The organism is Mycobacterium lacus (genome assembly GCF_010731535.1).
Taxonomy (GTDB): domain Bacteria; phylum Actinomycetota; class Actinomycetes; order Mycobacteriales; family Mycobacteriaceae; genus Mycobacterium; species Mycobacterium lacus.
The window spans coordinates 2,421,560-2,476,907 of record NZ_AP022581.1 but is presented as its reverse complement, the minus strand read 5'-3'; the positions used below and the strand labels follow the sequence as shown (position 1 = coordinate 2,476,907).

58 protein-coding genes and 4 pseudogenes (2 of these 62 cut by a window edge) are annotated in these 55,348 nt (G+C 66.9%); 26 read left to right on the top strand and 36 right to left on the bottom strand.

Annotated features, from left to right (window positions below; all coding sequences use genetic code 11):
- Window positions 1-1,306, top strand: the 3' portion of a protein-coding gene (locus G6N24_RS11365) for a recombinase family protein (protein ID WP_085162292.1). Its footprint begins 179 nt before the window's first position; the window shows 1,306 of its 1,485 coding nt (coding positions 180-1,485); its start codon lies off the left edge, out of view; its stop codon occupies window positions 1,304-1,306.
- On the top strand, window positions 1,303-1,650 hold the full coding sequence (locus G6N24_RS11360) for a hypothetical protein (RefSeq protein ID WP_139822556.1): 348 nt from the start codon (window positions 1,303-1,305) through the stop codon (window positions 1,648-1,650). Before G6N24_RS11365 ends, G6N24_RS11360 begins: the two co-directional genes overlap by 4 nt.
- A gap of 75 nt (window positions 1,651-1,725) precedes the next feature.
- Here G6N24_RS11360 and G6N24_RS11355 read toward each other — a convergent pair whose 3' ends face one another.
- From G6N24_RS11355 to G6N24_RS11310, 10 genes are all read right to left on the bottom strand, one after another.
- Window positions 1,726-2,877: a hypothetical protein gene (locus G6N24_RS11355; RefSeq protein WP_085162290.1), complete on the bottom strand. Its 1,152-nt coding sequence runs from the start codon at window positions 2,875-2,877 to the stop codon at window positions 1,726-1,728.
- Window positions 2,878-3,034: 157 nt separating this feature from the next.
- Entirely contained in the window at window positions 3,035-4,213 is a 1,179-nt protein-coding gene (locus G6N24_RS11350) for a hypothetical protein (protein WP_139822555.1), read from the bottom strand.
- Window positions 4,214-4,455: 242 nt separating this feature from the next.
- Complete coding sequence (locus G6N24_RS11345; RefSeq protein WP_139822554.1) at window positions 4,456-5,286, bottom strand: phage major capsid protein; 831 nt, start codon at window positions 5,284-5,286, stop codon at window positions 4,456-4,458.
- 218 nt (window positions 5,287-5,504) lie between these two features.
- On the bottom strand, window positions 5,505-6,086 hold the full coding sequence (locus tag G6N24_RS11340) for a hypothetical protein (protein WP_085162287.1): 582 nt from the start codon (window positions 6,084-6,086) through the stop codon (window positions 5,505-5,507).
- A complete protein-coding gene (locus tag G6N24_RS11335; RefSeq protein ID WP_085162286.1) occupies window positions 6,083-6,304 on the bottom strand; it encodes a hypothetical protein in 222 nt (73 codons plus the stop codon). Before G6N24_RS11335 ends, G6N24_RS11340 begins: the two co-directional genes overlap by 4 nt.
- Window positions 6,301-6,795, bottom strand: coding sequence for a hypothetical protein (locus G6N24_RS11330; RefSeq protein ID WP_085162285.1), 495 nt, complete (start codon window positions 6,793-6,795; stop codon window positions 6,301-6,303). The genes G6N24_RS11335 and G6N24_RS11330 overlap by 4 nt, the downstream gene beginning before the upstream one ends.
- Window positions 6,792-7,028: a hypothetical protein gene (locus G6N24_RS11325; protein WP_085162284.1), complete on the bottom strand. Its 237-nt coding sequence runs from the start codon at window positions 7,026-7,028 to the stop codon at window positions 6,792-6,794. Before G6N24_RS11325 ends, G6N24_RS11330 begins: the two co-directional genes overlap by 4 nt.
- Window positions 7,025-7,312, bottom strand: a complete 288-nt coding sequence (locus tag G6N24_RS11320) for a hypothetical protein (RefSeq protein WP_085162283.1) — start codon at window positions 7,310-7,312, stop codon at window positions 7,025-7,027. The genes G6N24_RS11325 and G6N24_RS11320 overlap by 4 nt, the downstream gene beginning before the upstream one ends.
- Window positions 7,313-7,589: 277 nt before the next feature.
- A complete protein-coding gene (locus tag G6N24_RS11315; protein ID WP_232070759.1) occupies window positions 7,590-8,840 on the bottom strand; it encodes an AAA family ATPase in 1,251 nt (416 codons plus the stop codon).
- Between the two features lie 210 nt (window positions 8,841-9,050).
- Entirely contained in the window at window positions 9,051-9,275 is a 225-nt protein-coding gene (locus G6N24_RS11310) for a hypothetical protein (RefSeq protein ID WP_085162281.1), read from the bottom strand.
- A gap of 698 nt (window positions 9,276-9,973) precedes the next feature.
- Between G6N24_RS11310 and G6N24_RS11305 the strand changes: the two genes are divergently transcribed.
- Both G6N24_RS11305 and G6N24_RS11300 read left to right on the top strand, forming a co-directional pair.
- A complete protein-coding gene (locus G6N24_RS11305) occupies window positions 9,974-10,309 on the top strand; it encodes a hypothetical protein (RefSeq protein ID WP_085162280.1) in 336 nt (111 codons plus the stop codon).
- Complete coding sequence (locus G6N24_RS11300; RefSeq protein ID WP_085162279.1) at window positions 10,306-11,208, top strand: hypothetical protein; 903 nt, start codon at window positions 10,306-10,308, stop codon at window positions 11,206-11,208. The genes G6N24_RS11305 and G6N24_RS11300 overlap by 4 nt, the downstream gene beginning before the upstream one ends.
- Window positions 11,209-11,223: 15 nt before the next feature.
- On the opposite strand, the gene G6N24_RS11295 is transcribed toward G6N24_RS11300, so the two are convergent.
- On the bottom strand, window positions 11,224-13,530 hold the full coding sequence (locus tag G6N24_RS11295; protein WP_085162278.1) for a molybdopterin guanine dinucleotide-containing S/N-oxide reductase: 2,307 nt from the start codon (window positions 13,528-13,530) through the stop codon (window positions 11,224-11,226).
- A gap of 1,263 nt (window positions 13,531-14,793) precedes the next feature.
- On the opposite strand from G6N24_RS11295, the gene G6N24_RS11290 reads away from it, so the two are divergent.
- The 3 genes from G6N24_RS11290 to G6N24_RS11280 are packed head-to-tail and all read left to right on the top strand — an operon-like array spanning window position 14,794 to window position 17,189.
- Window positions 14,794-15,228, top strand: a complete 435-nt coding sequence (locus tag G6N24_RS11290; RefSeq protein ID WP_085162305.1) for an SRPBCC family protein — start codon at window positions 14,794-14,796, stop codon at window positions 15,226-15,228.
- A 9-nt stretch (window positions 15,229-15,237) separates the two neighbouring features.
- The gene (locus G6N24_RS11285; RefSeq protein ID WP_085162277.1) at window positions 15,238-16,026 is read left to right on the top strand and encodes an SDR family NAD(P)-dependent oxidoreductase; all 789 of its coding nucleotides are present in this window, start codon (window positions 15,238-15,240) and stop codon (window positions 16,024-16,026) included.
- Entirely contained in the window at window positions 16,023-17,189 is a 1,167-nt protein-coding gene (locus G6N24_RS11280) for an acyl-CoA dehydrogenase family protein (protein ID WP_085162276.1), read from the top strand. Before G6N24_RS11285 ends, G6N24_RS11280 begins: the two co-directional genes overlap by 4 nt.
- A 6-nt stretch (window positions 17,190-17,195) precedes the next feature.
- On the opposite strand, the gene G6N24_RS11275 is transcribed toward G6N24_RS11280, so the two are convergent.
- Window positions 17,196-18,398 (bottom strand): MalY/PatB family protein, encoded by a 1,203-nt coding sequence (locus G6N24_RS11275; RefSeq protein WP_085162275.1) that lies wholly within the window; start codon window positions 18,396-18,398, stop codon window positions 17,196-17,198.
- Complete coding sequence (locus G6N24_RS11270; protein WP_085162304.1) at window positions 18,395-19,393, bottom strand: alpha/beta fold hydrolase; 999 nt, start codon at window positions 19,391-19,393, stop codon at window positions 18,395-18,397. The genes G6N24_RS11275 and G6N24_RS11270 overlap by 4 nt, the downstream gene beginning before the upstream one ends.
- A gap of 212 nt (window positions 19,394-19,605) precedes the next feature.
- On the opposite strand from G6N24_RS11270, the gene G6N24_RS11265 reads away from it, so the two are divergent.
- Window positions 19,606-20,619, top strand: coding sequence for a 5'-methylthioadenosine/S-adenosylhomocysteine nucleosidase family protein (locus G6N24_RS11265; RefSeq protein ID WP_232070758.1), 1,014 nt, complete (start codon window positions 19,606-19,608; stop codon window positions 20,617-20,619).
- Between the two features lie 29 nt (window positions 20,620-20,648).
- Here G6N24_RS11265 and G6N24_RS11260 read toward each other — a convergent pair whose 3' ends face one another.
- Window positions 20,649-21,503 (bottom strand): sulfurtransferase, encoded by an 855-nt coding sequence (locus G6N24_RS11260; RefSeq protein WP_085162274.1) that lies wholly within the window; start codon window positions 21,501-21,503, stop codon window positions 20,649-20,651.
- 91 nt (window positions 21,504-21,594) lie between these two features.
- Between G6N24_RS11260 and G6N24_RS11255 the strand changes: the two genes are divergently transcribed.
- Complete coding sequence (locus G6N24_RS11255) at window positions 21,595-22,083, top strand: hypothetical protein (protein WP_232070757.1); 489 nt, start codon at window positions 21,595-21,597, stop codon at window positions 22,081-22,083.
- A gap of 25 nt (window positions 22,084-22,108) precedes the next feature.
- Here G6N24_RS11255 and G6N24_RS11250 read toward each other — a convergent pair whose 3' ends face one another.
- The 3 genes from G6N24_RS11250 to G6N24_RS11240 all read right to left on the bottom strand — a co-directional run bounded on the left by G6N24_RS11250 (window position 22,109) and on the right by G6N24_RS11240 (window position 25,398).
- Window positions 22,109-22,570, bottom strand: coding sequence for a lipoprotein LpqH (locus G6N24_RS11250; protein ID WP_163745641.1), 462 nt, complete (start codon window positions 22,568-22,570; stop codon window positions 22,109-22,111).
- Between the two features lie 112 nt (window positions 22,571-22,682).
- Window positions 22,683-24,275, bottom strand: a complete 1,593-nt coding sequence (locus G6N24_RS11245; protein ID WP_085162301.1) for a Na+/H+ antiporter — start codon at window positions 24,273-24,275, stop codon at window positions 22,683-22,685.
- Window positions 24,276-24,327: 52 nt separating this feature from the next.
- Window positions 24,328-25,398 (bottom strand): DUF5685 family protein, encoded by a 1,071-nt coding sequence (locus G6N24_RS11240; protein ID WP_085162272.1) that lies wholly within the window; start codon window positions 25,396-25,398, stop codon window positions 24,328-24,330.
- Window positions 25,399-25,451: 53 nt separating this feature from the next.
- Here G6N24_RS11240 and G6N24_RS11235 point away from each other — a divergent pair, with 53 nt between their 5' ends.
- Together G6N24_RS11235 and G6N24_RS11230 are read left to right on the top strand one after the other, a co-directional pair.
- Window positions 25,452-25,880, top strand: coding sequence for a protease inhibitor I42 family protein (locus G6N24_RS11235; RefSeq protein ID WP_085162271.1), 429 nt, complete (start codon window positions 25,452-25,454; stop codon window positions 25,878-25,880).
- Between the two features lie 197 nt (window positions 25,881-26,077).
- A pseudogene (locus G6N24_RS11230) lies at window positions 26,078-26,767 on the top strand (mycothiol-dependent nitroreductase Rv2466c family protein).
- A 43-nt stretch (window positions 26,768-26,810) separates the two neighbouring features.
- On the opposite strand, the gene G6N24_RS11225 reads toward G6N24_RS11230, so the two are convergent.
- Both G6N24_RS11225 and G6N24_RS11220 read right to left on the bottom strand, forming a co-directional pair.
- Window positions 26,811-27,809, bottom strand: coding sequence for a tocopherol cyclase family protein (locus tag G6N24_RS11225; RefSeq protein WP_085162270.1), 999 nt, complete (start codon window positions 27,807-27,809; stop codon window positions 26,811-26,813).
- Window positions 27,806-29,068 (bottom strand): alpha/beta hydrolase, encoded by a 1,263-nt coding sequence (locus G6N24_RS11220; protein ID WP_085162269.1) that lies wholly within the window; start codon window positions 29,066-29,068, stop codon window positions 27,806-27,808. Before G6N24_RS11220 ends, G6N24_RS11225 begins: the two co-directional genes overlap by 4 nt.
- A gap of 63 nt (window positions 29,069-29,131) precedes the next feature.
- Here G6N24_RS11220 and G6N24_RS11215 point away from each other — a divergent pair, with 63 nt between their 5' ends.
- Entirely contained in the window at window positions 29,132-29,776 is a 645-nt protein-coding gene (locus tag G6N24_RS11215; RefSeq protein WP_085162268.1) for a TIGR03085 family metal-binding protein, read from the top strand.
- A gap of 190 nt (window positions 29,777-29,966) precedes the next feature.
- Here the strand turns inward: G6N24_RS11215 and G6N24_RS11210 are convergent, their stop codons facing one another.
- The gene (locus tag G6N24_RS11210) at window positions 29,967-30,551 is read right to left on the bottom strand and encodes a TetR/AcrR family transcriptional regulator (protein WP_085162267.1); all 585 of its coding nucleotides are present in this window, start codon (window positions 30,549-30,551) and stop codon (window positions 29,967-29,969) included.
- A gap of 85 nt (window positions 30,552-30,636) precedes the next feature.
- Between G6N24_RS11210 and G6N24_RS11205 the strand changes: the two genes are divergently transcribed.
- Together G6N24_RS11205 and G6N24_RS11200 are read left to right on the top strand one after the other, a co-directional pair.
- The gene (locus G6N24_RS11205; RefSeq protein ID WP_085162266.1) at window positions 30,637-31,050 is read left to right on the top strand and encodes a nitroreductase family deazaflavin-dependent oxidoreductase; all 414 of its coding nucleotides are present in this window, start codon (window positions 30,637-30,639) and stop codon (window positions 31,048-31,050) included.
- An 11-nt stretch (window positions 31,051-31,061) separates the two neighbouring features.
- Entirely contained in the window at window positions 31,062-31,721 is a 660-nt protein-coding gene (locus G6N24_RS11200; protein ID WP_232070755.1) for a carboxymuconolactone decarboxylase family protein, read from the top strand.
- Window positions 31,722-31,733: 12 nt separating this feature from the next.
- On the opposite strand, the gene G6N24_RS11195 is transcribed toward G6N24_RS11200, so the two are convergent.
- The 5 genes and pseudogenes from G6N24_RS11195 to G6N24_RS11175 form a co-directional block, all read right to left on the bottom strand.
- Complete coding sequence (locus tag G6N24_RS11195; RefSeq protein WP_085162265.1) at window positions 31,734-33,119, bottom strand: FAD-binding oxidoreductase; 1,386 nt, start codon at window positions 33,117-33,119, stop codon at window positions 31,734-31,736.
- Between the two features lie 223 nt (window positions 33,120-33,342).
- A complete protein-coding gene (locus G6N24_RS11190) occupies window positions 33,343-34,533 on the bottom strand; it encodes a cytochrome P450 (RefSeq protein WP_085162264.1) in 1,191 nt (396 codons plus the stop codon).
- Window positions 34,530-35,258 (bottom strand): annotated as a pseudogene (locus G6N24_RS11185) (cyclodityrosine synthase); the annotation flags it as partial. The gene G6N24_RS11190 and the pseudogene G6N24_RS11185, both read right to left, overlap by 4 nt.
- Window positions 35,259-35,541: 283 nt before the next feature.
- The gene (locus G6N24_RS11180) at window positions 35,542-35,877 is read right to left on the bottom strand and encodes a DUF202 domain-containing protein (protein WP_085162262.1); all 336 of its coding nucleotides are present in this window, start codon (window positions 35,875-35,877) and stop codon (window positions 35,542-35,544) included.
- On the bottom strand, window positions 35,874-36,248 hold the full coding sequence (locus tag G6N24_RS11175; protein ID WP_232070796.1) for a YidH family protein: 375 nt from the start codon (window positions 36,246-36,248) through the stop codon (window positions 35,874-35,876). Before G6N24_RS11175 ends, G6N24_RS11180 begins: the two co-directional genes overlap by 4 nt.
- A gap of 728 nt (window positions 36,249-36,976) precedes the next feature.
- On the opposite strand from G6N24_RS11175, the gene G6N24_RS11170 reads away from it, so the two are divergent.
- Window positions 36,977-38,500, top strand: a complete 1,524-nt coding sequence (locus tag G6N24_RS11170; RefSeq protein ID WP_163745489.1) for a PE family protein — start codon at window positions 36,977-36,979, stop codon at window positions 38,498-38,500.
- Window positions 38,501-38,557: 57 nt separating this feature from the next.
- Here G6N24_RS11170 and G6N24_RS11165 read toward each other — a convergent pair whose 3' ends face one another.
- Genes G6N24_RS11165 through G6N24_RS11155 form a run of 3 tightly spaced genes read right to left on the bottom strand, consistent with a single transcriptional unit; the run spans window position 38,558 to window position 39,817 of the window.
- Entirely contained in the window at window positions 38,558-38,857 is a 300-nt protein-coding gene (locus G6N24_RS11165; RefSeq protein ID WP_085161598.1) for a DUF2695 domain-containing protein, read from the bottom strand.
- A 7-nt stretch (window positions 38,858-38,864) separates the two neighbouring features.
- The gene (locus G6N24_RS11160) at window positions 38,865-39,407 is read right to left on the bottom strand and encodes a hypothetical protein (RefSeq protein WP_085161600.1); all 543 of its coding nucleotides are present in this window, start codon (window positions 39,405-39,407) and stop codon (window positions 38,865-38,867) included.
- Window positions 39,408-39,451: 44 nt separating this feature from the next.
- Window positions 39,452-39,817, bottom strand: a complete 366-nt coding sequence (locus tag G6N24_RS11155; protein WP_085161586.1) for a cupin domain-containing protein — start codon at window positions 39,815-39,817, stop codon at window positions 39,452-39,454.
- Between the two features lie 138 nt (window positions 39,818-39,955).
- Between G6N24_RS11155 and G6N24_RS11150 the strand changes: the two genes are divergently transcribed.
- Both G6N24_RS11150 and G6N24_RS11145 read left to right on the top strand, forming a co-directional pair.
- Window positions 39,956-41,389, top strand: coding sequence for a cytochrome P450 (locus tag G6N24_RS11150; protein WP_085161588.1), 1,434 nt, complete (start codon window positions 39,956-39,958; stop codon window positions 41,387-41,389).
- Window positions 41,390-41,405: 16 nt separating this feature from the next.
- Window positions 41,406-42,548, top strand: coding sequence for a sulfotransferase family protein (locus G6N24_RS11145; protein ID WP_085161590.1), 1,143 nt, complete (start codon window positions 41,406-41,408; stop codon window positions 42,546-42,548).
- Window positions 42,549-42,671: 123 nt separating this feature from the next.
- Here the strand turns inward: G6N24_RS11145 and G6N24_RS11140 are convergent, their stop codons facing one another.
- Window positions 42,672-43,262 carry an AarF/UbiB family protein gene (locus G6N24_RS11140; protein WP_232070754.1) on the bottom strand — a complete coding sequence of 197 codons (591 nt, stop codon included), beginning with the start codon at window positions 43,260-43,262 and terminating at the stop codon, window positions 42,672-42,674.
- A gap of 81 nt (window positions 43,263-43,343) precedes the next feature.
- Here G6N24_RS11140 and G6N24_RS11135 point away from each other — a divergent pair.
- Window positions 43,344-43,615 (top strand): annotated as a pseudogene (locus G6N24_RS11135) (DUF5995 family protein).
- Here G6N24_RS11135 and G6N24_RS11130 read toward each other — a convergent pair.
- Both G6N24_RS11130 and G6N24_RS11125 read right to left on the bottom strand, forming a co-directional pair.
- Window positions 43,554-43,745 carry a hypothetical protein gene (locus G6N24_RS11130; protein ID WP_139822464.1) on the bottom strand — a complete coding sequence of 64 codons (192 nt, stop codon included), beginning with the start codon at window positions 43,743-43,745 and terminating at the stop codon, window positions 43,554-43,556. The pseudogene G6N24_RS11135 and the gene G6N24_RS11130 overlap by 62 nt on opposite strands.
- Before the next feature lie 147 nt (window positions 43,746-43,892).
- Complete coding sequence (locus G6N24_RS11125) at window positions 43,893-44,450, bottom strand: ester cyclase (RefSeq protein ID WP_085161595.1); 558 nt, start codon at window positions 44,448-44,450, stop codon at window positions 43,893-43,895.
- 167 nt (window positions 44,451-44,617) lie between these two features.
- On the opposite strand from G6N24_RS11125, the gene G6N24_RS11120 reads away from it, so the two are divergent.
- The 4 genes from G6N24_RS11120 (at window position 44,618) to G6N24_RS11105 (ending at window position 46,842) form a co-directional block, all read left to right on the top strand.
- A complete protein-coding gene (locus G6N24_RS11120) occupies window positions 44,618-45,019 on the top strand; it encodes a class I SAM-dependent methyltransferase (RefSeq protein WP_085161596.1) in 402 nt (133 codons plus the stop codon).
- Between the two features lie 61 nt (window positions 45,020-45,080).
- Window positions 45,081-45,524, top strand: coding sequence for a transposase (locus tag G6N24_RS23905; RefSeq protein ID WP_179963428.1), 444 nt, complete (start codon window positions 45,081-45,083; stop codon window positions 45,522-45,524).
- The gene (locus G6N24_RS11110) at window positions 45,521-46,513 is read left to right on the top strand and encodes an IS3 family transposase (RefSeq protein ID WP_232070753.1); all 993 of its coding nucleotides are present in this window, start codon (window positions 45,521-45,523) and stop codon (window positions 46,511-46,513) included. Before G6N24_RS23905 ends, G6N24_RS11110 begins: the two co-directional genes overlap by 4 nt.
- Before the next feature lie 32 nt (window positions 46,514-46,545).
- The gene (locus G6N24_RS11105; RefSeq protein ID WP_139822495.1) at window positions 46,546-46,842 is read left to right on the top strand and encodes a hypothetical protein; all 297 of its coding nucleotides are present in this window, start codon (window positions 46,546-46,548) and stop codon (window positions 46,840-46,842) included.
- Between the two features lie 40 nt (window positions 46,843-46,882).
- Here the strand turns inward: G6N24_RS11105 and G6N24_RS11100 are convergent, their stop codons facing one another.
- From G6N24_RS11100 to G6N24_RS11090, 4 genes and pseudogenes are all read right to left on the bottom strand, one after another.
- Complete coding sequence (locus tag G6N24_RS11100; protein ID WP_085161807.1) at window positions 46,883-48,169, bottom strand: cytochrome P450; 1,287 nt, start codon at window positions 48,167-48,169, stop codon at window positions 46,883-46,885.
- A gap of 144 nt (window positions 48,170-48,313) precedes the next feature.
- Window positions 48,314-48,472, bottom strand: a complete 159-nt coding sequence (locus tag G6N24_RS24485; RefSeq protein WP_232070795.1) for an MmpS family transport accessory protein — start codon at window positions 48,470-48,472, stop codon at window positions 48,314-48,316.
- 48 nt (window positions 48,473-48,520) lie between these two features.
- Window positions 48,521-48,700: a hypothetical protein gene (locus G6N24_RS24480; RefSeq protein WP_232070752.1), complete on the bottom strand. Its 180-nt coding sequence runs from the start codon at window positions 48,698-48,700 to the stop codon at window positions 48,521-48,523.
- A gap of 16 nt (window positions 48,701-48,716) precedes the next feature.
- A pseudogene (locus tag G6N24_RS11090) lies at window positions 48,717-49,337 on the bottom strand (MFS transporter); the annotation flags it as partial.
- Between the two features lie 146 nt (window positions 49,338-49,483).
- Here G6N24_RS11090 and G6N24_RS11085 point away from each other — a divergent pair.
- The gene (locus G6N24_RS11085; RefSeq protein WP_085161809.1) at window positions 49,484-50,569 is read left to right on the top strand and encodes an NAD(P)H-dependent amine dehydrogenase family protein; all 1,086 of its coding nucleotides are present in this window, start codon (window positions 49,484-49,486) and stop codon (window positions 50,567-50,569) included.
- A 117-nt stretch (window positions 50,570-50,686) separates the two neighbouring features.
- Window positions 50,687-52,564 (top strand): Hsp70 family protein, encoded by a 1,878-nt coding sequence (locus tag G6N24_RS11080; protein ID WP_085161810.1) that lies wholly within the window; start codon window positions 50,687-50,689, stop codon window positions 52,562-52,564.
- Here G6N24_RS11080 and G6N24_RS11075 read toward each other — a convergent pair.
- Window positions 52,546-53,502: an SDR family oxidoreductase gene (locus G6N24_RS11075; RefSeq protein WP_085161811.1), complete on the bottom strand. Its 957-nt coding sequence runs from the start codon at window positions 53,500-53,502 to the stop codon at window positions 52,546-52,548. The genes G6N24_RS11080 and G6N24_RS11075 overlap by 19 nt on opposite strands.
- Before the next feature lie 90 nt (window positions 53,503-53,592).
- Here G6N24_RS11075 and lnt point away from each other — a divergent pair, with 90 nt between their 5' ends.
- Both lnt and G6N24_RS11065 read left to right on the top strand, forming a co-directional pair.
- Window positions 53,593-55,083 (top strand): apolipoprotein N-acyltransferase, encoded by a 1,491-nt coding sequence (gene lnt / locus G6N24_RS11070; RefSeq protein WP_085161812.1) that lies wholly within the window; start codon window positions 53,593-53,595, stop codon window positions 55,081-55,083.
- Window positions 55,076-55,348, top strand: the beginning of a protein-coding gene (locus tag G6N24_RS11065) for an SHOCT domain-containing protein (protein ID WP_085161813.1). 450 nt of this gene lie beyond the right edge of the window; 273 of the gene's 723 nt are visible here — the first part of the coding sequence; its start codon is at window positions 55,076-55,078; its stop codon lies beyond the right edge, outside the window. Before lnt ends, G6N24_RS11065 begins: the two co-directional genes overlap by 8 nt.

Here is a 55,348-nt window from a genome sequence, read left to right as displayed (position 1 = left end):
GCTGGCCGACATCGCCGAGGACAGGGTCGGCGCCATCGTCGCCTGGCACACGGACCGGCTGTACCGCCAGCCCCGCGACCTCGAGGACCTGATCGACCTCGCCGACGAGCACAAGCTTGCGCTGGCCACCGTCAGCGGCGACATCGACCTGTCCACCGACATGGGGCGGCTCGTCGCACGCCTGGTCGGCGCCACCAGCAAGGGCGAGACGGAACGCAAGTCCGCCCGCCAGCGCGCGGCCGCGCGGCAGAAGGCCGAGCACGGGCGGCCGCAATGGCGCAGGGCGTTCGGCTACCTGGACGGCCCGAACGGGCCGGAGCCGGACCCGAAGGCCGCGCCGCTGGTGAAGCAGGCCTACGCCGCACTGCTGGCCGGTGCCTCGACGAAGGACCTGGCGGCGATCTTCAACGACGCCGGGGCCTACGGCCTGAACGGCAAGCCGTGGTCGCGGTCCACCGTGTCGCTGTTCCTGCGCAAGCCGCGCAACGCCGGGCTGCGCGAGTACAACGGCGAGGTCGTCGGCAGGGGCAAGTGGACGCCGCTGGTGGACGAAAGCACCTGGCGCGCCGCGCAGTCCGTGCTGAACGCGCCGGGGCGCGCGCCCGGCCGCAAGACGGTCCGGCAGCACCTGCTGACGGGCGTGCTGCGCTGCGGTTGCGAGGGGTGCGGCAGCACCCTTTCGGGGCGGTGGGCGATGCAGAAGACGGGCGGCAAGCCGGGGCGGCCGAGGGCCGGGGAGACGCGCGCGCCCAAGCAGGTGTCGCACTCCATCGTCTACGTCTGCAAGTCCTGCCGCGGCGTGTCTATCCGCGAGGACCACGTCAAGCCGCTGGTCTACGGAATGGTGGCCGAACGGCTGGCCCGCCCCGACGCCGCGGGCCTGCTGAGGGCCGAGGTCCACGACGAGGCCAACGCCGAGGCGCTGCGGGTTGAGGCCAACGCGCTGCTGGCCAGGCTGGACGAGATAGCCGTGGAGCGCGCCGAGGGCGAACTGACCGGGAAGCAGGCGAAGATCGCCACCGACATCATCAACGCGAAGCTCGACGCGATCGAGGCCAAGCAGCAGGACCAGGAGCGGATGAGGCTCTTCGACGGCCTGCCGCTGGGCAGGCCCGGGATGACCAAGGAGATGGCCGAGAAGGCGCGGGCGCAGGCCGACGCCGCGGTGCGCGCGCTGTCGCCCGACCGCTTCCGCGCCGTGCTCAATGTGCTGGCCGAGTTCACCGTGATGCCAGTCGGCAAGGGGCACCGCCCCGACGACGGCGAGCGTTTCGACCCCAAACGGGTGAAGGAGAAGTGGCGGTGACCGCCGCACTGCAACGCGGCCAGCACGTCGCCGAGCGCACCAGGCCGCACGACCCCATCGGCGTCGTGGTACGCACGGAAGACGGGCTCGTGACGGTCAGGGCCTACGCGTCGGGCTGGGAGCTGGACGTCTGGCGGGCCTCCGACCTTGTCCGCGTCAGCGAGTGGCGGCTGATCCCACGCGACGGCCTGTCGCCCGCCGAGCGCGAGGCGATCGCGGGCTGCCCGTGGTGCGACACGCTGGGCCTGGTCGACCACGGAGCAGCCGACGCGGCGGTGACGTTTACGCCACGTCCGTCAGCGCAGCCTGCCAGCTGCGCATCTCCCTTTACCCCCACGCGCTGAGTCCCCCGCCGTTTCTGCGCGTTGCAAGTAGGCCGTATTTCCCTGGGGCACGTTGTCTCCCTGGGGCACGCACGGTCAGCGCGAGGAAGGCAGGAGGCTAGCGAGGGGATGCGCCGCTTCGATTATCTCCGTTGCGATTTCGAGCGCTGTCTGTGCTTGCTCAAAGGTTACTTCGTCCCAACCATGACCTTCCCTACTGCGCCCGTGAATTGCCGTGTTGCGCAGGTCGATCAAGTCGGGTCGCGTGCGCTCGGGCAGGAGGCCAGGCCGGAGCAACTTTAGGACCTCTTGTTTTGCGACGAGGTTGTTGAACCTGCCGAAGGCAGATCTCACCGCTGAATCGGTGACGTGCGTGTCATCGAGGTACTTGTCGATCAGCGTCGTCATCGCCAGCTCTGCGGCCGTTCCAGCATCGAGTACCGCCCGCCGGGCCTGACCTGCTCGCAAGAGTGAGCGCGCATCGCGAATGAACAGCCACGCGGCTGGAGGCGACTGGTTCCCGGCAGCTGTTACGCACGTTTGCAGATCGCTCAACCGCAGCTTGCTTTGTGGAATCCCCTGATTCGGCGGCGGGAAGTACCGCCATTGCACGCCCGCCCGCTGTCCACTCTGGTCACTCGTCCATGTGAACAGCGGGTAGGCCCGGGTAATGCCCCCTGGATTTCCGCCAAGACCCACGAAGTCTTGCCCCGTCAGAATGCCCACCCACGACGTGAACCGCGTCCACCAATCGTCAAGCTCGTTCAGGAAACCCTTGGCAGCAGCTTCGAACTCCCCCTCGCTATCAGACGACGCGGTGAGCGTCGTGTAGAAGCGGCAACGGTAAACAACAGCGGTGTCCCTCGCGGACTCCGGATACACAATTTTGGCCCGGCCGTCGTCAAGCACGCCACCCCAGACAGGGCTGATGTGTTCTTCTTCGGCGCGCTCGTTCTCGTGCGTTGGGCCGTAGGCCCATGCGGGCGGGATCAACTCCATGTTTCGTATGGGGGGCTCACCAAGTTGCCGCCGGACTTCTGGGGGAATGGGATCTGGTCTCGTATCGACCTGCGGTAAACCGATGGTGAGGTCATACCTTGCGGTGCGTGAGGTGAAGGCGCGACCCAAGCAATCTGTGCTCACATATAGCCCTGAGCCGCCGACGACGAAATGACCCTCCAGCGGCCACTCCTGCGTCACGCCACCGCCCGAGTCGTCGTCGTCTGCCATCCGTTCATCGTCTGCCATACGTTCATCCTCCCAGCGACCCCAGCCAAGGGAATCAGCACGGAAACACCCGCATTGAGCGCCCCCCTCCTTGAGGAACTGGGCCGGATATTGCACCCGCCCGGTGGCTGACGGCGAGCGAATTCTGCCTTGTTGACCCGGAGTCCGCCTAACGCTCTCAGGCTCGCTGGCTCCCTTTCGGCGAGAAGGGGTAGAACGCGCGCTTCGATGTGGAGAACACCCGCTGGTCCCGTTGCCGCGCCGGCAGATTGATGCGCGGGGTGTCGGCCGGGTGTTCTCCGGCCGGTAACTCCAAGCCTTTGGGCATGTGGTTCATGATGAAGTCGTGTTCGACGTCGCCGTGCGATCCGTCGTCGTTGAGCTTGGGCATTTCCATCGTGACCGTGTTGACGATGTTCAGCGAGTCCCGCAGCAGCCCGTAGATAGCCAGTTCGACGACGGAACGCCGGATATGCCGGATAGACCCGCTCTTCCCCGTGTACCGGCGGCGGGCCACATCCCACAGCGATTCGACAGCCCTCGCGACAAGTATCGACAAAGCGAGGTCGCTCGGCGTGGTCGCGCCCGTCATGCTGATGAACCACTCTCGGCCGCCGCCAGCGTCGCCCGGCCGACGGCGCCGGTGCATATACGCGAACATCGGCCCTTTGTGGCCAACCGCCCGGCGGCTGCGATCCCGTTCAACCGCAATCTCCGTTGCCTCGTCCAGCGCGATCGTGCTGAGACCGTGCTTGATCGAGTTGTAGAGGAACGACTGGGACAGCAGCCGGTGACCGCAGTGGCCGAGCAGGAGGTTGACTCCGTCGATCGCGTCCTCGAAGTCCTCGTCAGACATCGCGATGCAGGCGTCTCGCGGGCTGCTGCCGCCAAGGAACACCTCGGCGAGCTTGGACCGGTCAAATCCGTCCGAAAGCGACTTGGCCACCTTCTCTTTGAACTCCGCGAAGCTGACGAGCGACGCCATGCCCAACCAAGGACAGTCCGGGTAGTCGACGTGCGCGTAGAACAGCCGAAGGATCATCTCCGCGGCGTGGTGAAAGATCACCACAGCCTCCGTCCGGACGTACCTGCTTCTCATCTCGTTGTCGGGCGGTGTGGTGCCGCCGATTTGAATTCCCGCCACGATCCGGTCGGCGGCGTAGGCCGACGCCAGCTGCTGCTCGTTGCACAGCATCAACGACAAGACCTCGATTCGCATATGCAGGAACTCGCTGGGGCGCTCCTCGTAGAAGGAGAAGTTCAACTCCTGGAACTGTTGCCAGGCGAGCGGACGAGACGGTGACGCGTGCGACTTCGCGGGCCCGGACCTCTTAGTCTTTTGCTTCTTGTGAGCCACGCTCGGGAGCCTAGCTATGAACGCCGACAGGCAGCCCGGCGGAAAACCCCAGACTCCGGCGGTATGGGAGGACCAACGCCGACCGGGGGCCCCGCATGGGTGCCGGGGTCCTCCCGCCCTGGGGTGCCGGGTGGTTTGTCGGGACGGCGGGGCCGCGAACGTAGCCCCGCCGCCCGGCACCGAGGCGCCGCGCAACGTCAACCAAACGGAGGACGCGGCGCCCCGGCGTTTCGGTTGGCCTACTACACCGAGCCGTTGTCGAGCGGCACGCTGACCACTCGCTCGGGGCGGCTGACCTTCGCCCCGAACCTCCAGGTCAGGCGCGTCGCGATCGAGTCCTTGCCGAACAGGTAGTCCTGGCTCGTTGCCACCAAGACCTGGCCGATGACCGACAAGATTGCCCGCTTATCGAGCACCACCAGATTGCCCTGCGTCACGTCGCGGTCGATCAAGACCGGGACGTCGAGCAGCCGCCTCTGCGGCGCGACGGCCGGCGAGCCGTCGGTGCCCGCGCCGAGCAGGCTGGCGTTGGAGTCGGTGGCCAGCTTGAGCTTCGCCAGGGTGGCCCAGTCCAGGGGGTGGGCCAGTACGTGGGTGGCCACCCCGCCGTCCGCCTGAATGTTGGCGATCGCGTCGACCACCGGGTCCAGCGATGCGGCCGTGGCGATGTCGTCCGGCCAGACGGTGATCGTCTGGTTGAGGACGCCCGCGGGCGGCGTGGTCGCTGGCGACGGGTCGGCCTGCGACAGGAACGCACGGTTGGCCTTGCGCACCAACGCCTCCCGTGCCGCGTCGCTGATGAGCGAGGCGGCGTCGGGCTGGCCCCACTGCTCCCGGCTCACCGGGACGATGAGACCGATCTTGCCCGTGAAGATCTGGGTCTGGCTGTCGGGCACGTCGAGCTCGACGATGGCGTCCCCCTCGGGGACGAAGGGCACGTCGTCGGGATCGAACTCGACCCTGGGCACGAGCACCGAGGGCGCGTCGCCTTCCACGGCGCCGGCTTTCACGGACACCTGCAGGATGATGGCCTCGCTTACGACGTCCCTGGGCTCGACGCCCTTGACGTCCATGGCCAGCGCCTTGACGGCGTCCGGCGTTGAGAACGGAGCGGTCACTTGTGACTCACTTTCCGCGGCAGCGGCTTTCGGCCGCGCGGCCGCGAGACGCGTTGCCGCACAAGGCGACAACTTAACTGGGGTTTCTGTCTCGCGGGGCCACAGGCCTGGCCGCGGGCCCGCCGCTGGCGGGTTCCGTTCGTCAGTTTATCACATACCCCCCGGGGGTAGTCTCACTCGCCCAGCCCGAATGCCGCGTCCCAGTCGTCGCGGCCGGTGCGCTGGCGGTAGTCATCGGTGCGCCGCCCGGCTGCCGGGTTGGGCCGTGGCCGCCTGGTCAGCCCCGCCTCGGCCCTGGCGTGGTCGATCGCGCCAGCCAGGGAGTCGAGGTCCACCGCGCCGTCCACCACGTGGTCGGCGGGGTCGACCAGCGTCCGCAGGTAGGCCGTCTGCCCGGGGTTGCAGCCGGCGATCCGGACGGCCGCCGTGAACAGCGCGTCGTCACGGCCGGCCACCTGCCCGAGCGCCGCGTCGCGCTCCTCCTCGGTCGCCCGCAGCTTCGTCCTGTAACCGGCCGCCTCGGCGGCCAGCTTGGCCTTGTCGGACCCGGCCACGTCCTTCCAGTGGTCGCGTTCGGCCTCCAGCTCCTCGTAGGACGGCACCCCGCCGTCGTCGCCGTCGCCGTCGTCGCCCAGGGCGTCCGTGGCGTCCCCGGGGTCGTCCGGCGTGGCTTCCGCCGCGTCGTCGAGTTCCGGTGCGCCAGGGGCGGTTTGGGCGTCCCCGGGCGTGGTTGTGGTGTCGTCGGTCGTTGTCATTCCTGATCCTCCTTCATGTTGTCGCGCCCGGCGTGGTGCAGGGCGGCGCCGACCACGGCCGCCTCGGCGGCCGGGAGCCAGACCACCCACTTGCCGCTCATTTCGCCGTCCAGCAGCAGCCCGACCGCCGGGCGGCCCGCGCCGTCGGGGCGGATCTCGATGTCGAAGTGGCTCGGGCAGATGGGGATGGGCTCGTCGAACAGGTCGTCGTCGGTCACGGTTTCCTTCTCCTTTGGGCGCGGGCGTCGCGCCACGTTTGGTTGACCACCGGCACCGCGTTGCGGCGCTGGTGGCACGGGTGGCCGCAGGGCCTGACGTCCCAGTTGGCCGCCGCGTGGTGAATGCCGAGCCTTTGGCAGTCGGCGCACAGCACCCAGATCGCCTCGGCCCAGTCCCAACCGATGAGTTCGCGCTCGCCGTCGTATGCGTGCCACACCGGCTCGCCCATCAGCCCCGCGCACGCGTCGCCGAGGTAGCTCCTGACCGGCGGCAGCGGGCGACGGCCGGTCACCGCCAGGTCATGCACCCAGCCGGTGGCGCGGGCGTGACGCTCGAGGCCGGGTGTCGCCGCCGCGAGCGCGGATTCGCCCTCGGCGTCGGTGACGCGCACCAGTAGCGGGCGGCGGCCGTGGACCACCAGGTGGCCGCGGTTCCAGGTGACCGGCCACTGGGCGGCGGCGCAGAAGACGGTCCACGCCGCGGCGCTCACGTGGCCTCACGGTTGGGCGCGGGCGGCGCGCCGGGCGGCCTGGTGATCAGCCGCAGCGCCTTCTCGAACCGTTCGACCGCGGCCAGCACCGCGGCCTCGCGGTCACCCGCGGACCCGCGAACCATCGGGGCGGCGGCCACCTGGACGAAGACGTTGACGACGGTCTGCCCGTCCGGGGCGGTCCACGTCCAGGGCTTGACGACGATGCGGTCGGCGACGGCGGCGGCGGTCACGGGCGGCCCTCCCAGTCGGGCTGGCAGGCGCCGCGCTCCAGCGCGCGGATCATGTTGTTGGCGACCGCGCGGACCTTCATGACCGGAATCTGGACGAGGAACGGGCCTAGGTCCGTCTCGAGCAGCATCCCGAACTTGGCCATCGGGCGGCCGCCGACGTCCACCTGGCCGACCATGAACTCAACGGCCTCGAGCCTCAGCCGCACCGTGCCCTCGGGCAGGCCGCGGCCGCCGGGTGCGGGGCGGATCGTCGCCATTGCGGCCTCCAGTTTCGTCGTTGTCATGGGTGCTGTTCCTCTCCTCGTGGATGGCGGGCTGGTGGTCCTGGCGGGCGGGCGGCCGCGGGGCCGTGGTTCGGGCGTGCCGCGGACCAAGACCGCTGGCGATGTTTCAAGGTCCCGGCGGACCAGGCAGAATGCAAATACACATTCCGGGGTCTCTACTAGACCCCCGGAAGTGTGTGATTTGCCTTTTTCATGCCCGCCCGTGATTTGCGTGATTTGTCCGTGATTTCCTGACGTGCGGCGTTGTGCCGCACGTGATTTGGCGTGATTTTCCGCGTTAATCACAAGCAAATGCGTCGGCCTCCGCGTCCCCGTGATTTTCCGATGCGTGCTCCTGGACCGCCCACACGGCCGCGCCGCCACGCCCCTTGCGGCCCTCGCGGACCACCACGAACTCGCCCTCGTCAACCAGTTCGTCGATGGTCCGCCGTATTGCCTCGATCTCCGCCCGCGTCGGCTCGCGGCCGTGGACGGCGGCCGACAGCCGGTCGGCCGTGAACTCGTCGCCCAACGCCCTTGCGGCCTCGATCACGCGGTCGCCGGGGTGCGCGGCTCCGCCGCCGATGCGCCCGCCCGTGGGCGGCTCGACCCGCCACCGCGCGACGCCGTCCTCGCGGGGCGGGTCGAGCACGAACGTGCCCGCGAACTGGCAGCGGCCGACGCCGCGGCCGGGCGGGCAGCAGCGGCGGAGCTGGCCCGGCCGGTCCTTGGCCACCCACAGCTCGACCGCGCCGCCCCTGCCCGGCGTGAACTGCCGGACGGGGCGGACCTCGATGGATGAGCCGGAGATGACGGCCCGCTTGGCGTGGCTGCCGACCTCGCGGTCACTCGCCCCGTGCCCCGTGTGGTCCAGGAGGAGGACGCAGTGCCCGGCCCTGATGAGCGGGTCCGACACCAGGCGCACGATCTCCAGGTAGTCGTCGGTCTGGTTCGGGTTGCCGTCGAACAGTCCCACCATTTCGTTGACGGCGTCCATGACCGCCACGCCGCCGGTGCTGAACGAGGCGAAGTCCTCGACGCAGCCCTGCAGGTCCTCGGCGTCCGCGGGCTGGGCGTGCCACGCCAGGTCGGCGTCCGGGTGGAGGTAGTCGCGGTCCGCGCCCAGCATCGTCATCCTCTGGTAAAACGCGTCCGCCCCGTTGCGGTCCACGTCCAGGTACAGGAACGGGCGCAACCCCCGCTCCTCGGAGGTCGCCCCCTCGGCGCAGCCCGCGGTCGCGATCATGGTCTTGCCGGCCTCCGTGGGGCCGAACAAGCCGCAGATCGCGCCGGGGGCGCACGACTCGGTTTCGTCGACCGTGACGTCGTAGCGCCCCTGCCCGGTCTCGTCCATCACGTAGGTGCGCCTGTACGCCAGCCACGTGTTCGTGTCCCAGTCGTGACGGTGACGCCAGAACCCACCGGGGTCGGCGTCGAACCCGCCGCGGTAGAACAGGCCGACCCCGTCCCCCCGGCGCAGCACGTCCGGTTCCCGCGGTTCCGGGACGGCGGCGTCGGCGAGCATCGCGGTGAAGTCGGTGCGGTTCATGCCGTCGTTGTAGACACGCCTCCGGGCCTCAGCCTTCACGCGGGCGAGGTACCGCGCCCTCTCGCTCGGCGGCGTGATCGCGTTCGCCTTACCGTCCATCGGGGCGCACCCCGCTTACACTGTTGTCAGCACCGTGGGGGTGTTGCATTGGGGAGTCGGGCGTCTGGTCGCGCCCGGCTTTTCCGTTGTCTGGCATCGGTTTTCCTTCGGTCACGCGCCGCGCACCGGCCTCAGCAACTCGGCCAGCTGGTTGCGCTGCTCGGCGGTCAGCGCGGGCGCCTGGTCGACGCACCTCTTAATGTGGTCGGCCAGTCTCGCCACGCGCAGGTTCTGTTGCGCCTCAGCCAGTTCCGGGTCCTCGGGCGGGCGCTTCTGGGACAGCCCCGCGACTTTCGCGCGGAAGTGCGAGACACGGGGCGATGGTGGGGACGGCATCGAACGGCCCTCTCATGGAGACGAGGCCGGCAACCGTTCATCCACTACACCCGGCAGGCGCGGGCCCTCTTGACCCAACGCTGACGTTCAGTCTAAACGGGTCTAGCGGCAACGCCCGGAAGGCGCCCGAACGCACCTGACCAGCGGAAACAGCCCGGAAACGCTGAGTGTTCTTGGCGTAGTCGTTGCCATCATTTGCTGAAAACCTTCTGGGCAGGTTGGCGCGACGGGCAACTGCCCGACGGCATGGTGATCTGGACCGCACCCAACGGCCGCACCTACACCACCTACCCCGGCAGTCGCATCTTCTTGCCCGCCTGGCACACAACCACCGCCGAACTACCGCAAACCCCAGACCCCAATCGCCGCCGAGCACCGCGGCGTGATGATGCTACGCCGACAACGCACCCGAGCCGCCGACCTGGCACACCGCATCACATGCGAACGCGCCCTCAACGATGCGCACATCGCCGCACGCAACAAGCCACCGCCATTCTGAGGTCGAAACAGGTTACTGCGCAGGAGCTTTGGCGGTCGAATCCGTCGGCGAACGGTGAATGGCGTTGCGGCGGCAGAGTGGATGCTGCCGACCACGTCCGGCGAGGACGCCGCCTCAATCGGTCCGTGCCAACCGGCGGCGGCGGGCCTACGCTGGCCAATAGCATGCGGCATCGTCACCTCACCCAGGAGGAATTACCGTGCCAGACCCACAATCCCTGCAAGCCGATATTTCCGGAGTCGCGATCAACGGGGTACCCGAACCCTGGCGCCGGGTGCTCGCGCGCCATCCCCGCGACATCGGCGACATCGTCGACGACCCAGCCCGCGGCCCGTGGAACTCTACCCACAACGGACAGCCATACCAGGGCACCTACGACGCCTTCGAACAGCAGGTCACCGTTGCCGAACAGCTGGCGTGGGTGCACACGTTCAGCGACGGCATCACCCGCGACAGCGGGGACGTGCTCATCGAGCTGATGGAGTTCGCAATCCAGTGGCGCAAGGCCAACGGATTGCCCACAACGGCTAAATGACAACCACTTTCGGCGATATCGCCGCTCACATCTCCGGCGTAAGGCTGGTGCGGCACGCGGTGCTCACGTTCGCCGGTACGTGGGCCGCGCCCGGCACCGGCTACCCGTCCGACGTCGTCAGTGCGGCCAACCCCGACCTTGTCTTCGAGGTGCCGGTGCAGGCGCCCTGGACGTTCGGGCCGATACCACCCGGCGCGCCGAATGCACCGAGCTACGCCCAATCCGTGCAGATCGCCGTCGCCAACGCGACGGCGTGGATCAACGCCAACCCCAACCAGACGTTTGCGCTCGGCGGCTACAGCCAGGGTGCCGAGGCCGCATCGCGTGTGCTGGCGGCGATCATGACCGGCCCACTGCAATGGGCACGGCCGAACCTGATCGGCGGCTACACCTTCGGAAACCCGTGGCGGCTGACCGGGCACACGTTCCCGGGCGGACCCGACCCGGGCGGCCGCGGTATCGCCGCCACCAACCTCACCGCGGCACAGGTCCCTAAGGATGCGAACGGCGTTGACACCTGGTGGGACTTCGCCAATCCCGGTGACCTGTACACGACAACGCCGAACGACACCGCCGGCGCGGACATCACCGCGGTCTACAAGGCGGCTGTCCAGCTCGGCATCGACATCAACGCGATCGTGGCCCTCATCGCCGGGCTAACCGGTCAGGGAAGCCTGGCCCAGCAGGTCCTGGCCCTGGTCACGGATCCGATTGTGGGTGGCCCGGCGCTCGTCGAGGCGATCGACCTCGCGATTCGCTTCTATGCCACCACCCCGCCGACGTTGCCGCACCTTAGCTACCAGAGCGTTCCGGCGGTACCCGGACAAAGTTCGGTCGAGGTGGCCGTCGGGCATCTGAATCACATCGCCGGGGCGACCCTCGCGCGCACCGCGCTGTAGGCGCCGAGGTCGGTTCTAGCCCGAAAGCGGCGGCCGTTCGTGCGCGCGTAGCGGTGGCAGTTCGCCGGTGAACTTCTCGATCTGGACCAAGACGTGCTGGCCGGTGCTGCCGTGCGCCAACGACGACGTTCCGGCGTCGTTGGTCAGCGCGTTGGGATTGCCGTGCACACACATCGAATCCGGGTCGGTCGGATCGGCGGGGTCGAACCACGCTCCGGTCGACAGCTGCACCACGCGCGGCCGCAGATTGTCGTCGATCACCACACCGGCCAGGCAGGCGCCGCGGTCGTTGAACACCCGCACGATGTCGCCGTCACCAAGCCCGCGCGCCCCGGCGTCGTCCGGATGCATCCGGATCGGCTCTCGCCCAAGGATTTTCGAGGCCATGCTGGCGCCGCCGTGATCGAGCTGACTGTGCAGGCGCGTCCGCGGCTGGTTGGCGATCAGATGCAACGGGAACCGCCGCGCTCGGGGACCGCCGAGCCACTCGTTGGGTTCGTACCAGGTGGCATGCCCGGCGCAATCGGGCAACCCGAAGCCGTCGATCGTCTCGGAGAAAATCTCGATACGCCCGCTGGGCGTGCCCAACGGATAGGCGACCGGATCGGACCGGAAGTCGGCGAACATCGTCAGGCCCGTTCTCGTCGGCAACCGCAGCCGGCCGGCGCGCCAGAACTCGTCGAACGACGGCACCGGGAAATCCAGCTCCACCGACCACTTTTCGTACAAGTGTTGCAGCCACTCGCGAGCGCTACGGCCCTCGGTGAATTGCTCGCCGAATCCCAGCCGGTGGGCAAGCGCGGAAAAGGTGTCGTAATCGTCGCGGGCGTTGGCGTACCTGGGCACCAGCGTCTTCATCGCGAGCAACACGGGGTCGGTCCGGCTGCCCGCGAAATCGTCGCGCTCGAAGCTGGTGGTGGTGGGCACCACGATGTCGGCGTGCTTGGCCATCGCGGTCCAGAACTGTTCGTGCACCACGACCGTGTCGACCCGAGAAAGCGCGCGACGCAGCCGGGGCAGGTTCTGGTGGTGGTGGAACGGGTTTCCACCGGCCCAGTAGACGCACTTGATGTCGGGCAGGTCGAGCAGCTTGCCGTCGTAGGCCAGCTGCCCGCCGGGCCGCAGCAGCAGCTCGCTGATCGCCGCCACCGGGATGAACTTCCGCACCGGGTTGGCTCCCTGCGGCAGGCCCGGCAGCTTGCATGCCAGCGGCGGGTTGCCGACACCGTTGGAGCCGTAGCCATGACCGTAGCCCCCGCCGGGAAGCCCGATCTGGCCCAGCATCGCGGCCAACGTCGCACCCATCCACACGCTCTGCTCGCCATGCTCGATTCGCTGCAGCGACAGGCTGGTGGTAATCAGGGTCCGGCCGGCGGCCATCCGGCGGGCCAGAGCCCGCAGCTCGTCGACGTCCAGTCCGGACAACGCCGCGGCCCACTCGGGCGTCTTGGGTAGCCCGTCATCGTCGCCGAGCAGGTAGCGCTCGAAGCGTTCGTATCCGGTGCAATAAGTGTCGAGGAACGCCCGATCGGCGAGCGACTCGGTGGCCAGCACGTACGCCAGGGCCAGCATGATCGCCACATCGGTGCCGGGCACCGGCGCGAGCCAGCGGCACCGATCGTCGAGCGGGCCGGCGATCGCGGTGATGTCGTCGCGCAGCGGACTGATCGACACCAACCGCCCGCCGCGCGCCCGGTACTGGCCGACGTAGTCGCGGTCGGGATGGCAGGTGGCCCCACCGGGCATGACCGCGGTGTTCTTCAACGGCAATCCCCCGAACACCACCAACAGGTCGGTGTGGTCGACGATGACATCCCAGGTGGTGGTGTCGGCCCAGGCGTCGAACAGGCCCGCGCCGAAGATATGGGGGAAGATCACCTCGGATGCGCCGGCGCTGTAGCTGTGCCGCGACGCGGTGTATCCGCCGAGCATGTTGAGGAAACGATGCACCTGGCTTTGCGCGTGGTGAAACCGGCCGGCGCTGGCCCAGCCGTAGGAGCTGCCGTAAATCGCCTCGTTGCCATGGCGGTCGACCACGCGGCGCAGCTCGGCGGCCAGCCGCTCGATCAACTCGTCCCAGCCGACCTCCACGAACTCGTCGGCGCCGCGCATTGAACTGGGGCCCGGGCCGCTGCGCAACCATCCGCGCCGCACCGCGGGATTGGCCACGCGGCTGCGATGCCGAACCGCTCCCGGAAGATTCTGTAGCTGCGGAGCCGGGTTGGTGTCACCGCGCAGCGCACTCACCGCCACGATGTCGCCGTCTTGCACCCGCGCGGTGAACGCGCCCCAGTGCGTTGCCGACGTCAAGCGTTCCGTCATTCACGGCAGTCTAGGAGGGGGACCTGGCAGAATCCTGGGATGGCTGATCGGGAGCCCGACGACGACCTGATCGAGGCCGAGGATGGTGAATCCACTCGCGCGAGGCGCGTCGCGGGCTGGCAACGGGCGCTGCGGTGGCTGGCGTGGCTGACTCTTGTGGGCCTGGCGATCGCCAATTCTGACCGCGATTCCTTCGGTCCGGTCGAGCTGTTGGCGCTCGCGGCGGCGATCGGCGTCAGCGTCTGGTGCCTGGCCAGGCCGCTGGGTGGGCCGAAGGTGAGTTTGGACGACGTCGCCGACGTGCGCGGCTCGTTTGTGTCGAGAACGAACTGGGGTCTGGCGTTGTTCGGCGTGGCCCTCACGGTTGGAGGGGTCGGCGCCATCGGCGCGATCGCCTACGACCTTTGCACCGGTCGCGCGACCGTCCGCGACGTGTTCAGCGACATGGGGACCTTCGTTGTGGGCTGGACGTACGAAGTGGTAACCGGCTGGTCTCACGACGCGCACCTGGAAGAAACCCACGCCTATGGGCTGTTCGTGCTGGTCGTGCCCGGTTTGCTGGTGATCTGGTGGAATCTCGTTCCGGTCCTCAAGCGGGGACGCGAGTTTCGGGCCGAGCCGGACGGCTCGATTTCGGTCCGGGGCGCGCGCGGGTGGTTTCAGGTGCTCGAATGCGAGTATTCGGATGTCACCGCCGACGGAACGACGATCCGGTTCACCCCCGCAGGTGCCGGCACACCGGCCATCGTGCTTCCCCAGGCCCGGGTGTTCTCCCGGGAGAGCGGTGCCCGGCTGGGGCGTGACGTGAGCGCGGCATTTTTCAACAACGGCTCGCCGGCCGGGGTTTCACCGTCGATGCGATCGACCCCAAACGCGGTCGCTTCCATGGCCATGCGGTTACCTGAGTCGTGCGAGCCAGATGGCGTGCATACCGCACGTGGGATCTTCCACGACGTGCGTCGCCACGTCGAATCCGTTGTCGTGCAGCAGTGCACGATATTCGGCGCTGTCGCGCCTCGCGTGGTAGCGGGTTCGCCCCGGTGTGGGGTGGGTGAAAGAAGCTGTCCCAGGCCACGATACGGAGGGATCATCCGGAAGCAGCGCCAGAAACCGGTCCAGCCAAGCCTTTTCAATCAGACGATCGCCACGACCACGGGACCACGCGGCGGCGTGGGTTTGGGCCCGCAGTGCTCGCCGGCGGTGATGAGTGGGTGGCGTCTAGCATGTGCGGGAGGACACGGCCAATGCCAGGCAGGAGATCTCATGGTCGAGATTCACGTGGAGAAGACGATCGCCGCGGCTGTGGAACGGGTCTTCGACTGGCTGGCCGACCCGGCCAGTTTGGCCGCAGCTCCGTTGGTACTGAGGGCCGGCTGGACGAAGGACTCGCCGGGGACCGGCGTGGGCGCGGTGCGGGAGGTGACCGGGGTCGGAACCTGGTTTCGCGAAGAGATCACCGCCTACGACCGGCCGCACAGCTACTCGTACCTGATTGTCCGCTCGTTCCCGGCGTTCACTCACGAGGGCGGCACACTGACGTTCGCCGAGTCCGGTGACGGCACCCACGTCGACTGGCTGACCCGCTACACCCATCCGGTTCACGCGGGAGGCAAGCTGATGGCAGCGGTCAGCCGTCCGCTACTGCGCTCGAGCTTTCGTGCCGTCCTCGCCGCCTGCGCGAAGGCAGTCGAAAGCTAGCGGCGGCCCATGGTCACCCCTGATCGGGCCCGCTCGCGCACCTTCGTCGTGACCGGAGCGGCGTCGGGCATCGGCCTGGCCACCGCCCGGCGCCTGCTCGACGAGGGCGGCACCGTCGTCGGCGCCGACCTGGCGAGCCCGCCGGAGCTTGGTCCGCGATTCGGTTTCGTGACGGCCGACGTGACCGACGAAGCCGCGGTCGCCGCGGTGTTCGATGCCGTGCCCGACCGCCTCGACGGGGTCGTCCATTCCGCCGGTGTTGCCGGCGGCGGCCCGGTCCATCTGCTCCCGCGGACCGAATGGGAGCGGGTGATCGGGATCAACCTCACCGGCACCTTCCTGGTGGCCAAGGCCGCGCTGGCCAGGATGATCGAGCAACCCCGGGTCGACGGCGAGCGTGGTTCGATCGTGACCCTTGCCAGCATCGAGGGCCTCGAAGGCACGGCGGGTGGCAGCTCCTACAACGCCGCCAAGGGTGGTGTTGTGCTGTTGACCAAGAACATTGCGCTGGACTACGGGCCGAGCGGCATCCGCGCTAACGCGATCTGTCCGGGCTTCATCGAAACGCCGATGAGCGACAGCGTCTTTCGCATGCCAAGCATGGAGGCTCCGCGGGCCTCGATCACCAAGGAGCATGCCCTGCAACGGCTGGGCAAGCCCGAGGAGGTCGCGGCCATGGCGGCCTTCCTGGTCTCTCCCGACGCCTCCTTCGTCACCGGTCAGGCCATCTCCGTCGACGGCGGCTATACGGCCGGTCGGGATCACGGGGTGGTTGCGCTCTTCGGATTCCCGAAATGAGCGGCTTGGTCGTTGAGTTGGCCCGCGGGATGCGGGAGCTGGTGGCCGCCGAGGCGGCCGAATCCGAGCGGATACGCACGCTTACCGGCACGATTGTCGACGAAATGTGGGCCACCGGGCTGATGTCGGCGTTGAGTCCCGTCGAAGCCGGGGGTGTGGAACCGTCGCTTGCCGCGATGATCGAGACATGGATCGAAATGGCTTGGCAGGACGGGTCTTTCGGGTGGATCGGGATCGCGAACCTGCCGTCGAGGTTCGCGGCGGCGACATATCTCCCCGACGAAGGCTTTGCCGAGGTATTCACCGCCCACGACAACCGGGTCACCATGGGCGGCCAGTTTTTCCCCAACGGACAAGGGAACGCTGTCGAAGGCGGCTACCGGTTGAGCGGATCGTGGAGTTTCGGCTCGGGCGTCGGTCACTCGCAATACATCGCCGCCGGGTTTTTCCCGATGGACCATGGCGAGATGCGCTGGATCGGCGAAGGCATCCCCGACATGCAGGTGGCCGTGGTTCCGCGAGCGGACATCTCGTTCAACGACGGCTGGTATGTGCAGGGGCTCAAGGGAACTGGATCCTACGACTACAGCGCCCGGGATGTGTTCGTGCCGCTGCGCCGGACGTTTCCACTATTTACCCGCGAGCCGTACCGGGGTAGCTCGCCGGCCACCCGCATGGGGCTGATGCCCGTCACCGCCGCCGGTCACGCGTCATGGGCACTTGGGGTCGCCAAGAGCATGCTCGACGACGTCGCGGAGCTGGCCGCAACCAAGTATCGGATGAGTGACATGGCGGCGTTGGCCAGTCGCCCGACCTTCCAGAAGGGACTCGCCCACCACGTCGCGGCCTGGCGGGCCGCGCGCCTGTTGGTCCTCGACGCCTTCACCACAGCCGAGTCCGCCGTCGCCTCAGGTGCAGACCTGACGCCAACCCTGCGCGCGGACATGCGCGCGGCCGCCGTCTTCGCCACCGATACCGCCAGAGGTTGCGCGGAATGGGCTCACCTCGTCGCTGGGACCAGCTCGATCCGGGAGGGCAGCCGCCTGGAACGCGCGTTTCGCGACATGTACACCGGAACCCAGCACGCATTCATCAGCGAGAAGGTTGCCATCGACGTGGCGCAGGTCTGGCTCGGCATCATCGAGGACCAGGTCGGGCTCTGAGTCGCGCTACGGCGGGTGCGCGCGCAGTGCCCGACCCATCCGTGACACGGCCGCAGCCAGGATGGCTTGGGAGGTCGCGAAGTTCATGCGGACGTGCCCGGATCCGCCGGTTCCGAACACATGGCCCGAGCTGAGCGCGACCCGGGCGTGATCGAGAAACCAGCGGGCGGGCCCGGACAGATCGGACACCACCGCAAGGCCATTCGTGACGGGATCGTCGAGGCCGAGTTCTCGACAATCCAGCCACGCAAGATAGGTGCCCTGCGGCCGCAGCAACCGCACCCCGGGAAGGTGTTCGGCGACCAGGTCGCCCAGCAACGTTCGATTCGCGTCCAGACCCCCCAGCAGCGCATCCAGCCAGTCGCCGCCGGTCCGGAACGCTTCGGTGTGCGAAATGACACCAACGTGACTGGGGCCGTGACCGACCTCCTCGGGCATCCGGCGAAGGTCGGCGGCCGCCTCCGGACCGGCAATGGCCAGCGCTGCTTTCAGTCCGCAAAGGTTCCACGCCTTCGAGGCCGACATCACGGCCAACGCGTTCTCCGCGCCGGGCACGCTCAGGTACGGGGTGAAACGCGCCCCGGACAGGACCAGCGGGGCGTGAATCTCGTCCGACACCACCCGGACCCCGAACCGGCGGGCACGCTCGGCGACCTCGCTCAGTTCTTCGGCGGTGTGCACCGCTCCCGTCGGGTTGTGCGGATTGCATAACAGGTACGCAACGTTCCCGCCGGAGTTGCGGGCACGGGCGAACGCGTGCTCCAACGCGTCGAAATCGATTCGGCCGTCGGGGCCCAGCGGGGCTTCGATCACTCGGCGGCCGTCATGGGACACGAAAGCGTAGAACGGGGCGTACACCGGCGAGTTGACGATGACGGCGTCACCGCGATCGGTGACCAGACGCAGCATCTCAACGACGCCGAGCATCACGTCGGGAACGATCGCCGTGCGGCCAACCTCCAGGTCGTGCCATTCCCAGCGCCGCGAGGCGAATTCACTGACCGCCTCGGCGTACGCGGTTCCGTAGGGATAGCCGGTGTCGCCGTCGTCGACCGCCCGGTGGACGGCGTCGGCTACCGTCGGCGCAAGCGGCACATCCATCTCCGCGACCCACAACGGCAAGACATCGGCGGGGTGCGCACGCCACTTCATGCTCGTGCGGCGACGCAGCCGCTCCAGCGTGAGTTCCTCGAGCGGGTTCGGCATCATGGTCGAGAGGTTGCGCTTTGATCCACGAGGACCGCGCCCTCGGGCTGGTCGGCAAGCGTCTGCAGCGAAATGTCCCCACCTTCGGCGGTGAGGCGAACGATCTGGGCCAACTGGCCGGGCGCGTCACATTGCACGTAGTGATCCGCGCCGGGCACCACCCAGTAGCGGCTCCGGCCGGGCATGTCCCTCAGATACGCCTGCCAGACATGGTTGGCGACGCGCAAGGGCGCGACGTTGTCGTGCAGGCCCCACACCAGCGTGGCGTTGACGGGGAGCTTGGAAAGCGCCTCGAGCCAACTGGTTTCACCCGCGGCGCGTTCATTGAGGTACTGAATGGTGTCCGGCAACACGCGGGTGCCGTCGTTGTGGGCGAAGCATTTGGCCAACGCGGCGATTTCCGGGTCTTCTAATGTGCGCCGCGGCATGAAGGTGCTCGCTCCCAGACCGGCCGCCAGCAGTTCCGGTGTGGTCACCGCCGCGGTCGCCCGGCCCGTCGCGGGGTCGAGCAGCGCGGTTTGGAACACCGTGAGGTTGGCCAGCGGAAGGTAGATGTTGGCATTGGTCACGATGACGTCGACAGGCAGTGCCGGTGGGTCTCCGGCGGCCAGCATGCCCAGCGCGATCATGCCGACGCTGCTGCCGCGGTCATGGGTGAGCATCCGGTATTCGGTCAGCTTCCATACCTGCGTGATCGCGTGGACGAGCAGACGCGCGTCGTCGTACAACGAATACACGTGAGGCGCCGCTGGCTTGTCGGACAATCCGTAGCCCGGGAAGTCCAACACAAAGATGTCGAATTCGGAGTTCAGTTCGCACGCCAACGCGAAGAAGTCGATGCTCGACGTCGGGAAGCCGTGTACGCACACCAGCGCGGGTTTGCCCGCCGTGCCGCAGCGTCGGCTGAAGACCGTGACTTCCTTCCCGTCGTTGCCGGTGGTGGTCGACCGCCAGTGCAATTCCGTTCCGCCGCTTTGCCATTCCGCGAAGATGTCCAAGGGGGTCCTTTCGGAGGTCGTGGCGCCGGATTGCAATCGGATAACGCGAAGAAATCGCTAACCAAAAAGATCGATAACGACTCTCCACCTGCTCGTCGTGTCGCGCGAAAATCAACGCCAAACAATATCAGCCAAGCACTATCAGCCACGCCCATCCGAGAGCGAATTCTGGCAGCCATGACCGACGAGACGAGGCCAGAGACGGGAGGATCGTGCTCAATCGGTTCCGGGCCGCCCTGGTCGTGCTGGTTGCCTTGTGCGTGGGTGGTGGCGTGGCCGTCGCCGACCCGGGGGATATCGTGAAGATGGCCGGCGCGGTTCCCTGCGAGAAGCGCACGCTGGTGCTGTCGGCCTTCCCGGCCGAAGCGGACGCCGTGCTGGCCCGCACCACCCTCGACCCGCATCCGGTCGTGGTTCTCGGCTATCGGCACTTCTACCTCGGCTCGATCGCGGGCAAGAAGGTGGTCGTTGCGATGACCGGCATCGGCCTGGTGAACGCGACCAAGACCACCCGTGTCGCGTTGAAGCGCTTCACCTGTGGGTCCAGCGTCGCGGTTGGGGCAGTGGTGTTTTCGGGAGTCGCTGGTGGTGCCGGGCGCACCCGCATTGGAGATGTCGCGGTACCAGCCCGGTGGACCCTCGACGACGGTGTGACATTTCGTCCTGTCGATCCCGGTATGCTGGCCGCCGCGCAGACCCTCTCCGTCAGCTTGAGCGGCGTCAACAACCTTGGCAATCCCATTTGTCTGTGCCGCCGTGTCCCCGCCATCAGACTGAGCGATCTGGGGCGCCAGCCCCAGCTGTTCGTCGGCGGCGATGGTTCCAGCAGTGACAACAACAACGGCCAGGCATTGCCATGCATCCCCAACGGCGGCGACGTTTTCGGCTGCCAGCCCTGCAGCGCACCCGATCGCTCAATTCTCTACACCGGCAACTTCTTCCAGGCACTCGGGCCGTTCATTACCCGTGGGCTGCTCAGCAACCTGAATATCAATACCGCACAGAACCCGGCCTTCGACGCGGTGGACGAGGAGACGGCGGCGGCGCAGGCGGTCGCGGACGCGCACGGCATCCCGTTCCTCGGCATCCGCGGAATGTCGGACGGGCCCGGCGAGCCGCTGCACCTGCCGGGCTTCCCGATCTCGTTCTTCTTCTACAAGCAACTCGCGGCGGACAACGCCGCCCGGGTCACCAAGGCCTTCCTGCAGAACTGGGTTGGGCCATGAGGGCATGCGGAAAGGTTTGGGATCTCGGGCTATTCGGAACCGCGGCCAACCGGGCGGCTCGGATCCGCGCTCCATTCCGACCATGACCCCGGGAACAACGCGGCCTCCCGGCCCGCGGCGGCGAGCGCCGCGATTGTGACCGTCGCGGTGACGCCCGAGCCGCAGTAGGCGCCTACGCGGTCGCCGGGAGAGACGCCGCGATCGGACAACAGTTCGCACAGCGCGTCTTGGCCGAGAAACGTTCCGTCGCCCGCCAAAACAGCCGTGCTGGGAAGGCTTTTGGCGCCGGGGATGTGACCGGCAACCGGGTCGACGGGCTCGACGTCACCGCGGAAGCGTTCGGGCGTGCGCGCGTCGAGCAGCGTCACGCTTCCGGCGCCGGACTCTTGTGCCGTCAACGTGGGCCGGCCTCCGGCATACAAATCACCATGCGGCACAGTCACATTGCCGAGCTGTGGGCTGACCGGGCCGGTCTGCAGGCCTTCGCCGGCGGACCGCCACGCCGACAGGCCGCCGTCCAGAATGCGCACGTTCGGCAGCCCCGCCGCGGTCAGCACCCACCACGCTCGCGCGGAACCGGCTCGATTCCAGTCGTCGTAAACCACGACCAGCGTGTCCTGGCGGATGCCCCATCGGCGCGCGGCGGCTTCGACGCTGCGCCCGGACGGCAGCGGGTGACGGCCCCGGCCGGCGAGCGTGTGGTCGCTGAGCTCCTCCTCTAGGGACACATAGACCGCGCCCGGTAGGTGGCCCCGCAGGTAGGCCGCGTGCCCATCGGGCTCGTCGAGCCGCCAACGCACATCAAGTATGGACACCGGATCGCCGGCCCGGATGAGCCCGGCCAGCTCTGCGGCGGTGATCAGCACGTGCGAGCGCGCATCCACCGGGGTTCACCTCCTTGTTGTTTGCAACGAGCCTAACTGTCGGCGCGACGGGCGATAATTTCTGTACACGGACGAGTTAGGCGGATCAATCGTGACGCGGCTTTGCAACGTACGGGTCTTCACCGCGGCGTTAGCGGGGTCGGCCGTCGGCGTCGCCCTGGGTCTGGTGACGGCGATCCCGGCTCGAGCGGCACCCAACACGAAATGCACGCTGGCGACTCCAGTTCAGGAAGTCCAGAGCGTGTCCCAACTACCGCCGGAGCTACTCAAGCTTCTTTCGCCCATCGCCGATGTCGGCGCGCCCTTCAACGCGACCGATTCGGTCAGCGACCCAACGTTGCCGTTTCGGCGCATGATTCGTGCCGGTGATCGCGGAAGCGACTGGTTCGTCTGGTATGAACACGGCGGCATCGGCCATTTCTGGCAGGCGGTCGTCGTGCGCGTCGTCCCGGGCGGTGAGACCAAGGTGTTGGCGAATGCGGGAACCATCTCCGACGCGCTGTGCAGCCTCACCGACGGCGTGTTTGCCGGCCAGGTTCCTCCCTACCCGCAGGGAACGTGGGCCGCGTCTGGTTTATAGCAGGCATGGCTACGTAATCGGTTGCTCACGAGCAGGTTACGTCGATCTCGAACGGTAGATCGCGCATTCCCCCCTGACCCGGTGCCAAGGCCTTGCCGGTCCCGGTCACCGTGTAGCTGTTGCCCTGTCTGCTTGCTTGGACCTGGTTGGGCGACTGAACCGCTTGATACGGCATCTGGTAAGTGGCGCTTGCCGCGTTGAGCGAAATCGCAAAGCCATTGACGCCTGGCGGCGTCGCATCCGACAGGGACAGCGACACCGATGCCGTGTCGTCGTGGGCGCTGATGCGCGTGGTCTGACTCCCCGACTCGGCCGGCGTCGCACTCGGTTGCGTTGGCGTGGTGCGGCAGTCGACCTCCCCGGAAATCGTATGGCTGTGCCCGTCCACCATGACGGTTGCGTTTGTGGGAGTCGGACTCGAGCTTGGGGCAGAAGCCGGCTCGCCGCCCTTCGTGGAGCAGGCCTGCGCGATTGTCCCTACCAACATGAGCCCGGCAGCGCCGAGCAGGATTGGCAAACGTCGGTCGGGATTCATCGTCGCGGTCCTCTGTTACCAGGCCACGATAGACCTCAGTCAGGCCTCCCAAATGACTCAGCCCTTAGTCGACGTCGGCCGGGCCGAGCAGTCGCACCTCTTCGAGGTCCATCGTGGCCTGCAACTCGCGCAGGACGATGTCGTCAATGCGGTTTTGGTCGCGCAGCTCGGTGATGGCCCGGCGCTTGTGCTCGAGCACACCCAGACGGACCCGCCGAGCCAGATCGCCGCGCTCGGCCAGATCGCTATTCGCCGAGGGGTCGCCGGTTGCCTCGGCGATCGCGGCGTGTTCTTCGTACTCCTTTGTCAGACGCTTCACCAGCTCCGGGCCCGCACCGAGCTCATCGGCGACCACCGGCAACGCGTCGAGGGCTGCTTGGGCGCCGCGAGTGCGGGCCAGTTGCAATTCGTCGGCGTGGGCAACGTCTTCGGGCATGCGGGCCCAGCGCACGACGAGGGGCAGCGTGCTTCCTTGGACGAGGACGGTCACCAGGATCACGCCCGATACGACGAAGATGATCAGGCTGCGGTCGGGGAACGGGGCGCCGCCGTGCGCGGTCAGCGGGACGGCCAGTGCCGCCGCCAGCGAAACCGCGCCACGGAATCCCGCCCAGCTGGTCACGCAGCGCTGACGCCAACCGACCTGACGGGCCTGCCGCCGCATGCCTTTGTCGACGGCACGACCCACGACGGTGGTGAGTTCGACGCAGGCAAATCGGGTCACGATGATGACCCCGGCAACCGCCAGCGCCAGCCAGACGGCGTGGCGAAGTCCGCCGCCTACGCCGGCGATACCGCGAAGGGCCCCGGGGATTTGGACTCCGACGAACACCCAGAGCGAGCCGTTGATGAGGAAGGTCGAAATGTCCCAGAAGGCAAATGACTGCAGGCGCGAACGAGCCCGAATCACCCGTGGGCTGACGTAAGTGATCACCAGGGCGGACACCAGGACGGCGACGACACCGCTGCACTCAAACGTTTGGGCGAGCAAGAACGCCGCGAAGGGTGTCAGCAGGCTGAGTGCACCCTCCTCGAGCGGCGCGTCGATGCGGCGGCGCAGTAGGGTCACCAGCCCGCCGACTATCAGGCCGGCGGCGATACCGCCCAGGTAGGATTCGACGAAGCGGCTGGTCAGCGCGACCGGGCCGACTGCGGCGCCGCCGACGGCGACGGAGACCGTCACGCCGAACAGCACCAGCGCGGTTCCGTCGTTGATGATGCTCTCGGCGCGCAGCACGGTCAGGGCCCGGCGGGGCAACTTTTTCGCCAGGCCGGCCACGGCGGCGGCGTCGGTGGGGGAGAGCACGGCGCCCAGGACCGCCGCGGCGTGTGACTCCATGCCCATCGCCCGCGCTGTCCAGGACACCGCCACCGCGGTGGCGATGACCAGACCGATGCTGGTCATCGCGATGACGCGCAGGTTCGCGCGGATCTCGCGAAAGCTGGTGTTCAAGCTCTCCCAATAGAGGAGCGCCGGCAGGAACAGCAGCAGCACGAGTTCCCCGTCGATGTGGACACCGCCGAAGCGAGGGATCAGACCCAGCAGCGCGCCGAGGAGGATGAGCAGGACCGGGGGACCCACGCGATAGCGCCGGCCCAGGATCGTCCCAACGACCACGGTGGTGACCAGCGCAACGATGACGACAAGCGCAAACACCAGCCCATCCTCGCGCATGACCTCTGGGATGGTCGTCGCGGTCGCGCGGAAGTTACGAGCAGTCGCAGCAGTCGTCGCAGCAGCAGTCGCAGCAGTCGCCGCAGTCGCAGCAGCCGTCGCACCAGCTCGAGCCGCGGCCCGCTTTGGGGGTGGCCTCGGGCGCCACCTCGCTCACGCCATCGGGGACGGGGTAGCCGGCGCCGAGCGGTGGGTTGCCGAAGCTGATCCCTTCCTGTTCGCCATGCGGGGTTCCGCTCCGCGGGGTGTAACCGGCCGCGCCGAAAGTGCGGGCGATCGCGCGGCGCACCTCGCGGGTCAACAGCCGCAGGGCAAGGCGTCCATCGGTGAAGTCCACTTCGGCCAGGGCCAGTTCGATGCCCAGCACCGCGTCGTCGCACAGAACGCGCACCTCGTCGACGGATATTCCGGTGGCGACCAAGGGATTCCACTTTCCCCGCGCCACGTCCTGGTGGTAGTCCGCGACCGCGTCGAGCAGGTGGGCCACCCGTCCGAACAATTGCCCGACCTCGCGCAGGGGTGCTTCGTTGGCCGGGCGGCCGGCCAGCACGGCGGTGTGCGCGAATGCCGCGGCGACCGCCGTCTCGGTGGGCTCGGTCACCCGCAGCACCGGGCTGCCGGGACCGGTCGTCGCCTCGATCTCGGCATGGCGGTCGATCGCGGCCACCAGAACATTCGCGTCGAATCCCAGGCTGTGACCGGTTTCGGTGCTCTGGCGTAGCCACCGTTCGGCAACCCGGCGGGCGGCGGGCCGCACCCCGAACGCACCGACCATGCCGTCGTGATCGTCGATGTGATCGCGTACCCGGGCCGCGGCCAGCGCCAGCGACACCACCGCGGCCAGCCGCACACAGTCACCCGTGGCCACGTCGGCGCGGCTCATCCTGCGCAACGGACACCGCCCGGCCGTGCGGCGCGTTGGTTGCGCGTCCGACTGCGCTTCGACCAGCAGGGAAACCACTAACCCGTCGTAGTTGGTGGCGATCCGCGCGACCTGGCCGTGGTCGTCGCGCAACGCCAAGCATAGACCGCACAACTGGGCCCGCCAGGCTTGTGCAAGCTCGCGGCCGAGCCGATGGCGGCAGGGCCGGATGATGCCAAACATGCACCGAAAGTTACCGGACCAGCCCGAGCGTGCGGGGTTTATCGTGCACAGGTATGACGGTAAGGCTCTTGGCGACGGTCGCCGTAATCGTCTCGTCAGCGATGCTCGGCTGCTCTACCGGAGGCCGCGAGGCGACCAAGACCATTCAGGTCTCCATGGACGACATTTTGAAACAGAGCGCCATCGTTCGGGACACCACGCTTTCGGTTGGCAACACGCTAAAAGTCGCCTTGGGCTCCAATCACACCACTCCTTACCGGTGGACGGCCGACCCCGAGATCGGCGATTCCACAATCGTGAGGCAAACAAGTCACGAGTATGTTCGACCAAACACCGACCGGATGGGAGCGCCCGGCACCGACGTGTGGATATTCACGGCGACGAAGACCGGGACCACGACGATTGTCATGCGCTACGCCGGCATCGTCGGCAGCGATACCTCCCCGGTCTGCACGTTTACGGCGAAGGTGACAGTGTGGTAGTGCGTCTTCACCGGCCCGCGTTCCAGAGGCGAATGAGCGAGATCGACACCTGGGATCGCGCCCTGACCCAGCATGTCATCGCGCTGAGCCGGTGCGGGGGCACTGGCCGCTAAGCGCCACTTCCCGATACTTGGCTCGGTTCAGGCGGCACAATGTCGTCGGGGCAGCAACTCGACGAGCCGAAGGAGCAAGGCCCGATGAGCACCGTGGATTTTCACTTTGACCCGATGTGCCCCTTTGCATATCAAACGTCAATCTGGATCCGCGACGTGCGCTCGCAATTGGGTATCACCGTGGACTGGCGGTTCTTTAGCCTGGAGGAGATCAACCGCGAGGAGGGCAAGAAGCACCCGTGGGAGCGCGACTGGTCCTACGGCTGGTCATTGATGCGGATCGGCGCGTTGCTGCGCCGAACCGATATGTCGCTGCTCGACCGGTGGTATGCCGCGATCGGCCATGAGCTGCACGACCTCGGCGGCAAACCGCACGATCCCGGGGTAGCGCGACGCCTGTTGGGCGACATCGGCGTAGGGGGCTCGGTTCTGGATGCCGCGCTGGCTGATCCGACCACCCACGACGAGATCCGCGTCGACCATCAGCGGGTCGTTGACGCCGGCGGATTCGGCGTGCCGACGCTGTTCATGGGCGGACAATACCTGTTTGGGCCGGTCCTGGTGGATCCGCCGACCGGTCCGGACGCTCTCAAGCTGTGGGGCGTCGTCACCGGCATGGCCGAGCTGCCGCACGTCTACGAGCTTCAGCGGCCGAAGTCGCCGGCCGACGCGGACCTCATCGCCCAAAGCCTGCGCCCCTAACTCGAAGGGCGCGACTGGGTCAGCATCAATCGCGGTGAAGTCGTCGATATCGACCGCCTCGCCGGACGCTAGCTCACACCATCACGATCGGCGAGACCTGCACGCGCTCGTTCGATCACGGCCGGCCGCCGGCTTCCAGACCGGCCAGCTCGCTGGTGCCGTCGAACACCACCCGACCGAACCGGCGCACGGTGCAATGAAGTCGGCCGGCAAGGCGCTCGAAGCCGGTGCCGACAATGCGCCGCTCCGTGGGTAGCGGCACCGCCAAGACGTGCGGGTTCAGGCCGGTGCCGTCGCCGTCCAGGTCGATCTGGTGGCGCGGTGTGCGTGCTCGCACGGTCCAGCGTCCGTCGCTGACGTGCGATCGCGCCAGCGCCGGCGGGGTCATGCGAATCACGCGCTCACCGAGTCGAACTACGACCGCGGTGACGTCCCGGCGAATGGGGCCGAGCTCGAGAAGGCCGCCCGAGAACGCGACCGAGACGTCGGCGCCGGCGAAATCGTGTGCCTGACCCCACCACCAGCGCTGCGGAAAGCCCGTGCCCCAGTTGCGTTCCGCGTACAGTCGCGCGCCATCGAACGACCAGGTATCATCGCCGAATTTGACTGTGCCGCTTGCATTTCCGCCGAGGAGATACGGATGCCAGTATCGGTTGAGGAAGGGAATCGAGGAAAGGATCCCGCTACCACCCAAGGCCATGGGCCACTCGAACGAATCGGCAAATCGGAGTTTGAGGTGGATGTCATCGAGATCGATTCGGAGCCGCTCGATGTCGGCTGCCAACCGCTCCGCCGGGTCGGTGCCGGCGTGGACCGCGAAGCGGGACAGGTCGGCATCGGCACCGTCCAAGGTTGCCGACCGCACAATCCCGCCGGGCTGCACCGCCACCGCGACCGTTGCCCAGTTCCCGTCCCGATTCTGGTTCACGCAGCACGAGGCGACCACGACGCGGCCCGATGCGGAATCGGTGAGGCGCCAGGACCAGCCCTCCATCGCGGTTCCATGTGAAGGCAAGGGATCGCCGAACGGCACATCGGCGCCCGTGCGCCGGTAGCCATCGACCAGACGCTTGGCGGCGGCCTCCGCTGCCCATCGCAGGTACGTAGCGGTCATCGGTGTTGTGTCGCGTAGACCTCGGCCAGGAATTGCTCGACGGCGATCGCCGTGTGCGCCGCGCGAGCCGAGCCGAAAATGTCGAAAGCGTGTTGGGTAAACGCCAATTCGGCGTATACGACCGGCTGCTTGCTGACTTGTCGCAGCCTATCGACGAAGACGCGCGCCTGCTCAACGGGAACCAGGGAGTCGTTGCGTCCGTGCAGCACGAAGAACGGGGGAGCGCCGGCGGAAACATGGGTGACCGGCGACGCGGTGACATACGACTGCAGGTCCGTGGTGCGCGGTCGCTTGACAACCCATCCCTCGAGCAGGGCCGGCATCATCGGATGCATCGCGTCCTCGAAACGGGTGAAGTCATAGACACCGTAGAACGGCACGGCCGCTTGCACCCGGGTGTCGGCGTCTTCGAATCCCGGCTGAAACAGCGGATCATTGGGCGTCAGCGCCGCCAGCGACGACAGGTGGCCGCCCGCCGAACCGCCGGTAATGGCGATGAAGTCGGGGTCGCCGCCGTACGTTGCGATGTGCGCCTTGACCCAGGCGAGGGCGCGCTTGACGTCGACGATGTGATCGGGCCAGGTATTGCGCGGGCTGTGCCGGTAGTTGATCGCCACGCAGATCCAGCCCAGCTCGGCGAGGTGGCTCATCAATGGATGGGCCTGACCGCGTTTGTTGCCCGTCGTCCAGGCGCCGCCGGGGATCTGGAAGAGCACCGGCGCCCGACCGGCCGGGTCGAGATCGGGGCGTCGCCAGATGTCCAGGTGGTTGGCGCTGCCGAACTCCCCGTAGCTGATGTTCGAAACGTGCGCGTAGTCGCGGTAGATCCGCAACATCCGCACCGGTCCCGGCGCCTTGGCGGTGGCCGGCCCGGCCGGCCGGCGCCACAAACCGGCCGAGTCGGTGCGGCGAGAGGTTCCCAGGCCGATGTCCAACGCCCTTTTCAGCGGCACATTGGCCTTGTGGCCGGCGCGGCTGAAGTTCAACAAGCCCAGCGCCGAGACGGCCGCCACCAGCCACGAGGCCGCCCGCACCGGCCGGGTAAGGCGGCGCGCTGCTAACGCGAGCCCGCCGATCTGGCTGACCAGGGTCTGCAGGGGAAACTCGGTGACAACCAGGCCGAACGCCCAGGAGGGCAGCGACGGGTATCCGCTGCGCGACAGCGGCCGATATGCGTTGAGGGTGGATGCCGCGGTCACCGCCGCCACCGCCAACGCCCCGATTTGCCGGACGATGTGGATCATTCGAGCGGTCCGCATGCGGCCACCTTACGAGGCGATCTTTGCCGTGGCGGAGGGCGCCTCTGCGTAGACTCCGGCGTTGTGGCTGACGTTCCGCTAGATGCGCAGGAACGCGTTGAGCTCTGTGATCTCCTCGACGAGCTCGGCCCTTCCGTTCCTACCCTGCTTGACGGCTGGACCGCGCGTGACCTCGCCGCGCACCTCGTGTTGCGAGAACGCGATCTCGTCGCCGGCCCCTGCCTCGTGCTACCCGGCCCGTTTCAGCGGTTCGCCGAGCGGCGCAGGGCGAGGCTGGCAGGGGGCAAGGACTTCACGTGGCTTGTCGCGCGGATCCGGTCCGGCCCGCCCATCGGGTTGTTCCGCATTGGATGGGTCCGCGCTATGGCGAACCTCAACGAGTTCTTCGTTCATCACGAGGATGTTCGCAGAGCGAACGGTCTGGGGCCCCGGAGCCTCACGCCCGCGATGGACGCCGCCTTGTGGCGAAACGTTCGCCGCGGCGGCCACTACCTGAGCCGGCGGCTGCGCGGTTTCGGGCTCGAGATCGAGTGGGCCGGAACGAACGAGCGGGTGACGGTTGCGTCGGGCGAACCGACGGCCCGACTCAGCGGTGCGCCGGGCGAACTTCTGCTATGCCTCTTTGGGCGCCAAGCGGCTGCGCAGGTCGACGTGGGCGGATCACCGGAAGCCGTTGCCGCTGTGCGGCGCACGCACTTCGGCATGTGAGTCCGGCTTGCCGTTAATCGCTCGTCTGATGCGGAATTCACGTGCGTTACAAGGAGGTCAGGGCATGCCGATGTGGCCGCCTCGCGGCACGGCGCGGATATCTCGTCGCCGGAACGGATGTCGACCGTCTCGGGGTCGTCGCCGTAGCTGACCTCGATGACGAGTCGCAAGTGGGTCACTTTGCCACCGCTTAGCGCTCTGGATTGAGATGGGCGGTGATGATTGGCGTGACCCGCGCAATGAGTTCGTCCGCGGGTGCGGACGCGATCGGTTCCACCTGCAGGACGTGGCGCAGATAGGCGATGCCCAACAGCTGCGCCATCGCCAAGTCGATCCGCAGTTCGGTATCCGATCCCCGCAATGGCTTGGCCAACTGCGGGTACAACTGGTCCTGAATAAACTGACGCACCAGGGTGGTGGACTCCTCGTGGGTGGCCGCACCGCGCAGGATCGCCAGCAGCGGGGCGCGCGAGCCCGGCTGCTCCCACGCTTCGAAGAAAACCCGCGTCAGTCGCGCGCCGATGTGGCGGCGATCACCGCCGGTGATGCGTGCGCCAAGCTCGACTGGCTCGAACGGCCACCCCACGGTGGACCGGAATAGTTCTGCCTTGCTGCCGAAATAGTGCCGGATCAGCGCCGGGTCAACGCCAGCCGCGGTAGCGATGTCGCGGACCGAGGTCTTGTCGTATCCGGAGTCGGCGAACAGCCTCCGGGCCGTCGTCACGATCACCTCGCGGGTATCCGGGTTACCCGGACGTCGTCCAATCGGGCGCATATCCCGAAATTCTACAGTCGTTGACTTCCGTCTCCGCCGGCGGTAGCCTGCCTCTATAAATTCCACGAGTGAGGAGTTTAATGAGATGCCTACACCACGATGGGTCGCTCGGGCCAACAAGATCGGTCTCAATCGCCTCACTAAGTACATCGCCCCATGGGCGCCGGGATGGGGGGTCGTCATCCATCGCGGGCGCAAATCGGGGAGCACCTTCCGCACCCCACTGTGGGTCTTCCGCCGCCGCAACGGATTTGTGATCGCGCTGACCTACGGACCCAATACCGATTGGGTTCGCAATGTCCTCGCCGCGGGCGGCTGTGAACTGCGGACCAGGGGGCGACACTACCTGCTCAGCGCCCCGACGCTCTTTCGCGACGAAAATGCGACCGACATGCCGCCGTTCATCCGGTTCATGCTCCGCAGGGTGATCAAGGCGCCCGAGTTCCTCAAGCTCGACGTCGTACGCGAACTGAATTCCGTTGTCACGGTTGAAAGATAATGGTGAGCCCGATGACGGTGGACCTACCGAGCAGTCCCCTGGGAGAAGTAGACCCGCAGTTCGAGAAGCTCGCACTCGACGTGGTCGCATTCACGTTCGGACTGCCCGGTACGAGCATCCGGGAAAAGCTATTGCAGAACCTGACCCTGGATGTTTGCCGTTCACACACGGGGCTGGCTTTCCGTATGCACCTCACCGCGGCCAAGATGCACGGTGTCGCCTACGCCGACCCGTTGGCCGCGATCCGGTTTATTGCGCCCCACTCGGGTTATCCGGCCGCGGCGGACGCGCTCGCCCGGCTCAAGGAGGTCGCAACCGAAATCGGCATGGACACAAGCGATCTCGGCGAGAAGCCGACGCCTGGCGCGGTGGATAACGTTATGAGACGCCTCGACACCACCGACGAATGGACCACCAGATTCCAGGAGTGGCAGACCTCTCGCGCGTGGTCGGAGGACCTACTGAGCAGGCGAGAACGCGCCATCATGGCGCTTACCTCCGATGTCGGCCAGCAGACCCTTGACGAATCTTTCCATTGGCACGTCGAACTCGCGCTCGATGCTGGTCTCAGCAAGGACGACGTCCGTGACGTTGTCCGCTTCTGCGCCGAGTACGGCACCGCACGGGTCGCGGCAGCGCTGCGGGAGCTCGACAACGTCCTGTCAACATAGGGTGGCGTCTTCTCATGCTTGCTCTGCGGCGAAGACAACACCGGGGTTGAGGATGCCCGCTGGGTCGAAGCTCCGCTTGATTCGGCGCATGAGGGCTATCTTGGCCGGGTCTTCGAGCTCCAGGAAGTAAGGGGTTTTCGCGCGACCGACGCCGTGTTCGCCCGAGATCGCGCCGCCCAATTCCATTGCGAGCGCGAAGATGTCAGCCATCAGCTGCTTTCTCTTGTCCGGATCCTTGCACACGATGGCCATGTGTACATTGCCGTCGCCGGCGTGCCCGCAGCCGGCGGCGCCACCGCCGGCGGCCGACGCTAGACCGCGTGCGGTGGCAAGGAACTTCGGCATCGCCGCGCGGGGAACCACGGTGTCGATGATGTCATCCGCGCCGGCCGCCTTTGCCGCCCAAAATGCCTTCTCGCGCCCCTCGATCAGCTTGCGTGCCGCACTTCCTTCCAGCACGTAGACATCGACCGCACCCAGCTCGGCGAGCATTTCACCGGCGGTCTCGACATCTTCGAGCACTCGGCTGGCACTACGGTTCTCAAGCGCCACAACGAGATACGCCTCGCAGCTGTCGCGGATGCTGTCGGGAATGCCTAGCTCCAGGTCCTGGGTGGCAACGAGTGCGGCCATCGACACGTTGTCGATGTACTCCAGGATGTAGGGCCCGAGCCCGCTGGCGAGGATCTTGGGCACGGCCGCCATGACCTGGTCGAAGTCGGCGAACGGGGCGAGCAGGGTGGCGCTATCGTCGAGCCGCGGGTGCAGCTTGACGATCACCTCGGTGACCAAAGCCAGGGTGCCTTCGGAGCCGATGATCAGCTGGGTCAGGTCGTAGCCCGTGGACACCTTGGCGATCTTGCCGCCGGTTCGGATGATCTCGCCGGTCGGCAGCACCGCCTGCAACCCGAGCACGTTATGGCGGGCTACCCCGTATTTGACCGCGCGCATCCCGCCGGCGTTCGTTCCGACGTTTCCGCCGACGCTGGAGGACAGCTCGCCGGGGTAAACGGTGTACCGCAGGCCGGCGTCGAGGGTCGCGGCGTCCAGCTCGGTCAACGTCACCCCGGGCTGGACAACGGCGACCTGGTTGACGGTGTCGACCTCCAAGACCGCGTTCATGCGGTCGAAAGAGATCAGCAGCCCACCCCGCAGCGGCCGCGCCGCACCCGACAAACCGCACCCGGACCCGCGGGCCGTCACCGGCACCCCGTGCTCTGAGGCGGCCAGCAGCAGCTGCGCGACCTCTTCTGCGCTCGCCGGCTTGGCGAGGTACGCCGGCTGCTGCGGCGGCGCGGTCAACTCCTCGTCGTGCGAGTAGTCCTCGGAAATCGCGTCGCCGGTCAGCACGTTGTCGGTGCCGACGATCTGGGCAAATCGCGCCGTCAAGTCGCTCATGACGACACTGTAACGGCTCGCCAGGGGCGCGACGTGCCCCCACCCGGGTGAAGGTGACCGGCAGCTTGCCGGGCCCGGTCATGCTCGATCTGCTTTCGGACGCGTGGCTGGCCGGGCTGCCGCCCCGGCCGCCGTAAAGCCCACCGCGAGCAGACGCAGAATCGCACCGCGAGGGCCTCGCCGGTGCGATTCTGCGTCTGCTCACCGGATCAAGCTTGCGGGCCTACCAGAGCACCGGCAGGCGTTCGGGGACGCGTCTTTGGAACCGGGTGCGCCAGACCAGTTGGTCGATCGGCACGGCCAGGTCGAAGCCCGGTATCTTGTGCAGCAGCGTCTCGATGCCGATTTGTGCGTGGCGGCGGCCGAGAGCTGATCCAGGGCAGGTGTGTTGGCCGCGGCCGAACGCAAGGTGAGAGGTGGGGTTCGGCCGGTCGAGCTCGATCTTCTCCGGGTTCGGGAAGTGGTCGGGATCGAGGTTGGCACCCTCGATCAGCACCAGCACCAGCTCCCCCTTGCGCACCAGCACGTCGCCGACCTGGATGTCGGCGGTGGCCAGGCGTGGTAGCCCGTCGGCGAAGGAGAGATTGATCCGCAGCAGCTCCTCCACACCGGCCGGGATCAGTTCCGGCTTTTCACGCAGCAGGCTCCGCAGGCGCGGGTGCTGGATCAGCGATATCAGCGCCGTGGTGAGGAAGCAGCCAGTCGAGATCACTCCGGCGCCGAAGAAGGTGACGCCGACCGTGGCGAACAGCTCGTCGGAGACATGTGAGTAGCTGGGATCTTTTCGGAGCCTGGACAGTTCGCCCATGAGTCCGGTCGTGACGTTAGGGTTGTCCAAGAGACCGGCCATGTATTCGATGTCGCGATCCCAGTTGATCTTCGCGGCGGGGATGGGATCGGCCGAACTCATGAAAGCGAAACTCAAGCTGCGCAACAGCTTCGGGCCGTCTTCTTGCGGGATGCCCAGGACCTTGCAGTGCAGCGCGGTGGCCAACGGGTCGGCGAAGTCATTGCGCAGATCGGCTGGCGCGCCCTCGGCAATCAGGTTGTCCAGCAGCGAGTTTGCCGTGTCGCGCAGGAATTGCTCCACACCGGGGGCCTTCGGTGTGATCGCCTTCATCACCGCCTTGCGCAGGCCCGCGTCGGCAATGTTTCCCATGTTGTTGACCACTTCGGGTGGAACGGTCAGCGCGTTGAGGCGGGGAGCACCGGGAGCGGCGGTTTCTTTCATCGAGAAGCGCCGATCCTCCAGCACCTGCGTGCACAGTGCATACGAGGAGACGAGCCAGGCTTCGGCGCCGGCAACGGTTCGTACCTTACGGACGGGCTCGCGGGTTCGTAATTCGGCGACTTCGTCGGGAATCCGGTCCCCGCGTGCCGAGAATGGGACGTCGAGGAGAACGGTGGCGGTCATTTGGCGGGGCTCCCGTCAGGGGTGACAATGGCGTGGCCCTGATTGCGCGATGCTCGTAATCCCGATCCTCGGGCGTAGAGCATCTCGGCCATCGGCAGCGACTGGTGGTAGCAATTCAACGACGACGGCACTCCGAGAATCGCGGGTGTGTCGAGGAACAACGGGGCTTCGGCGCAAATGTAATTCAGGCACACCTGCTCCTGAGCAGCTGTCGGCTCCTGCCGCGGAGCCACTTTCGTGGACAGGAAGCGCCGCACCAGGTCTTGGCAGACGACGCGGAAGTCCTCGTCGCCGTCCAGGCGTGCGAGCAGGTCCCCGTGCAGTTGCCGATATGCCTCGTTGGACTGGAATTCCGACATCGGACGGGCGGACAGCCGGCTCCCTGCCGGATCGAGCTCATCCACCGTGGCGGCGATCTTGGCCCGGACACCGCGTATGTTCTTGACCGCTTTCCGCCGGGCTTCGATCGCAGAATCGCCTAGCGCTTCGAAACTCTCGGCGACGTGGATGTCGGTGTAGACGAAGTCCACTCGATCGAAATTCGCGAGCCCCCAGATTCCGAGATCCCGTATGCGCTGACGCGAGAAGTAGCTGTTCCCCGGAGATACCCCGATGACAGCATGATCTCCCTCGGTGTGGATGACCTGACATTGCTGGGTGAAGGGCTGAACCAGAAACCCTTCCTGTGGGATGGCCTCCGGAACACGCCGGCCCAGCTGAAACCGGGGGCTATGCGAGTCGCCCGCTGCCGAGCTCGGGAGCTCCGGTTCGGCAGTCACACAAGTCATAGTTTTCCTTGAGCCGCAGGGGCAGGTGTCGACGCTCGACGTTGAGGCCACTGACCAGGGTGACGGGGTGATTTGGCGATGTCTATGGCCCGATCGGACCCCGCCCGGGTGGGATGTTGTGTCCGCCGAAGAGGGGACACAATCGCTCCACCGATCGGACTCATAAGGCTCCGCCATGCGGATCACGAGGGTGCGGTAAGCCCAACGTTCCAGGTTGCGCCTAGATCACCTGGGAAACCATAGTCACGAGGACGAGCACCACCACGGCTAACCCGATGACGTACACCTGGCGGCGGGGGGTGATCCGCGTCGGGGTCTGCTCCTGCTGCAGCGTCCGCTGGCGTCGCACAGCGATGATGTAGGTACCCAACGCCACCGCGGCAGCCAGTAACGCCGGGATCAACCTCGCCGGCATCTCACGGCCATGCAGGTACTTGACGCTCAGCAGCGCGCCGTTGGCCAAGAACGCGAACGACGTGCGCGTCCAGGCCAGTGCCGTCCTCGCCGCCTGTGTCTCGCGATACCGACGATCGCCCGTGGCCGTCGAGCCGGTCAACCCATCACCGCCTTGGCGATCACCAACCCGAGCGCGATGAGCCCGACCACGCTGAGCCCCACCGCGAGGTAGGCCGGCGTGGGGTGGCGGGGCAAGGGTTCACCTCGGCGCATGGCGCGATCCACTTGTTGCCAGCGCAGCAGCCCCATCCCGCTGGTGAGGATCGCCAGCACTGCCAGCCCGACGCCGAGCAGACGGCGCGCGCCGGGGACCGTCAGCTCCGGAACGAGCTGCACCAGGGCGACCGCCGCGGCGAGCAGCCCCAACGCGGTGCGCTGCCAAGCCAGGAAAGTCCGCTCGTTGGCCAGGGTGAACCGGTAGTCGGGCTCGCGTTCGGTCGCGGTGTTGGCACCAGGTTCGCCGGCGGACACGGTGTTTTCGGCCACGAAGCACATCGTAGATTCGTCCTGGTGACGGTGTGCGGCTTGAGCAGCTGGGAGGCTAGCCTGAAGCCGTCAGCAACTCGGCGCAGACGGTTAGCCATGATCCGGTCGTAGACCAGCCACGCGACCGGGCAAACCAAAGAACAGCCCTGGGAGCAGCGTACGGAGTGGCTGCTGGCCCTGGTGGCCGTCCTCTTCCTCATCGGGTACCCGGTGCAAGTGCTCGCCCGACCCCACGGCGGGGAAACGCGCATCTTGTGCAATCCGGACCCTGGCCGAACAACCGCGGGAAGCTCGAGCCATCGCCGATGCCACGCAATGTGCGGGCTTTGAAAGGCTTGGTGCACTGTGCTTTTCGCCGGGAAGCTACCGTGTCAACCGCGACGTTGACGCTGGCGTTGATGTTCCCAAGCGGTCCCCGGGCCGCGGCTACCAGGGCCAGCTGTGCCTTGCAACCCTCGGGCGCCGTGAATATCCTGCGGGTCTACAAGAAGGCTGATCGAGGGCCGGCGCACGACGTGCAGATCAACTCATAGCCGAAACATGATCCCCGACAGCAGAATCCGGCCACACCCCACTGACGTGATGATTGCGGCCGGGCGGCCGGACCGCTATGCTGTTGCAACCCCAATTGCGCGAAAGGGGAAGGCGCGTGCAGTCCGGGGAGTGAATGGATCGTTGCCGGACAAGCACTTTCGCGTAATTTGGAGGTCTACATGTCGTTTGTGTTCGCGACACCGGGGGCATTGCAGGCCGCGGCAGCGGACCTGGCGAACATCGGTTCGGCGCTTGCTGCGGCGAATGCGGCTGTGGCTACCCCGACAACGGGAATACTTCCCGCGGGCGGCGATGAAGTCTCCGCCGCGCTCGCCGCGCTATTTTCCGGGCACGGCCAAGTTTGGCAGGCGATTAGCAAGGACGCCGCATGGCTTCATCAGCAGTTTGTTGATGCCCTCAATGGTGGCGCCATCAAGTATGTGACCACCGAGCTTGAGAACGCCGAGCAGAATGCCCTGCACGTCATCAATGAACCGACCGAATATCTGTTCGGGCGGCCGCTGATTGGGAACGGCGCCAACGGGGCCCCGGGGACGGGGCAGAACGGCGGGAATGGCGGAATCTTGTGGGGCAACGGCGGTAACGGCGGATCAGGCGCGCCCGGCCAGCCCGGCGGCAACGGGGGTGACGCTGGGCTATTCGGCTCCGGTGGCGCCGGCGGGGCAGGTGGAGCCTCGGCAAGCGGCGCCGGCGGGGCCGGCGGCTCCGGCGGCGCCGGAGGGTTGTTTGGCTCCGGCGGTGCCGGTGGGGCCGGGGGGACTTCGATGACCGGCATGGGCGGTGCCGGTGGAACCGGCGGAACCGGCGGACTTTTCGGCACCGGGGGCACCGGCGGGGCGGGCGGGTCCGGCGTGGGCGGTGGCGGAGCCGGCGGGGCGGGCGGCAACGCATGGCTTTCCGGCTCGGGCGGCGACGGCGGGGCCGGGGGAGTCGGCGGGCCTTCCGGCTCCGGTGGCGCTGGTGGATCCGGGGGCAACGGTGGCTGGCTTTCCGGTAACGGCGGTGACGGTGGCGCTGGTGGAGCGGGCACCGTCAACAACGGGGGCAACGGCGGGGCCGGCGGCAACGCCGGTTTGCTGTCCGGGAACGGGGGCGACGGCGGTGCGGGCGGATACGGTAACAGCAGCGGTGGCAGCGGAGGGGCCGGCGGTAACGCCGGCTGGTTGTCCGGTGACGGCGGTAATGGCGGGTTCGGCGGAGTCGGCGGCGACTGCCACGGTGGCAACGGCGGCGACGGCGGCAGTGGGGCCTGGCTCGCGGGCAACGGCGGTGCCGGTGGTGACGGCGGTTTCGGCGTCACCGATGGCGGTAGCGGTGGCACTGGCGGAAACGCCGGCCATCTATTCGGCAACGGCGGCTCGGGTGGCGCGGGTGGGAATGGTTTTACTGGCCATGGCGGAGCGGGTGGCAACGGTGGCGATGCCGGGTTGATCGGCGACGGTGGCAACGGCGGTGACGGCGGCGCCGGCGCGATCAGCGGCGGTGACGGCGGAGATGGCGGCAACGCGTCGATGATCGGCAACGGCGGCAACGGCGGCAACGGGGGAACGGGACATGTGTCGGGCGCCGGTGGCAGCGGCGGTGCCGGCGGGAAGCTGGTGGGCCAGGCCGGGATTAATGGGATGAGTGGGGAAGTGCCGGATGGCTATCGAACGCGATGGGAGGCATTGCCGGACAGCTGATTTCGGTGATCGGCCGCCATGGTGCGCGACCCGCCCGGTGATCGTCGGCCAGGCCCACTAGTCGAAGATCTCGCCGGGTTGGACATTCAGCACGATCTCGCAGTCGCAGTAACCACCAAACTCCCGCAGGCCCTCGGCCAGGGCCGACCAGTCGATCCGGTGCGACTCGGCCCATTGCTCGGCGTGCCGGGTTGTGTGGTCACAGGGCTCTGCCCCGAGCCGCTCATCGACGTGGTCCAGCAGCTGCTGAAGCTGGTATTGGTCGACCTGGATCAATGAGGTGCGCGCCGCGCTCTCGGCATTCTTGTAGGCGTCGCGAAGCTGGCGGCGTCGCTCCTTGTCGGGTGGGGTAGCCATCACGAAGTCAGTGGTGCGCGGAGCCGGTCAGGAGTTGACCGTTCGCGGCTTGCAGCAGGCAGATGACGGTGCTCGGGGCCGGATTGGCCCCGGTTCTGTCTTGATTGGAGTCGATGAGGTACGTCACGGAATATGGGCTGCCATCGACGGATTGTCCTGTGTAGGAGGCAAATCCGGCGGTGCAGTCGCGATTGGCGAATGCGGCGATAGCGGTATCGACGGCCATCGGAGCACGCAGATACACCTCCGCCAAATGCGCTGTCGCGCAGTCGACAATGGTGACGGTCACCCGGCTCAAGTCGGCCGGTGGCAGGTCCGCCACGCACTGGCCGGCTTGCAGGTCAATCCACTTGCTGGTCCGCGCGCCTTGCGTAGCGGGTGCACTAGTGGGGGTGGCGGCCGTTGCCGTTGCTGCTGCCGTTGTCGGCTTGGTGGTCGCCGGGACGGCACCTGAATGGACGCCGTTAGCGGCACAGGCGCCCAGCGCGGCAGTTGTGGCCAGTCCGCACAATGCCAGTCCGCACAATGCCCGGCAGCTTCGGCCCCGCATCGCAGCCTCCTTGATCCCGACGGAGTCTAACGCGTGTCGAATGCCTAGGAGGATGGGTCGCTGATCGGCCACCAATCAAGTGCGACGCACGGCTCGTCTCCGAGCACCCACGCGTCGTGTCCCGGTTCTGCGGCAAACGCCTGGTTCGGGCCAACTTCGATCTCGAGGCCCGCGCGGCTCCTCACCACCATGTGTCCGCTTAGCACGTCGCCGACGTGGTGCCCGGAGGCGCGACCCGTCATTGGTGCGACGTGGAGCGACCATCTCCACCCGGGCCGGTCGGTCCCGTGCCCGACGGCGACCGTTCCCAATAGCTCGACGGCGACCCGCACGCTGCCATCGAGGAACTCAACGACCCGATCGGGTTGCTGGATCGCCTTCACCTGCGCGTCGACATGAGCATGGTTCACGGACTGCGAGCGAAACAGGCCAGCTCTGTCTGTTCCGCCGGGGACTGCAAAACGCCGTGCCGAACCGCGCACGTATCGTGACACGCGCCGCTACCCTACAGGTGTTCAAGAACGTGCGCTGCCAGAGGTTGGAGGGTCATGACAGCGACGCGGTCCAGTGCACAGGCAGCACACGGTCGGGCTCCTACGAGCGGATGCCCGTTCGGGCGGGGCACGCCCCAACCTGGTGATCGGGGCTCGTCCGCCCCGGGCGGATACCCCCTGACCGCAACCATCATGCGCGACGCCAGGGTTGTGCGAACCTATGGGCCCGAGGTCGCGAAGGCACTCGCGCTGCGGGTCGCCGGGAAGGCCCGGTCGCGTCTGGTGGGCAAACGCGACCGAAAGTATGTGCAGCTCACCGACTTCGACCCGTTCGATCCCGCGACGGCCGCCGATCCTTACCCCCATTACCGGGAGCTGTTGGCGGGCGAGCGGGTGCAGTACAACCCCAAACGCGACGTCTACATCCTGAGCCGCTACGCCGACGTCCGCGAGGCCGCGCGTAACCACGACGCATTGTCCAGCGCCCGCGGAGTCACCTTTTCACGGGGGTGCCTGCCTTTCCTCCCCACGTCTGATCCGCCGGCGCACACCCGGATGCGCAAGCAATTGGCGCCGGATATGGCGCGCGGCGCGCTGGAGTCCTGGCGTCCGATGGTCGACCAACTTGCCCGTGAGTTCGTCGGCCGGCTTCCGGCGCAGACACCCACGGACGTCGTCTCCACCGTGGCCGCGCCGATGCCGATGCGCACCATCACTACGGTGCTCGGCATGTCGGGAACGGACGAGGCGGCTTTTTGCCGGTTGTCCAATCAGGCCATTCGGATCACCGATGTCGACCTGTCGCTGTCGGGGCTGGTTTCACTGGTGCAGGGCTTCACCGGATTCCGGCGATTGCGTGCGCTGTTCACCCAATGGCGCGATAACGGTCTGCTGCAGGAGCGCACCGTCCTGGGGAAGCTTGCCGGGCACGCGGATCATGGTCGGCTCAGCGATGACGAGTTATTCTTCTTTGCGGTGTTGCTGCTGGTTGCGGGCTATGAGACCACCGCGAACATGATCAGCACCTTGTTTCTCACGTTGGCCGACTATCCAGATCAGCTCCGGCTCCTTGCGCAACGACCAGATCTGATCCCGTCGGCGATCGAGGAGCAGCTTCGCTTTGCGTCGCCAATCCAAAACATCTGCCGCACAACGCGCGTCGACTACCCGGTCGGGCGGGCCGTCATCCCCGCGGGTTCACTGGTGCTGTTGGCGTGGGGCGCGGCGAACCGTGACCCGCGTCAATACGACGATCCCGATGTCTTTCGCGCCGACCGCAACCCGACCGGGCATCTCGCGTTTGGGTCCGGCATCCACTTGTGTCCGGGGACCCAGCTGGCGCGGATGGAGGGCCACGCCGTTCTGCGCGAGATCGTCGCCAACATCGACCGGATCGAGGTGGTCGAGCCGCCGGCGTGGACGACAAACGCCAACCTTCGCGGCCTGACCCGGCTGCGTGTGGCGGTTACGCCCCGCGCAGCCGCATAGGTCTGCCCTCCGTGTCATGAAGGCCTCCCGCTCGACGTCTCGATTTTCCTGGTGGCACGAGTGGGCGGCCCCGCTGTGGATCGGTTGCAGTTTCTCGGCCTGGACGCGCCTGCTGATCCGTAACCGGTTCGCCGTGCATTGGAGTCGCTGGCACTTCGCCGTCCTCTACACGTTGCTTAGTGTCGTCAATTCCTCTCTGGGGTGCTGGCAGAAGATCTTGTTCGGCAGGCGCGTGGCCAAAACGGTGATCGCGGATCCGCCAATCTTCATCGTTGGGCATTGGCGCACCGGCACCACCTTGCTGCACGAACTGTTGGTCCTCGACGATCGCCACACCGGTCCCACGGGTTACGAATGCCTTGCGCCGCACCACTTTCTGCTGACCGAGTGGTTCGCGCCCTATGTGGAATTCCTGGTGTCGAAGCATCGGGCCATGGACAACATGGCTTTGAGCTTGCAACACCCTCAGGAAGACGAGTTCGTGTGGTGCATGTTGGGGCAGCCGTCGCCCTACCTGACCATCGCGTTTCCGAACCGGCCGCCTCAGGATGAGCGGTATCTGGATTTGGAGCGGCTGACATCGCGAGAACTCCGAGCGTGGAAACGCACTCTCTTCCGGTTCGTTCAGCAGGTGTACTTCCGCCGTCATAAGGCGGTGATCCTCAAAAACCCGACGCATAGTTTCCGAATCAAGGTGCTGTTGGACATATTTCCGCAAGCGAGGTTCGTACACATCGTCCGAGATCCTTACGTCGTTTATCCATCGACCATTCATCTTCATAAGGCGTTGTATCGCATACACGGCTTGCAGCGACCGACGTTCGAGGGACTGGCCGAAGCGGTTCTGTCCACCTACGTCGACCTGTATCGGAAGTTGGACGAAGGGCGAGACCTCGTTGATCCGTCACGCTTCTACGAATTGCGCTATGAGGATCTCATCGCTGATCCCGAGGGGCAGCTGCGCCGGCTGTACGAGCACCTGGGGCTGGGCGGCTTCGAGCGGGTACGGCCGCGTGTGCGGCGGTATTTTGCCGACCGTCGGGACTACGAAACGAACACCTACCAACTGACGGATGAGCAGCGGGCGATCGTCACTGAGCGGTGGGGTGAGGTCATCGACCGCTATGGCTATGGCGGTCAGGCGCGTGAACCGGCATAGGCGCGGAACCGTCCCGTTAGGGCTAGGGATGATCGTGGGGGTCCAACCCCCAGGGCAGGCCGCGTCGGCGCACCCAGGCGTGATGCTGCTCGCCCAATGTGGTGATTGGTCCGGCGACTCCGTTCAGGTCGTCCGCGATTGACCGGGCGTGCAGGGTGACCCGAGGATGCCGCATATCGCGTTGACGTTGAGGCTGATCCGGGACATGAACACGACGTCGTCGGCCAGCGCCATCTGGCGGACGGGGTGGCCGGGCGAGAAAGGAATCAGTGCGCGGACCGCCCGCCGTGAGTTGTCCCTGGTGAAGGTGACCGGCCGGGGCCGCAGCAACTCATGGAGGATCTCGGCCCACCACCGATTCACCTGGTCGGCGGTCAGAGTGGTATCGGCGGACGGGAAGCCGGCTTGCACCACGAGCTCGCGCAGGTCGTCGGCGCGTCCGTCCAGTGCGGCGCGAACGGTGCGCATGTGCGTGCGACGGAAGTGCTCGGGCACGATTTTCACGCACCCGAAGTCGAGGAAGCCGACCTTGTCGTCGGGGCGAAAGCGATAGTTGCCCGGATGGGGATCGGCGTGGAACGGATTCGCGTGGCGGGCGGAACCTGTCGCAACCGCAGGACGACTTCGGCCCAGACGTTCTTGAGTTGCTGATCCGCGTCTTGTGCCGCGGTCCAATCCATTCAATCGAGATACGTGATCGTCAACACCCGGCACCGGATGCCTCCGGAATGACCACCGGAATCAGGACGAACGGGTGGTCGCGATAGAGCTCGACGAACGCGGTGATGTTGGCGGATGGCGTCTACCGCCGTCCACAGCGTCGACGACATCGTCGAAGGGCTTCAAGCGATCATCGACTGGTCTATTGAGACGGCAAGCCCGGTCGGCTATTTCGCTGTGATGTACAAGCGGTCGACTATCGCGATTCGCGGCGACATCGACGAGGAGTGTTCGAAGACGAACCGCGCACGAGCCGATTCGGCGTGACGTTCGCCCGGCGGTATTTCACCGCCGTGCAGAGCCGACGCCATGGAACGGGTCTCGCCGAACATTGCTCAGTACCGTAAACAGTTGACCGGCAACGATATCGGATTGATCAGCGCCGAACTGAAGCAGTCTCGCGAACTCGCGTGGACGTTCGTGCAACAGTTGCTCGTCGAGCCAGAGAGCGACCGCGCCAAAGTGATTGACGACCACGACACGATCTTTGCCTGGTTGGTCAGACGACGCGTGAAACCCGCCTCCGCCGATATCCGAGTGGGTCGACGCGATTGCTGCTGCGGAAAGCCGCGACACCGCACACAACATTCGCGTGATCGACGAGATCGCGTCGGGGGCAGGCGCTTAGGCGAACTCGGGCGCCACGGTGTTGGTCAGCTCCGGGTCCGGCTTTCCCGATGACATCGACAGCAAGCCACGCACGCAGCGCGCGGCCAGCAGCCAGTTCGTTGGCTTTTTCATATCGAGGCCACCGATCAGCTGCTTGATCATTGTCAGGGTATCGAAGTAAATACGTTCGCAGACCAGCGTTCCGGCGTCGTCAAAGATGAAGTAGGCGGTCACCCTGACCCGGAACCGGCTGCCGGTGGGCGGCACCTTACCCAGGTAGCCGCGGTGGGTCCCCGTCAGCCAAAACTCGACGATCACCGCGTCGGCGCTGTGCCGCAACGCGACCAACTCGTGGTCCTGGTCGGGGAATGCGGTTCGGGTGTAGGTGTAGTAGCCGCGCACCGCTTCGTTTCCGTCGTGAACGGTCATTTGCGGGATCAGCTCGTAGCGGGGGTGCGGGAAGGTCGACAACACGTCGTCCCAGTCCTGGCGGACCTCGTCGTGGAAATGGTCGAGCACGAGCTTCTGCCGGGCGGCCAGCACGTCGGGAGCGGGAAACGCGGGAATGGGCATGCTTGACGATAAACCTACGACCGCGATGTCGCCGCGCGATTTATCTAAGACGTCTTTGGGTGCATGCGAAAGCTGGCCGCGGGCGATCTGGCCCGTTCTCGGTTGCGGGATCGCCTATCCATCCCGTGATAGTCTTCACACTCATCCGAGGCTCAAATGGAATGTAAATGACTGCTGTACAACCGTTTGCCGGGACAATCCGGACGCGTATCGGTACCTGTCTCGCAGAAGCGCAGCACCTCCTGCGGCCCGCGGTCAGATTGCGCGAACAAGCTGAAGCGCTCGCCGACTGCCTCGGCGGCGGCGATAGCGCGCTCGACGTCGGCTGCGGGACCGGATATCTTTCGGCTTACCTGCAGGAGATGTACGGCGTTGACCCGACCGGCGTAGACGTCAAGGACTCCCGCCGGGCCCGAATCCCGTTTCGGGAATTTGACGGAACGTCAATCCCGTTTCCGGACAATGCTTTCGATCATGTTGTGCTCAGTGAGGTGCTCCACCACAGCCACGACCCCATGGCGCTGGTCAAGGAGTGCCACCGGGTAGCCCTCTCTGGCAGGGTTAGTTGAGACAGCAGGGTTCGAAAATATCTGACCAGGTATTGAGGGCAAGTAAGGATTGCAACGAACAATGACGGCGACTTTGGCTGAGGTCCGGAAGGGTAGCGCCGATGATGAAGGCGTGGGAACCGATTCGGCCCAGGGTCCGCGGGCGGATCGTCCCCGGCGGCGCAACTTCACCCCGGAGTACAAGGCGGCCATTGTGGCCGAGTACGACGCGTTGACCGAGCCGGGTGCGCGGGGTGCGCTGCTTCGGCGTGAGGGCCTGTACTCATCGCACATCGTGGAGTGGCGCCGAGCGCGCGACGCGGGCGCGTTGGACGGGCTGGCCCGGTCAGGCGGTCGTGGTAAGGACCGCGACCAGGCCGAGATCGAACGGCTACGGAAGCGGGCCGAACGGGCCGAGGCCGAGCTTGAACGCACGAGGGCCGCGTTGGATCTGGTGGGAAAAGCACACGCGCTCTTGGAGACGCTCTCCGAGAGCACGGGCACGCGGCCCGGGTCGAAGAAGTGATCGCACAGTTGCTGCCCGAGGTGGAGCGGCTGACCTCGACCGCGAAGGCGTGCGCGCTGCTGGGCAAGCCGCGCGCGAGCCTGTATCGGCAGCGCAACCGCCCTGCCGGTCCACGCCGCAAACCCGGGCCGAGCGGACCGCCGCCCAATGCGCTCGACGCGGCCGAGCGCACGCAGATCCTTACGGTGTTGTGCCAGCCGCGCTTCGCCGACAAGGCGGTCGCCCAAGTGTGGGCCGAGCTGCTCGACGAGGGCGTCTACCTGTGCTCGCAGTCCACGATGTACCGGATCCTGCGCACGCACAACATGACCCGCGAACGGCGGCGGGTAGCCACACACCCGCCGCGGGTCAAACCCGAGCTGGTCGCCCACCAACCCAACGACGTGTGGTCCTGGGACATCACCAAATTGGCGGGACCGGTGCGCGGCGAGTTCTACCAGCTCTACGTGATGCTGGACATCTTCAGCCGCTACCCCGTCGGCTGGCGCGTCGAGTACCACGAGGACGCCGACATCGCCCAGGACTGGATGGCCGAGCTGACCGCGCTACACGGGCGGCCCGGCGCGATCCACGCCGACCGGGGTTCGGCGATGACGTCGAAGAACGTCGCCCAGCTGCTAATCGACCTCGGCGTGGCGCGCAGCCACTCGCGCCCACGGGTGTCAAACGACAACCCGTTCAGCGAATCCCAGTTCAAAACGCTGAAGTACCGCAACGATTTTCCCGAACGGTTCGACTCGATCGAGCACGCCCGCACCTGGTGCAAAGACTTCTTCGACTACCTGCGCCACGAGCACCGCCATTCCGCGCTCGGCCTGCACACACCGGCGTCGGTGTACTTCGGCACCGCCGCCGACATCCAGGCCAAACGAGCCCGGGTCATGGCCGATGCCTACGCCGCCAACCCCAACCGGTTTAGCAGCCCACCACAGCCCCGAAACTACCGACCGCGGCATGGATCAACCCACCGACCCCACAACCGAAAATAGTGTCCACATAGTGAGACGCTGTCTCAAACACCTTGACAGCTACCGTAGCACGCCGCACGATCATCGTGTTCGAGGACATGCCGGCCGGGCGTTTTGGCAAGCTAATCCTGCGCGTGCACGTGGAGTTGTTCGCGCGGTATCACCGCTATCCGTTCCGGCCGGCGAGCATTGGCAACTATCGTTGTGCGCTGAAGTGGCTGGACGACAACGCTTCTTGTGTTGCACGAGTACCGCAGCCACCCGAATGGTTTGCGGCCTACCCGCGAGTGTTGTTCGTCTACGGGGTCTCGGACGAACACTCAACGGCGAAGAGACGTGAAAGCCCCTGAAACGCAGGGTGTTCGGGCACTTTTGCGTCTTCTCAGCAGATCAAGTCCAGGCGACCGGCAGTCGCTTGATGCCGTGAATGAATTGGGAAAGTAACCGCGCGGGCTCCTCGGTGGCGACGACATCGGGCATCTCGCGGCGCAACTCGTCGAACGCGACCTTGATCTCACGACGAGCCAGGTTCGCACCTAGGCAGAAATGGACGCCTCCGCCGCCGAAGCCCACGTGCGGGTTGGGATCGCGGGTGACATCAAACATCCACGGATCGGCAAACTTTGACTCATCACGGTTGGCCGAGCAATACCACAGTGAGACCTTGTCGCCGGCTGCCATCTTGGTGCCGCGCAGCTCGATATCCCGGGTCAGGGTGCGGCGCATATAGACCACAGGAGAGGCCCACCGGACGATCTCCTCGACCGCGGTGGGCGACACGCGGTCGAAGTCCGACCACCACTTCTCGCGTTCCTCGGGATAGCGCGACAGCGCCAGCAGGCCGTGGCTGATCGCATTGCGCGTCGTCTCGTTACCGGCCACCACCAGCAGGATGAAAAACATTGCGATTTCCGACGATGTCAGCCGCTCGCCGTCGACGTCGGCTTCCACCAGGCTCGTGGTCAGATCGTCGTGATGGTTGGCGCGACGGTCGTCGGCCAGCGCGGTGGCGTAGGCACCGATATCCGTCGAAACCTGAATGAACTCCTCGAAGTCGGTCGCCAGATCGGGGTCGCCGAACCCGAGAATCACGTTGGTCCAATGGAATACGCGCTGATGGTCCTCCTCGGGAACCCCCATCATGTCGCAGATGATCTGCAACGGCAGTGGCCCGGCGAGTTCGCTGACCAGGTCGGCTTGCCCGTCAGGATGATTGGCGATCATCGATGCCACCAGCCGGTGGGCCCGCTCGCGCACCGACGCCTCGATGCGGGCGACGACCTTCGGAGTGAACGCCCTGCTGACAATCGAGCGCAGCCGCTGGTGTCGCGGATCGTCGAGCACGATCATCGAGCCGAAGTACTCGGCCAGCTCCGGGGTCTGGTCGTTGATGGTGATGTTGGGGCTGGAGCTGAAAATCTCGGGATGACGGCTGGCATAGAAGACATCGTCGTGCGTGGTCAGCGCCCAATGCCCGTTGCCGGCGGTGAACCCGGGCAATTCGAGCGCGGGCCAGAACGAGATCGGCGCTTCGCGGCGCAGGGTGGCGAAGGCGCCGTCGCGGATGTCGTCGTCGAGGTCCCAGAAGTCCAGCGAGTCGAGATGAATATCGGCGAGCGGAACGTCCGGCGGTGGCGTTCCGTTTACCCGCGGCCTTAGGCCCGTCTTGAGGTCCATGTGGATGCTCCTATGTCCCGCTTCGCCCTTGAAGGGGTACCACTCGCGAGCCTAGACCCGCTGGCGGCCGAGTTCCGTGCGAGCAGACGCAAAAGAGCCCCAAAAGTGGTCTTTTGGGGTGCTTTTGCGTCTGCTCGGCCCAGTTCAGAGCGAACAGGCGGTCCTTGCGGGCGTCCCCGTGGCTGTCGCGTCCTTCACCACATTGCCGTTGATCAGGATCCGGCAGGTCATCGTGCCCTGACCCTGTGCGCTGAGCACGAACACTTGGCCGCTGAAACCTGTGAATTGCGTCGACCATGGCAGCTTGACGTTTGCCTCTTGCTGCTGGCCGGCGGCCGTCTGGTAGGAGAGCTAATCGGCGACCGGCGAGCTGCCGCTCACCTCGTAGCGGACCTGAGGTTCGCCCGTTGCCCGTGCAACACCGACACCAACACCGCAGATGGCCACGAACCCCATACCGGCAGCGAGCAGGATCGACGGTCCGCTGGGATGCTTCATCTTCGGTGGCTCGGCTACGAAAAGACTGGTCATGGTCCTCATGGTGTCATCACCGAGGCGCCCCACGGAAGCCTTTCGGGCTCTTTGATTGGCCGGCGCGAGGCAGCCGGATCGCAAGCATCGCGGCCAAGGCCACCAGCTGAATCGCGATCACGACCACGACGAGCGTGCCGATGGAGATGTCGTACAGCCAGCCGATGAGGGCTCGGCCGCCTCCTGTGGCCGCTCCCAATCCGGCGGCGAACACACCGTAAACGCCGGCTCGCCGCGGGGCCGTGACCAGATCGGCGACCGCCGCGCGCAGGGTGGACTCCTGTATTCCGACCGCCGCGGCCCCTGAGCAGCGCGCCCACAACCACCATCGCCACCTTGCCGCTGAAGGCTAACAGCGCGACCATGGTTGACAGAATCGGTAGTGCGGCAATGGTTTTCGCGCCAAACCGGTCGTTGGTCCGGCCGGCAGCCAGGGCTGACAACGCATCCGCGGTCATCGCCGCCGCGTAGATCACCGGCACCGCGGCGGGCGTCAGCAACCCGAACGTGGCGAAGCCCGTCATGGTGACCGCGGTAAACCCGCAGTACAGCCAGAACTTCGTCGGCAGCGCCCAGCGTTGCGGCGTCGAAGAATCGGCCGGGTCGGTAAGCGGCTCTCGTACGACTCGGGATGCGGAGCAGGCTGATCGTGCCGAATATGGTGACGAATCGCCAGGCGCTCAACGGAGGTGGCACGGATACCGCTGGCACGGGTCACACCACTAGATGTCGCCCCGGGCCCACGCTCTATGGTGAAGCCGTACTCCAGGTGAAAGGCGGCCGATGTCGGAGCGCGGTGCAAAGCGTGTGGTGGTCTGGGGCACCGGGTTCGTGGGCAGGATGGTGATCCCCGAGGTCGTCAAGCATCCGCTGTTCGAGTTGGTGGGTGTCGGCGTCAGCAACCCCGACAAGCTCGGCCGCGACGTCGGAGACATCTGCGGGTTGCCCGAACCGGTGGGCATCACCGCCACCGACGACGTGGACGCCCTCATCGCGCTCAGGCCCGACGCTCTGGTGCACTACGGCCCGACCGCAATGCACGCCACCGCCAACATCTCGCTGATCACGCGGTTCCTGCGGGCCGGCATCGACGTCTGTTCGACCGCCATGACGCCGTGGATCTGGCCGACGATGCACCTGAACCCGCCGCAGTGGATCCAGCCCATCACCGAGGCCTGCGAGCTGGGGGAGGCGTCCTGCTTCACCACCGGCATCGACCCGGGATTCGCCAACGACCTGTTTCCCATGACGCTGATGGGGCTGTGTTCCGAGGTTCGGCGAGTGCGCGCGTCCGAGCTGCTGGACTACACCAACTACGAGGGCGACTACGAGAAGGAAATGGGCATCGGCCGCGAGCCGGAGTTCAGCCCGATGCTGGAAAACCGCGACGTGTTGATCTTCGCGTGGGGCGCCACCGTCCCGATGATCGCCCACGCCGCCGGCATCATGCTCGACCAGATCACCACGACCTGGGAAAAATGGGTGACTCCCACCGAGCGTCACTCGGCGAAGGGCGCCATCTTGCCCGGCCGCGTGGCCGCCGTTCGGTTCACCATCAACGGGATCTACCGGGGCGAAACGCGGATAGCGCTCGAGCACGTCAACCGCATCGGGTGCGACGCCGCGCCCGACTGGCCATCTGGCCACGACGACGACGTCTACCGGGTGGACATCGAGGGGACGCCGAGCATCTTTCAGGAAACCGCGTTCCGGTTCACCGACGGCTCGGGCCGGGACGCGGCAACGGCCGGGTGCCTGGCGACCGGCATGCGGGCGCTCAACGCGGTCCCCGCGGTCAACGAGTTGGCGCCGGGCTGGGTTACCGCGCTCGACCTGCCGCTGATTCCCGGCGCGGGCACGATCCGGTGAGGCAATGTCGTTATACAGCTCACGCATAGCCGGCGCCTAGAACGGCTATAGGTACAACCGGCAACATTTCGGGTAGGCGGGTGTGGGGCATGTCGCCACACATGGGGATTGGACCAGATGGCAGAAGGAGCTAGGCCCGCGCTGGGCCTGTCGATCGGTGCCACCAACCTGGCGGCCGTAACCGCCGACCACGCCATTACCCGCAAGCCCGTGCTGACGCTGTATGGGCGCCGTCCGCCCGAGGTCGGGGTGCCGTCGGAGAACCCGAGGCTGGACGAGCCCGGGCTGGTGGTCGGCGACTTCGTGGACCGGGTGGGGGACCCCGTCGGAATCGTGGCGGCCGACGGCTCGATGCACCGCGGCGAGGCGCTCGTGGCCGACGGGTTGCGTGCGCTCGCCTATGCCGCCACCGGCGGCCGCGCCCTGCCCGAAGCGGTCGTGGTGACCCACCCCGCCCACTGGGGACCCGCTGTGGTCGACGCGCTCGGCGTCGCGCTGGGCCGGGTGCCGGAATGGTCGACCGGGGCCCGGCCGCTGTCGCTGATCCCTGACGCTGCCGCGACGCTGATCGCGGTGCGGGCCAACCCGGGCATACCGGCGCGCGGGATCGTCGCGGTGTGCGACTTCGGTGGCAGCGGGACCAGCATCACATTGGTCGACGCCGCCGCCGAATATCAACCTGTCACCCCGACCGTGCGCCACCACGACTTCTCCGGTGACCTGATCGACCAGGCGCTGTTGACCCACGTCATGTCCGAATTGGCGCGCACGGGTTCGTTCGACCCGTCGGGCACGTCGGCGATCGGCTCGCTGACCCGGTTGCGCCTCGGCTGCCGGACGGCGAAGGAGCAGCTGTCGTCGAGCACGGTGACCACGTTGATCGACGAATTGCCGGGGTTGCCCGGAATCCGCGGGGATATCCGGCTGACCAGGAACGAACTCGAGGACGTGATCCGCGATTCGCTGGACGGCGTGGTCGGGCTTCTGGAACAAACCATGGGGCGCAACGGAATCCACGGGGCGGCGCTCGCCGCGATCGTTTCGGTGGGCGGTGGGGCCAGCATCCCGGAGGTCACCACGAGGCTGTCCGGACACTTTCGGGTACCGGTCGTCACGACGCCCCGTCCGCAACTGACGGCGGCGATCGGCGGCGCGCTGCGGGCTGCGCGCGGCCCGGGTGATACGAGTGCGACGGTGTTGACCCCGGCCGCGTCGGCCACGGCGACGCAGCTGGCGCCCGTGGCTGCGGCCGCGCAAGGATCCGCCAACCCGGACGTCGAGGCCGACGCGCCGGTGTCTGCCTTGCAACCCGCGCTGGCCTGGTCGGAGGCTGGCGACGAGTCGGGCATCATGCCGATCGACACGGGCGAAGCTCGGCCGCAGCTCACCTTCGACCGTGATGCACGCCCCGCTCCGGAGCCCACGGCGGCGGTGCTGCCCTGGTATCGCTTGCCGGCGGTGATCGTCATCTCTACGGCCGTTGCGGTGCTGCTGGTGGGTATCGCGGTGGCGATCGGATTGGACTCCGCAAGCAAGCCGGCAGCACCATCCCCGTCGCCGTCGCCGGGTGTGAGCACCACACCCGCTGCGGGTTCTCCGGCGCCGGCCCCGTCATCGGCGAGTCCGGCCCCGGAAACGCAGGCGCCGGCGAGCGCGCCGCCGCAGCAGCCGCCACCCCCGCCGCCGCCCGCGACGACGGACACGGCGCCGCCGCCCGCGGCGACGGACACGACGACCCCGCCCGTGCCGACGACTGCGCCGACGACGACGGATACCCCGCCGCCGACGACCACGGCCCCGCCGGCGACCACACAGCCGCCGGCAACGACTCAGCCACCGGTGACCCAGCAGGCACCGACACCGCCGAATCCGCCGCCGGTGCCGCCAATCCCGGCGATTCCCGACATTCCGCGCATCCCCGGGATCAGCCAACCCATCCCCGGGATACCGCCGGTCCCGGGGATCCCGGCTCCACGTCAGGTCGCGCTGGGATAGCTGACACCGGTGAGGCGCTCAGAAACCTCCCAAAGTCGTTGGCTGTCAGCCTCGTTACGGGCGTTTTTGGGCACCTTGGCCATCGCTACCCCGCCGCCGGCGGCCTCGAAGAAGCCGCGGGGCCCGTAGAAGGCGCCGCCCTCGGCGTGCGGTGTGGCGGCCGCGTACAGCGCGGGCAGAATTCCCTCGTCGATCTCCTGCCACAGGAACGGCGTGAAACGCCAGGACGCCTTGTACAACCGCTCCATCAGCGCGGGCTTTGCCCGGCCATGCGATGGTCCGGTGATCTGCAGGTTGGTCTTGGTCAAGCCGGGGTGCGCGGCATTGGACACGATTCCCCAGCCCGCCGCGCGGCTGCGGCGGTCCAACTCGCGGGCGAACATCAACACCGCCAGCTTCGACTGGCCGTAGGCCGCCATCGGGGCATACGACTTCTCGAACTGCAGGTCGTCGAAGTGGATTTTGCCGCTTTGGCGAGCCGCGAGGCTGCTCAGCGAGACCACCCGCGCGCCGTTGGCCGCGCGCAACAGCGGCAATACGTGCCCGGTCAGCGCGAAGTGCCCGAGATGGTTGCTGCCGAATTGCAATTCGAAGCCGTCAGCGGTGGTGTCGCGCTCCGGCGGCGTCATGACGCCGGCGTTGTTGATCAGGATGTCGATCGGCCGGCCCTCGGCGCTGAGCTGCTCGCCCAACGCGGCGACGGAGGCCAGTGACGACAAGTCGAGGGCCTTGATGGTCAGCTTGGCGTCGGGAACCGTGGCGCGGATTTCGTTGATCGCCGCCTCACCCTTGGCGCGATTGCGGATCGCCATGACGACGTCGGCGCCGGCCGCGGACAGCCGCCGGGCCAGCCCGAACCCCAGACCGCTGTTGGCTCCAGTGATGATCACCAGCTTCCCGGACAGATCAGGCACAGTGGCGACGAGATCGTTGGCCATGGGTATCACTCCTTTTTCGGTTGTTCGGACCCCGATGGGACCTAGTCTGCCCTTTTCCTCGCCGTCAGCGAATCCGGCATTCTGATCGTCATGGCTCGCATCCGCGGTTGGGTTGTGGCGTTGGCCGCGGGCGCGCTCCCCGCGCTGGCATTCCCCGCGCCTTCGTGGTGGTGGCTGGCGTGGTTCGGATTGGTTCCCTTGCTTTTGGTGGTGCGGGCCGCGCCGACCCCTTGGCAGGGCGCCATCCGGGGTTGGTGGGGCTTGAGCGCGTTCGTACTGACCACGCAGTACTGGCTGGTGACCAGCATCGGCCCGACGCTAGCGGCGCTGGCCATGGGACTGGGCGCGCTGTGGCTGCCGTGGGGGTGGCTCGCGCACCGGCTGCTGTCGGCGCCGGTCAGCGTCGGCCGCACGGCTGCCGCGGTGGTGGTTTTGCCCGGCGCGTGGGTGGCCGCCGAAGGCGTGCGGTCCCTGCCCTCGCTGGGCGGTCCATGGGCCTCGCTGGGCGCGTCGCAATGGAACCAGCCCGTCACGCTGGCCTCGGCCGCACTGGGCGGGGTGTGGTTGACGAGTTTTGTTCTGGCCGGGGCAAATACGGCGATCGCCGGCATGATCCTGCATCGCGACGCCGCCGGTCGACTCGTCGCGCTCGGCTGCGTGCTGGCCTGCGCGGGACTTGGCCCGGCCTGGTATCTGCTGGGTCCCACCCCTGCCGGCGATACGGCCGTGCGGGTGGCGCTGGTGCAGACCGGCGACATCGCCGACTCGGGGGCGCGCGAGGCGGCCGGCGAAGCACTCACCGCAACGCTCGCGGGCCAGCGGCCGGACTTGGTGGTGTGGGGCGAAAGCAGCGTGGGTCAAGACGTCGCCAGCCACCCGGAGGTGTTGGCCCGCCTTGCGGAGTTGTCCCGGCGGGTCGGTGCCGACCTGCTGGTAAACGTCGACGCGCTTGCGCCCGACGGGGGAATCTACAAGTCGGCGGCGCTCGTCGGCGAGCACGGAATCTTGGGCAGCTACCACAAGACACGGCTGGTGCCGTTCGGCGAATACGTGCCCCTGCGGCCGCTTTTGGGTTGGATTACCCGCCACAGCAAGGCCGCCGCCACCGACCGGCAGCGGGGTACCGGGCCGGTGGTGCTGCACGCGGGCTCGCTGGATATCGGACCGTTGGTCAGCTACGAGGCGACCTTCTCCGACCTGGCCCGCCGTGAGGTCGAGCTCGGCGCCGAGTTATTGGTGTATCAAAGTTCCACGTCGACGTTTCAAGGAAGTTGGGCGCAGCCGCAGTTGGCCAGCCAGCCCGCGGTGCATGCCGTCGAGGTGGGCCGCCCGGCGGTGCACGCCGGTTTATCCGGCGACAGCTCGGCGTACGACGCCCGGGGCCGCCGGTTGGCGTGGTGCCCATCGAAATTCCGGGGGGTGGTCGTGGTCAACGTGCCCTTGGGGTCGACCAGCACCCCGTACCAACGGCTTGGGGACTGGGTGCTGGTGACGGCGTTTGTGGTGCTGGGCGGCGCCGGCGCGGTTGCGGTGTTCCGTCGTCGTCGATTCGCCCGCGTGACAGACTGCGTGGATGAGTAGCGCACGGCTCGCCAAGCTTTCGCTGGCCGCCGCCATCGCGATAGTGGTGGTCTCGGTGGTCGGCTTCATCACCACAGTGGTGCTCAATGCATTTTTCCTGGACAAGTACAACGCCTACGGCGAAGTACCCATCCCGGGATCGGCCAGCCTGCAGTTACCGGCCGGCGAAGTCAGGGCCAGCCTGCACACCGTGATCATCGGTGGTCCCAACGGCGGCGGCCTGCCGGTACCGCCGCTCGGGGTTACGATCACCCCGCCTGACGGC

Bases quoted from the DNA above. Each gene is read 5' to 3' on its own strand.
- G6N24_RS23905 (WP_179963428.1), top strand. From the start codon at position 45,081: ATGACGGCGACTTTGGCTGAGGTCCGGAAGGGTAGCGCCGATGATGAA.
- G6N24_RS11150 (WP_085161588.1), top strand. From the start codon at position 39,956: ATGACAGCGACGCGGTCCAGTGCACAGGCAGCACACGGTCGGGCTCCT.
- G6N24_RS11345 (WP_139822554.1), bottom strand. From the start codon at position 5,286: ATGGACGTCAAGGGCGTCGAGCCCAGGGACGTCGTAAGCGAGGCCATC.
- G6N24_RS11170 (WP_163745489.1), top strand. From the start codon at position 36,977: ATGTCGTTTGTGTTCGCGACACCGGGGGCATTGCAGGCCGCGGCAGCG.
- G6N24_RS11220 (WP_085162269.1), bottom strand. From the start codon at position 29,068: ATGCGGACCGCTCGAATGATCCACATCGTCCGGCAAATCGGGGCGTTG.
- G6N24_RS11165 (WP_085161598.1), bottom strand. From the start codon at position 38,857: ATGGCTACCCCACCCGACAAGGAGCGACGCCGCCAGCTTCGCGACGCC.
- G6N24_RS11145 (WP_085161590.1), top strand. From the start codon at position 41,406: ATGAAGGCCTCCCGCTCGACGTCTCGATTTTCCTGGTGGCACGAGTGG.
- G6N24_RS11120 (WP_085161596.1), top strand. From the start codon at position 44,618: ATGACTGCTGTACAACCGTTTGCCGGGACAATCCGGACGCGTATCGGT.
- G6N24_RS11195 (WP_085162265.1), bottom strand. From the start codon at position 33,119: ATGAGCGACTTGACGGCGCGATTTGCCCAGATCGTCGGCACCGACAAC.
- G6N24_RS11240 (WP_085162272.1), bottom strand. From the start codon at position 25,398: ATGTTTGGCATCATCCGGCCCTGCCGCCATCGGCTCGGCCGCGAGCTT.
- G6N24_RS11340 (WP_085162287.1), bottom strand. From the start codon at position 6,086: ATGACAACGACCGACGACACCACAACCACGCCCGGGGACGCCCAAACC.
- G6N24_RS11290 (WP_085162305.1), top strand. From the start codon at position 14,794: ATGGTCGAGATTCACGTGGAGAAGACGATCGCCGCGGCTGTGGAACGG.
- G6N24_RS11075 (WP_085161811.1), bottom strand. From the start codon at position 53,502: ATGGCCAACGATCTCGTCGCCACTGTGCCTGATCTGTCCGGGAAGCTG.
- G6N24_RS11235 (WP_085162271.1), top strand. From the start codon at position 25,452: ATGACGGTAAGGCTCTTGGCGACGGTCGCCGTAATCGTCTCGTCAGCG.
- G6N24_RS11355 (WP_085162290.1), bottom strand. From the start codon at position 2,877: ATGGCAGACGATGAACGGATGGCAGACGACGACGACTCGGGCGGTGGC.
- G6N24_RS11315 (WP_232070759.1), bottom strand. From the start codon at position 8,840: ATGAACCGCACCGACTTCACCGCGATGCTCGCCGACGCCGCCGTCCCG.
- G6N24_RS11190 (WP_085162264.1), bottom strand. From the start codon at position 34,533: ATGACCGCCACCGTTCTCCTCGACGTCCCATTCTCGGCACGCGGGGAC.
- G6N24_RS11295 (WP_085162278.1), bottom strand. From the start codon at position 13,530: ATGACGGAACGCTTGACGTCGGCAACGCACTGGGGCGCGTTCACCGCG.
- G6N24_RS11205 (WP_085162266.1), top strand. From the start codon at position 30,637: ATGCCTACACCACGATGGGTCGCTCGGGCCAACAAGATCGGTCTCAAT.
- G6N24_RS11080 (WP_085161810.1), top strand. From the start codon at position 50,687: ATGGCAGAAGGAGCTAGGCCCGCGCTGGGCCTGTCGATCGGTGCCACC.
- G6N24_RS11300 (WP_085162279.1), top strand. From the start codon at position 10,306: ATGACAACCACTTTCGGCGATATCGCCGCTCACATCTCCGGCGTAAGG.
- G6N24_RS11200 (WP_232070755.1), top strand. From the start codon at position 31,062: ATGACGGTGGACCTACCGAGCAGTCCCCTGGGAGAAGTAGACCCGCAG.
- G6N24_RS11320 (WP_085162283.1), bottom strand. From the start codon at position 7,312: ATGACAACGACGAAACTGGAGGCCGCAATGGCGACGATCCGCCCCGCA.
- G6N24_RS11125 (WP_085161595.1), bottom strand. From the start codon at position 44,450: ATGCCCATTCCCGCGTTTCCCGCTCCCGACGTGCTGGCCGCCCGGCAG.
- G6N24_RS11280 (WP_085162276.1), top strand. From the start codon at position 16,023: ATGAGCGGCTTGGTCGTTGAGTTGGCCCGCGGGATGCGGGAGCTGGTG.
- G6N24_RS24480 (WP_232070752.1), bottom strand. From the start codon at position 48,700: ATGACCAGTCTTTTCGTAGCCGAGCCACCGAAGATGAAGCATCCCAGC.
- G6N24_RS11250 (WP_163745641.1), bottom strand. From the start codon at position 22,570: ATGTTGGTAGGGACAATCGCGCAGGCCTGCTCCACGAAGGGCGGCGAG.
- G6N24_RS11225 (WP_085162270.1), bottom strand. From the start codon at position 27,809: ATGACCGCTACGTACCTGCGATGGGCAGCGGAGGCCGCCGCCAAGCGT.
- G6N24_RS11160 (WP_085161600.1), bottom strand. From the start codon at position 39,407: ATGCGGGGCCGAAGCTGCCGGGCATTGTGCGGACTGGCATTGTGCGGA.
- G6N24_RS11085 (WP_085161809.1), top strand. From the start codon at position 49,484: ATGTCGGAGCGCGGTGCAAAGCGTGTGGTGGTCTGGGGCACCGGGTTC.
- G6N24_RS11100 (WP_085161807.1), bottom strand. From the start codon at position 48,169: ATGGACCTCAAGACGGGCCTAAGGCCGCGGGTAAACGGAACGCCACCG.
- lnt (WP_085161812.1), top strand. From the start codon at position 53,593: ATGGCTCGCATCCGCGGTTGGGTTGTGGCGTTGGCCGCGGGCGCGCTC.
- G6N24_RS11310 (WP_085162281.1), bottom strand. From the start codon at position 9,275: ATGCCGTCCCCACCATCGCCCCGTGTCTCGCACTTCCGCGCGAAAGTC.
- G6N24_RS11285 (WP_085162277.1), top strand. From the start codon at position 15,238: ATGGTCACCCCTGATCGGGCCCGCTCGCGCACCTTCGTCGTGACCGGA.
- G6N24_RS11210 (WP_085162267.1), bottom strand. From the start codon at position 30,551: ATGCGCCCGATTGGACGACGTCCGGGTAACCCGGATACCCGCGAGGTG.
- G6N24_RS11275 (WP_085162275.1), bottom strand. From the start codon at position 18,398: ATGATGCCGAACCCGCTCGAGGAACTCACGCTGGAGCGGCTGCGTCGC.